The organism is Paracoccus binzhouensis (genome assembly GCF_016446475.1).
GTDB lineage: Bacteria > Pseudomonadota > Alphaproteobacteria > Rhodobacterales > Rhodobacteraceae > Paracoccus > Paracoccus binzhouensis.
Genome location: NZ_JAEHFP010000028.1, coordinates 1 through 40,439 on the forward strand (window position 1 = coordinate 1; position 40,439 = coordinate 40,439).

Here is a 40,439-nt window from a genome sequence, read left to right on the forward strand (position 1 = left end):
CCCTCGCAGCCGTCAACGCCATGATTTATATGCGAAATATCACGATTACGACAGCGAAATCAGCGACTTACTTGGAGAATGTGGGGTCGGGCAGCGCGAGGCGGCTGCGGCCGAGAAGCAGGGGCCGGTGGCCGGCGGCATCAGGGTGAAGGCGCGGGATTTCCGGTAAAGCCGGTGGCTTTGACAGAAGGCGGTATCGGTTCGAACCAAGGAATCGGCTTGCCTCTCGGGGATCACAGATCTTCTGGCCCGATCGACCATTCTGCGATTTCTCTATCGATCAATCGCCATTGTTCTGCAAGGTCGGCAAGGTCGGCGGTGTCTACAACAGGATGATCGAGGCCCTCGAATTGGTCACCGAGATATGTGGCGAGGCCCGCACCGCCTTCGTTGGCGAACCACACTCCGACCAGATCCGCGATTTCCTTCAACTGCCTGAGAGTCTTTTCAGCATCGCGAATGTCGAAATCACCAAGCTCCCTGTCCTGCCGACTTTGCTTGTTCCCGGCATGAGCAACATGCGAGTTAACGTGCTCGGCAATTCGATCAAGGCGGGCAAGCCGAGTTTCGATCTTCTCGAAGACCGTGTCCGAGATCAGATTGCTCGGGTTACGCTCTGACGCAGAAACGCCGCTCAAAACATCGAAATGCCGATGCGCGGCCTCACTTTTCATGAGCTCTGGATCGCCCCACACCGGACGCCCCTTCGCGGCGACGAGGTGGTCATGTTGTTCTTGATGCAGGCGATCGAGATCGTATTGCGCGTCAAGCACTTTCTCGACGTAGATTCTCCTGGTCAACCAGTTTTGGCTCGCTTTCACGTCGTTGACGACAGATCGGATCGAGTAAACTCCCTTGGGGCCTTTTATCGGGGCCTTATCGAGAAGTCGGCGAGTGCCGAGAAGCAGGCTTGACCAGTATCCCTCGGAAACGAGATTGAACATCATCTGGTTAAGCGGGGGTCTCGAGCCTCTCTTCTCATTTGCAAGACGGACGATCCGAACCGTCGTGCGAAAGGCGGCGTAGTTCCAGAGCAGATCCTGAATGGCTCTGTGGATGCCCGTTGTCTCGTCGCGAAAAGCATCCCGCCACGCGGCGATGTGCTGGTCATGCTGCGTCATTAGTTTTCCAAGCCTGAGCGCCAAACTCACCTCATCATACCGGGAGACGCCAACACCGGCGACGGCTATTCGCTTCTGATTCTTCCTTCGCGCGGGCTCGTTTTATTGTTCCCGCGAATAAACGCGCATCTTGCCGTGGGCCTGAAGGGGGAAGGCCTTCCCCCCTGGCCGGCACTATCGTTGCCGGCGCACCCCCTTCAGCGGGGAGACCCCCAGGCTGTGCAGAAACTCAGCGAGGACTCGATGCGGCCGCGATGACGCAAACCGAATAGAGCCGGGTTCTCAGTTCCGCGACATCAGCGCTCCGGTCCCGAAGGCGTTTGAAGCGCGGATAATATTGAATGCCAGGACCGAGAGGGCAGCTTCGGCTTTCACCCGCCGCAAACCGCGGGTCAGGAAGCGGCCTCCGCCAGACATTCGCTTGATGGTGCCGAAGGGATGCTCCACCGTGCAGCGCCTGATCGTCATGAGATCAGGGTTCTCGTGGACCCGACGCTCCATCCGATCGAGCGCACCCTGATCCACGAGCCTGTGAATGGTGCGCTGATATCCTGGCGTACACTGCGGTTTAATCTGGCAGGTCTGGCACGCGGGCGTTCTATAACGGATCGCCCGATTTCGGGTGTGTTTGCCCTTCGGATGCATCGTTTCACCAGCAGGACAGCGGATCGTGTCGGTTTGCTCGTCATGGACGAATTGCACAGGGCGGAAGTATTGTGCGCTCATGGCGCCGCGCTTGATTGGGGCCGCCACTCGTATACCGTCTTGCTCGCAGCGAGCGACCTCCTGCGCATTCGAGTAGCCTCCATCCGCGAGCACTTCGAGCTGATCGACGTCGAGCACTTCTTTTGCCGCGATCGCCATTGGATGCAGCAACTGGCTGTCGTTGGCTTCGTTGGCGACATCGTTGTGAATTATCAAGCCGCTTTCGATATCGACGACACTCTGGAGATTATAGGCTGGGAACTTTGGCGCCCGGCCATACCCCATTGGTCGTGCATCTGGCTCTCCGAAGACCACGACGTTGGTGTCATGCTCAGAAAGCTCGGTCTGCCGCTTTTCCAAGCGCTGCTTGCGGCGTTCGAGGGACGCAATCGCGCTGGCAAAAGCCGCGCGATTGACCGTCTGATCGCGTGCGTCCGCCGGATGTTGATCCGCGATGTTGAGACGGTCGAGATAGTAGGCGATTTCTGTTTCGGTATGAGCGATGTCGCGTGCCAGACGATCCGCTCCTGCGATATTCTTCGCGCTGGCTACTGCCCGCATCTTGGTTCCGTCCAGTGCCACCTTGCCGGGAGTGACGAGGCCGTTCTCGCGACAGAAGCTGATGAATGCGGCGCCCGTGCCGGTGATCGCTTCGGGGCTGTCCTGCCGGAACGCTGCAATGGTCCGATAATCCGGGGTCATTCGCCGCATCAGCCAGATGGCCTCCAGGTCGCGCTGGCAGGCGCGCTCCAATTGTCGCGATGAACGCAACTGGTTCAGGTAGCCCCAGATGTAGAGCCGCAGCATGTCGCCGGGGTGATAACCAGGTCGTCCTGTCGGGGCAGAGACGGTGCGCTCGAAGCCGAGCGCCGTGAGATCGAGGGTTTCGACGAAGGCATCAATGACGCGGACGAGAGAGTCCTGCGACACGTAATCTTCAACACAGGCGGGCAGCAGTAACGGCTGGCTCCGGTCATATCCCTCAATAAAGCGTCCCATCGTGCCCCGTCCCGCAAATAATTAAGTGTACCATCCGCAGGTGAATAACCCCAGTAAATGCTTGGCAATACGAGCAATATCTACTGAGCGCGCTTGGGCTTCCCGTCCTCACTGTTCGGCGGCGCTGTCCAGCTACCCGACCAGGCGGAAACTTCGGATCGTCCCTGCCTAGACTCTCGCCAATATGTCGATTAGTCTCGACATATGGAATCAGATAATGCCATCCTCGCTTTCGCCGCGCTCGCGCAACCGACCCGACTCGACGTGTTCCGTCTATTGATGGAGCATGAGCCGGACGGGTTGCCCGCAGGCGAGATCGCCCGCAGGTTAGATGTCCCCCACAATACGATGTCCACACATCTGGCGACGCTTACGCGCGCCAGCCTGATCGAGGCGGAGCGGCACAGCCGGTCGATCATCTATCGGGCCAGGCTCGAAGCCGTGCGCGCGCTCGCCAGCTTTCTCGTCAAGGATTGCTGCGGCGGCCGCCCCGAAATCTGCGCGCCGCTGATCGCCGATTTTTCACCTTGCTGTCCACCACAAACCCTCGCCGCCAAGGAGGCCATCCATGACTGACCGCATCTTCAACGTTCTGTTCCTCTGCACCGGTAATTCCGCGCGCTCGATTCTCGCGGAAAGCATCTTGAACAAGGATGGCAATGGTCGTTTTCGCGCCTTCTCTGCCGGGTCGCAGCCCAAGGGGACGGTCAATCCCTTCGCGCTGAAGGTATTGCGGAGCTTCGACTATCCTTCTGAAGGTTTCCGCTCGAAAAGCTGGGAGGAGTTTGCGGGGCCGGATGCGCCAGTCATGGATTTCGTGTTCACCGTCTGCGACAACGCCGCCGGCGAAGCCTGCCCGGTCTGGCCCGGCCAGCCCATGACGGCTCATTGGGGCATCGAAGACCCGGCGGCCGTCGACGGGCCGGACATTCAAAAGGAAGCAGCCTTCGTTGCGGCCTTCCGCTACATGAAGAACCGCATCTCCGCCTTCACGTCCCTGCCGGTTGCCAGTCTCGACAAGGCGTCGCTGCGCACGAAACTGACCGAAATCGGCCAATCCGAAGGCGCATCGTCTCCTCGTAACAGCGCAGCGTGAGGCAGGCCATGGACGTCATCATCTATCATAACCCCGATTGCGGCACCTCGCGCAACACGCTGGCGATGATCCGCAATGCGGGCATCGAGCCGCATGTCATCGAATATCTGAAGACGCCGCCGTCGCGGGAGATGCTGACTCAGCTTATCGCGCGCATGGGCATATCGGTGCGAGCGCTGCTGCGCGAGAAAGGCACGCCCTATGCGGAACTTGGCCTCGGCGACGCGGCGCTGAGTGACGCGCAACTGCTCGACGCCATGATGGCGCATCCCATCCTGATCAATCGGCCCATCGTCATCAGCCCGAAAGGCGTTCGGCTCTGCCGACCGTCCGAGGACGTGCTCGATCTGTTGCCGCCGCAGCGCGGCGAGTTCGTCAAGGAAGATGGCGAGCGGGTGATCGACGAACACGGCCGGCGTGTGGCTACGGCCTGAGGGAATTGCATGTCCACCTTTGAACGCTACCTCACCCTGTGGGTCGCGCTGTGCATAGTCGTCGGCATCGCGCTTGGCCATTTTCTGCCGGGCGCATTTCAGGCCATCGGCGCGATGGAAATTGCTAGGGTCAACTTGCCCGTCGCCGTGCTGATCTGGCTGATGGTTATCCCCATGCTGCTGAAAATCGACTTTGCCGCATTGGGCGAGGTCGGCCGCCACTGGCGCGGCATCGGCGTGACGCTGTTAATCAACTGGGCCGTGAAGCCGTTCTCGATGGCGCTGCTGGGATGGCTGTTCATCGGCTGGCTGTTCCGGCCCTATCTGCCGGCGGACCAGATCGACAGCTACATTGCCGGCCTCATCATCCTTGCCGCAGCGCCATGCACGGCCATGGTGTTCGTGTGGTCGAACCTGACCAGGGGCGAGCCGCATTTCACCTTGAGCCAGGTCGCGCTTAACGACGCCATCATGGTCGTCGCCTTCGCGCCGATTGTCGGCCTGTTGCTGGGCCTGTCGGCCATCACCGTACCATGGGGCACGCTGGTCCTGTCGGTGGTCCTCTACATCGTCATTCCCGTCATCATCGCGCAGATCGTCCGTCGCCGGATGCTGGCGAGGGGCGGACAGCCTGCACTCGACAGGCTTCTTGCGAAGCTCGGCCCGGCATCCCTCGTTGCCCTGCTGGCGACGCTGGTTCTGCTGTTCGGCTTTCAGGGTGAGCAGATCATCGCGCAGCCCGCAATCATCGGCCTGCTGGCCGTGCCGATCCTGATTCAGGTCTATTTCAACTCCGGTCTTGCCTATCTGCTCAACCGCATGGCCGGCGAGCAGCATTGCGTGGCCGGCCCCTCGGCGCTGATCGGTGCGTCGAATTTCTTCGAACTGGCGGTTGCTGCCGCCATCAGCCTGTTCGGCTTCCACTCAGGCGCGGCGCTCGCGACCGTTGTCGGGGTGCTGATCGAAGTGCCGGTGATGCTCTCGGTCGTCTGGATCGTGAACCGCTCCAAAGGCTGGTATGAGCGTGGCGGCAAGGTGTCCGAACTCGCGAAAGAGCAGCGTTGATGCCGGACGATCTTCCCAATCTTGATGCCGGCTGCGTTGATACTCCCAGCCTTGGTCGGCTGCGCGTAACCGACCCCTCTACCCATCCGCCGCGTATCCTGCTGCTTTATGGCTCGCTCCGCGAGCGATCCTACAGCCGTTTCCTGACATTCGAGGCCGAGCGTCTGCTGAAACATTTCGGGGCGGAAACACGCATCTTCAATCCGTCCGGCCTACCGCTGCCGGACGGCGCTCCCGTCGATCATCCCAAGGTACAGGAGCTTCGCGAACTCTCGCTCTGGTCGGAAGGTCAGGTCTGGACCAGCCCGGAGCGTCACGGTGCGATGAGCGCGGTGATGAAGGCGCAGATCGACTGGATTCCCCTTTCGGTCGGCGCGGTAAGGCCAACGCAGGGCCGGACACTCGCGGTGATGCAGGTCTCCGGCGGCTCGCAGAGCTTCAACGCCGTCAACCAGATGCGTGTGCTCGGCCGCTGGATGCGCATGGTGACGATCCCCAACCAGTCCTCCGTCGCCAAGGCCTTTCAGGAGTTCGACGACGCGGGCCGGATGAAACCGTCCTCCTATTATGATCGAGTGGTCGACGTAATGGAGGAACTGATGAAGTTTACGCTTCTGACGCGCGACGTCTCACCCTACCTGACCGACCGCTATTCCGAGCGCAAGGAGAGCGGCGAGGCCCTGATGCAGCGGGTCAATCTGACGGCTGCAACCTGAGAATCTATCCCGCGCCGATCGCACGTCATCGCTCGCAAGAATGCCCCAACCAACGAGGTCCCCTGAATGGATCATAGCCCGCAACAGTCGCAAGGAAGCGTCTCCGAGGTATTCCGCGCATTCCTGAAGCTGGGGCTCACCTCCTTCGGTGGACCGATCGCACATCTGGGCTATTTCCGGGACGAGCTGGTGACGCGGCGAAAATGGCTGAGCGAAAGCGCCTATGCCGATCTGGTGGCGCTATGCCAGTTCCTGCCCGGTCCGGCCTCAAGCCAGGTTGGCTTTGCGCTTGGTTTGACGCGAGCGGGATGGCTCGGCGCGCTTGCGGCTTTCCTCGCCTTCACGCTGCCATCGGCTCTGGTCCTTCTCGCGCTCGCCATGACGGCTACGCGGCTGGAAAGCCCGCTTGCGCTCGGCGTCCTGCATGGTCTGAAGATCGTGGCCGTCGCCATTGTGGCGCAAGCTGTGTGGGGCATGGCGAAAAACCTCTGCCCCGATAAGGAGCGCGCTACGATCGCGGTCGTCGCCGTGCTTCTGCTTGCCTTGGCGCCGGGCGCCATTGGAATGACGGCCGCCATACTCCTTGGCGCAATCGCCGGGCTGGTTCTCAACAAGGGACAGGTCGGGGTCGGCGACCATCTTCCGGTCCCGGTTTCACGGACAGCCGGACTGACGGCCTTTGCGCTGTTCGCTGCCTTGCTGATCGGTCTCCCGCTCCTCGCCGGACAGGCGCAGGGATGGGCGCTGGCCGATAGCTTCTACCGCGCCGGCTCGTTGGTTTTCGGCGGCGGGCATGTGGTGCTGCCGCTTTTGCAGGCCGAAACCGTCACGCCGGGATGGGTGTCGGATGACGCCTTTCTCGCGGGCTATGGCGCGGCGCAGGCAGTGCCGGGGCCACTGTTCACCTTCGCGGCCTGGCTCGGGGCGATCATGGGACCGCAGCCGAACGGCGTAGCCGGTGCCGCAATCGCTCTTGCCGCACTTTTCCTGCCGGGCTTCCTGATCCTGATTGGGGCGCTGCCCTTCTGGGATCAGCTGCGCCGCACGACATGGGCGCAGTCGGCCATGCAGGGCGCCAATGCTGCGGTCGTCGGCATTCTCGGAGCGGCCCTCTATACACCGGTCTTCACCAGCGCGATCGGCAGCATGCCGGACTTCACACTGGCCTTGATTTGTTTCGTGGCGCTGATCGCCTGGAAAGCTCCGCCATGGGTTGTCGTATTGTTGGCGGCCGTGGGCGGAGTTGCCCTTGGCTTGGTGACGTAAGGCGGTTTCGAAAAACTATCGGGCTCACTCTGTCAAACCCGAGGTAGCACGAAGCTGAATTGAGTCGCGCCGCGCCACCGCTAGCAGGCAAGATCCAAGCCCAGCGACATCAGAGCGAGTTTCTGCACAGCCTGCCCCGCAACGCCCCCTGAGAGGGAGAGTGCGGACGGGTTTTCCGTGACGGGTTGAGGGCTGGAGGAGTGGCCTCCGGCGCCCGTCGCGGAGATCATCCCGATGGCCAGAAAGGACCGCGCTCGCCCAGGCGGCGCCCGCAGCAATCTCTATGACGACATCACCGACAAGATCATCGCCGAGCTGGAGGAAGGGCGGCTGCCCTGGGTCCAGCCCTGGGGGACGGCGGCGGCGAAGGCGCCGCTCGCCATGCCGAGGAATGCCGCGACCGCGCGGCAATATTCCGGGATCAATGTCCTCATCCTCTGGGGCGCAGTGGTCCAGCACGGCTATCCGACCCAGCATTGGCTCACCTTCCGGCAAGCACTCTCGCTGGGCGGAAATGTCCGCAAGGGCGAGCGCGGCACCACCGTCGTCTATGCCGACCGCTTCACGCCGGAGGACGAGAAGCGCCGCGCCCAGGAGTCGGGCGAAGAAGCCAGCAGCATTCCGTTCCTGAAGCGCTTCACCGTGTTCAACGCGGCGCAATGCGAGGGCCTGCCCGAGGACATCGCCTTCGAGGCCCCGCCACCGCCGCCCGGCATGATCGAGCCGAAGGTCGAGGCGCTGATCGAGGCGACCGGGATCGATTTCCGCATCGGCGGGGATCGCGCCTTCTATGTTCCGGCGCTCGACTACGTGCAGGTGCCGCCTCCGGCCGCCTATTTCGAGCCGATCAACTGGCACAGGACGGCGCTCCACGAGATGGGGCATGCCACAGGCCATGCCTCGCGCTTGGGGCGGGATTTTTCGGGCAGCTTCGGCACGAAGAAATACGCCTTCGAGGAGCTGGTCGCCGAGATGAACGCGGCCTTCTGCTGCGCCTCGCTCGGCATCGTGCCGACCGTGCGCCACGCCGACTACATCGGCTCCTGGCTGGAGGTGCTGCGCGAGGATAACCGCGCCATCGTCCGCGCCGCTTCGCAGGCGAGCAAGGCGGCCGACTGGCTGCTGTCGCATCTGCCCGACGAGGACGGCGCTGAATCGGTTGCGGCCTCGACCGAGCGGAGGGTGGCGGCATGATCCTCCTGACCCGTACCCAGCGTGCGCAGCTCCTCGCCAATGGCCGGCAGCGCGGCGCCGATCACGTCCCCGTCGTCAAATTCTTCAATCCCTTCGGCGCGGGCGTCTGGCTCGCCACCGAGCTGGATCAGGGCGGCGACATCATGTTCGGCCTGGCCGATATCGGCTACCCCGAACTCGGCTCGTGGAGCCTGGAAGAGCTGCGTGGGGTCCGGTTGCCCTTCGGCATGGGGATCGAGCGGGATCTGCTCTTCACCGGGGATTTCCCGATCTCGGTCTGGGCGGAGGCTGCGTGGGAAACCGGCAGCATCCAGGCGGCGGAACGAGCCCTCTACCGCGCCGGTGCGGCATTCACCCGCACATCCACAGATACGGAAAGCCGGGAATCCTGATTTCCGGTTGCCGGCTTTGTGGCCTGGCGTCGCACTCTTCAGAGGAAGAGGGCGGCGCTTCGCTTCGTGACGGGTTGGAGGTCGAGAGAGTGGCTCCCGGCCGCCCGTCGCGGAGAAATCACCATGGCCAAAGCTGCCAGGAAGAAGCCCGTCGCCCCGATGATCGTCTTTTCACGGGCGCGCGACATTCCGTTCAACCGGATCAGGCTGTCGGACAGCAATGTTCGCGAGGCTGACGTCGAGGCGGGTCTGGACGAACTTACCCATGACATCGACCGGCGCGAGGATCTCGTGCAGGGCCTCAACGTTCGCGCCATCCTCGACGCGGACGGCGTTGAGACCGGCGATTTCGAGACCCCGGCCGGCGGCCGCCGCTACAGGTCCATCGCGCGCCTCGTCGAAGCCGGTCGCTTCCCGGCCGATGGCCTCGTCCCCTGCATCGTCAAGAAGGCCGATGCCAAGACCTCGGCAGTCGACGACTCGCTGGCCGAGAACCTGCTGCGCCTCGCCCTGCATCCGCTCGACCAGTTCAAGGCGTTCAAGCGGATGTTCGACATGGGCATGTCGAAGGAGGAGATCGCCGACGCCTGGCGGACCACGCCGCGCTACATCATGCAGCGCCTTCGTCTCGCGACGGTCGCGCCGGCGCTGCACGACGCCTATGCGCGGAATGAGATGACGCTGGCGATGCTGGAAGCCTTCACCGTCAATCCCGACCACGAGCGCCAGCAGCAGGTCTGGGAGCGGATCAGCACGTCGTGGCAGAAAGAGCCCTGGCACATCCGCAGCCTGCTGACCGAGACCACGGTTCCGGCTGCCGACAAGCGCGCCCGCTTCATCGGCATCGACGCCTATGAGGCGGCGGGCGGCCCGGTGCTGCGCGATCTCTTCTCCGACGAGAACGGCGGTTGGTTGCAGGACGTCACGCTGCTCGACCGCCTGGTTGACGAGAAGCTGCGCACTGTCGCCGACGAGATCGCCGGACAGGGCTGGAAGTGGATCGACGCGGCAGTCGAACTTCCCTACGGCTACGCCAACGGCCTGCGCAGGCTGGTCGGTGTGACCCAGGAGCTGACCGACGAGGAGCGCACCGCCCGCGAGGCGCTGCGCGACGAGTATGACGAACTCGAAGCGCAGTATGCAGAAGCCGACGACCTGCCCGATGAGATCGACCAGCGGCTCGGGGAGATCGAAGCCGAGTTGGAAGGCTTCGAGAACCGGCCCGTCACCTTCGCGCCGGAAGACATCGCCCGTGCCGGTGTTTTCGTCAGCATCGACCGCGATGGCGAGTTGATCGTCAGTCCCGGTTATGTCCGCCCCGAGGACGAACAACCCGAGAGCGTCGATGGTGAGGATGCGGGCGAAGGTGCCGACCCGTCCGATCCCGATGCGGTGCAGCGCGCGGTTATCACCGTCGGCGGCGAGCCGGTCCCGGACGGCGATGAAGAGGAGGACGATGCCGTCAAGCCGCTGCCCGAGCGGCTGGTGACCGACCTGACCGCCTGGCGGACGCTGGCGTTGCGCAATGCGCTTGCCGAGAATCCGCGCGTCGCCATGACGGCGCTGCTGCACAAGCTGGTTCTCGATACTTTCGAGCGCACCGCCACCTCGGGAACCAGCCTCTATGCCGCCGTGCGTCACATCTATCTTCCCACGGATGCGACCGGGCTCGCTGACAGCGCCGCCGCGAAGATGATCGACGAGCGCGCGGACGCCTGGCGGGGCGACATCCCCGCTGGCGATGACGACCGGCTCTGGGACTGGATCGACGGTCTCGACGATGCCAGCCGCCTGGCGCTGCTCGCCCATTGCGTCAGTTTCGGGGTCAACGCGCTTTACGAGCGGCCCAACCCCTATTCGGGGAATGGCATCTCGCAGCACGGTCTCGACCGCCGCATGGCCGAGGCCGAACGGCTGGCACAGGCCACCGGCCTCGATCTCGTCGAAGCGGGCTGGAGGCCCACGGTCGAGAACTACCTGGGTCGCGTGACCAAGACCCGCATCATCGAGGCGGTGCGCGAGGGCGCCGGCGATCGCGCGGCCGATCTCATCGCGCATCTCAAGAAGGGCGATATGGCGAAGGAGGCCGAACGGCTCCTGGCCGATACCGGCTGGCTGCCGGAGCCGCTGCGCCCCGCCATCGAGGCGCAGGCCGTGGATGGCGCGACCGATCAGGACGAGGACAGCGTGGCGCTGCCCGACTTCCTCGCCGGTGGCCATGAGGACACGGCCGAGGCCGCCGACGATCCAGAGGCCCTCGTCGCCGCCGAGTGACGCGCAGCAGCGGGGCGGCCTCCGCCGCCCCGCATTCCATCCCTTCCATCTGAAGGCCCGGCATCTCGCCGGGCCGCTTTCGTTTCAGGAGCAAGATCATGTCCGCTTCCCTCATTTTCGACATTGCGCCTCTCGGCTCGCTCGTGGCCTATAGCGACGGCCAGCCGAAACCGCCCGCACGTTTCACCAAGAAGCTCGCCGCGTGGAAATCCCGCAACGGGGCCGGTCGCCTCGTGCGCAAGGAACCGGGCCGCGAGCGCCCGACCTACACGACGCCGCCGTCCTTCACCCTGCATGAGGGTGATTTCGGCGAAGGCGGCATCATTCTTATCACCGTCATGCGCAGCTACGGCATCGACAGCGATCTGAGCTTCCGGGTGATCGAACGCCCGAAGATCGGTCAAGTCCGCGTTGTGCAGGATGTCGGAGAGAACGTCGAATTGCTGCACCTCGCGGAGAACCACGAGGCGGCCGAACTCTGGCTAGCCAGGAACGGCTACACCCGCGCGCGCCTCGAGGAGATCACCGCCGACGAGGCAGGCGCCGACGCCGTCGAGGGTCGAGCTGCCGCGTGACGTTCGCCGATCCCGTTCATCCGGCCCGCTTGTCCCGTAACGGCGGGCCTTCTTCGTTTCAGGAGAACACAATGGCCATTCCCGATCCCGTTCGAACGAACTTCGACACTCTGCTTCGTGCTGCCGATGACGGCAATCTCGCCCTTATGGAATGCCTCGACGCCGCGACCCGTGAGACACGCTATGTCCTGTGCGCGGTCGGCCGCGACGGGGGTGATTACGTCTTCACGCCGTTCGGCCATCTCGCAAGCGGCAACCCCTATGACGCCTATCTGCCGCCGGATCCCGACGATCCTGCCGGCTTTGTCGAGAAGGCCGAAGATGGGGGCGCATCATGATGACGGTCGATGAAATCTTCGCCGATGACCGCCGCAATCCGCCATCGGAGCGCTCGCTTCCCTGGGAGGAAACCCGCAACGGCGTCACCGTCATCGTGGAACCGAAACCGCATTGGGCCGAGGACATGCGCGCCTTCCGGCTCGATGCCCGCGAATACTGCCGCTATGCCGACTGGACGGCCCATGGCGCCCGGACGCGCTTTTTCGGTCATATCGACACCTCCGGCGACGATGTGATGATGAAGGCCCGCGCCATGATCGCCCGCGAAATCGCCGATGGGTTCTGGGACTGACCGGCCCTGAAAGCCGAACCTTGCACACGGGGCTATCGGGTATCGCTGCACAAGCAGCGATGGATCGAGTTCGAGCTTCACCATTGCGGCAACTCCTTGGTGTTGTGGGGGCAACGGGTTCCGTCCCCGGCCTGAAACACACCCTGAATATCCGCCGGCAACGAGGCTGGCGCAGCAAAGCATCTGCGACGGGTTTCCGGCACCGGCTCGACGCAAAGCACCATCCCCCGCTTCCATTCGCTAACCTTGGTCCGACCGTCTCTTTGCATTCAACCCTGGTGGGGTCGGCTTACGCGCGCGTGCCGCCCTCGGGGATTCGGAAAGAATCCGAACGCCCGAGGGTGATTGCAGATCCGGTCAGACACTTCGGGCGCCTGTCGCGCGGGGGATGGTCCCCCGCCTCCAAAGACAGGAGCCGGAACCCATGTCCTACGCAGATGCCACCGCTTTCGCCGCCAGCCTCGCCACCACGCTGATGGTCGTGATCGTCGTGTTCCAGGCCGGGGACGGCACCCACGGCGCCATGCCCGCCGACGAGTTCGACGGCGACGAAGAGATGGTGAAGCTCGAACTCGATCCCTTCGGCTGAGGCGCGAAAGCGCCTCCGCCCGACGGCCCGGCCCGCGTCAGGCGCAGCCGGGCCTTGTGCCATGCGCAGGCTGCGCATCGCCAGCGGCGGTGCCGAGGCCTCGCCTCGGCTGTGGAAAGGGAGAGTTGGGCCGGGATCGGGGCGAGCCTGGCGGAAGGAGAGGAGAGCGCCGCCGGGCCATATCATCCCGCTCTCCTGGAGGATCATCCAATGACCGATACCGACAAACCAGCCACGCCGGAATTCGACATGGCCGCCAGCGTCGCGCGCTTCTTCGCCGAGCGCGATGAGCGCAACCGTCGCGCTGAAGCGGTCCGTCCCGACAACAAGACGGCGCTGTTCGATGCGCTGGCCGCCGCAGGCATCACTCTCGTGACCGTCACCTTCGACGGTTCTGGCGACAGCGGCCAGATCGAGGACATCACCGCGCAATCGGACGACCGGACCGTGGACCTGCCGCAGGGCGAGATCACCATTGCCACGGTGGCATGGGGAACCGACAAGGTGACCGCAATCTCAATGGGCGTTGAGGCGGCCATCGAACAGCTCGCCTATGACTTCCTCTCGGAAACCCATGGCGGCTGGGAGAACAATGATGGCGCCTATGGCGAGTTCAGCTTCGATGTGGCGGCGCGCACCATCACGCTCGACTACAACGAGCGCTACACCGCCACCGAATTCTACAGTCACGAGTTCTGAGGGGGCGGAAATGGCACATCCCTATCATCATGCGCTCTCGTCGGTGAAGAAATGGGGCGGCACGGTCGAGGATTACTTGCCCATCCATAGCTGGTTCGATGCCAGCAAGGAGATCCTGGCCGATTTTCGTCATCGCGCGCTTCGCCACCATGCCGAGGGTATCTTCATGGCCGAGAGCATTTTCGGGGCGACGATCACCCTGTCCACCGGCAGGGTGATCCCGACCCGATGGGTCGGGGAGCAGCATGTCCGCGAGGATCTGGGCCGTATCCCGTCCTTCGCCGATTGGGCGCGGGCAATCCACCCGGCGCCTTGGATGGGGCGGACGCAGCGGATCGAGGCGGAGGTCGATCCGCATTGCGTCAATGGCCGACTTCAGGAAGAAGTCTGAGCAGTCGCGTCAGCCTCCCCCTTATGAAAGCCTCTTGCCATGCTCAGCCATATCGTCATCTCCGTCCTGCTCTGCACGGCTTCCTGCGAACCGGCGGAAATCCGCGTCTGGGACGGTGACTCGATCCGGCTGGGTATGGGACAGCAGTCCGAAGCTGTTCGGATATTCAACATCGACGCTCCCGAAATGGAGGGCCGCTGCATCCATGAAACCGACCTTGCCCGGCAAGCGAAGATCAGGCTGGCGGAAATCCTGCAAGGTCGGCGGGTCGAAATCCTGCGTCAGGGGACCGACCGCTATGGCCGGACCCTGGCGGCGATACGCGTCGAAGGCCGCGATGTCGGCGATATTCTCGTCGATGAAGGGCTGGCGAGAACCTGGGCCGGGCGGCGTGAGCCCTGGTGCTGATCGCCGGATCGTCCCGCCGAGGTGCGGGACGATCCACCGTCGGGACGGGAAAGTAAGAGTGCGGGCCGGTTGGCCGTGACGGATTGTGAGGCGGGAGAGGGGCTTCCGCCGTCCGTCGCGGAGCATTCCCCATGAGCCTTTCCCACCACACCACTTTCGCCTCGATCGGCGAAATTGTCGCGCGACAGATCCTGCCCCGGCTGCGTCATGCCCAGAAGCTGCCGCTGCGCATCTCCTGCATCGGTATCGCCAGCGATGACGAAAGCGATGACGTCGGCGGCTTCGACCGCACGCTCGTCATCGGCCAGTGCCAATCCCCCGAAGAGGCGCTGATCATCGCCAGCCAGCGCGTTGCGCGCGGTGATTTCCGCGTTGGACAGGGCGATGCGCTGCGCTTTCGCCCCCGCGTCATGGTCATTCAGGACAACGAACTGGGCCTTGTCCTTGCCGGTGAGGTCCGGGCCGGGATCGTGCTCTGGCAGCATCCGGTCGCCTCCGACGCCGAGGCTCGCCGCACCGTCACGGAGGCCAGCCGTCTGCGGGGCATGGCCTTCACGGCATCCGGGCGCGGCGATGCGGTATCGGCTCGTGATCTCCGCCACCGCGCCAGCCTGCTCGAGGCGCGGCTGGTCGATCCCTTCTGGCGCGAGACGACTGCCGATCTGCTGCGGCTGCCACAAGCTGCCTGACCTGTCGCCCCTTTCCATCCACTAGGCCCGGCCCCGCGCCGGGCCTTCTCGTTTCAGGAGCCTGACATGGCCGACTACTTCACCCATTTCTCCTGCCTGCTCGACGTGGGCAGCCCCGAGAACGCCGCCCGCGCGCTTGATCTCTACAACGCGCTGGCGCACGAAAACGCCGCCGAAGATCCGCCCTCGGACGGCTTCATGCTTTCGATCCAGCCCGAACATGGCGGCACCCAGCTCTGGATGCGCGATGACGGCACCGGCGATCCCGAGCATGTCATCCAGTTCGTCAAACGCTGTGCCGCCGCGTTCGGCCTGACCGGGCTATGGGGGATGCAATACGCCAATACCTGCTCACGTCCGAGAATCGACGGGTTCGGGGGCGGCGCGCATGTCCTCGACCTCGCCACCGGCGAGACGGTGGACTGGATCTACACCGACGGTTGGCTTTCCACCGTTCTGGACGGAGGCGACGCTCATGCCTGACGTCATCGAAACCACGGTCTATCGGCTCGACGAGCTTTCCGAAGCCGCGAAAGGCAAGGCCCGCGCCTGGTATCGCGAGGGCGGCTTCGACTACGATTGGTACGATGCCGTCTATGAGGATTTCCGGCGGATCGCGGACATCCTCGGCATCCGCATCAAGACCCGCACCGTCCGCCTCATGGGCGGCGGCGTGCGACAAGAGCCTTGCATCTGGTTTACGGGCTTCTGGTCGCAGGGCGATGGCGCCGCGTTCGAAGGCCACTATTCCTATCGCAAAGGCACGGCGGCGGAAATCCGTGCCTATGCGCCGAAGGATGCGGAGCTGCACCGCATCGCGGATGCCCTACATCAGGCGCAACGCCGCAACTTCTACTAGTTGACGGCCGAGACGACCCATCGGGGGCGATACTATCACGAATACTGCATGGCGATCTCGGTCACCCGCGACAGCCCGACAGGGCAGGGCATGACCGCCGATGCCGAGGAGACCGTCATCGAGGCATTGCGCGATCTCGCGCGTTGGCTCTATCGCCAGCTTGAGCGCGAATACGACTACCTGACTTCGGATGAGGCGGTCGATGAGGCCATCGTTGCCAACGAATACAGCTTCACAGTTGATGGAAAGCGCTTCGGCTGAAACCCTTCTGCGCTGCCTCACAGAACCGACAGCAGGTCCGTCCGTGAGAAGTCGTCGCCGACGAAGAGCAACGGGCAGCCGCGTTCGCTGGCGACCTCATAGGCGAAGCAATCCCCGTAGTTGAGTCCGGCGGGATGAACGCCCTTGCCCCAGCGGGCATAGGCTTCGGCGATCCTGCGTGCCGAGGCTTCAGTGACGGAGACCACCTCGAACCCAAGGCCCTCGACCAGGGCGGCGATCTCTTCACCGACATTGCGCCGCCCGGCGACGATCAGCGACTCGGCCACTGTTCCGGCCGAGATCAGCAGGCCGTCTGCCGCCTCGATCGCCACCATGCAGGTCTCGGCCTGCGGCTCGTCCAGCACGATGGCCATCAGCGCCGAGGTATCGACGGCGATCATGCCGGCATCCCGTCATCCCCGTAGAGGAAATCCTGGCTGCGCGCGGCAGCCGCGCCGGGCAATGCCTTGCCCCGCGCCGTGGCCCGGACCCGCTCCATCAGCGCGCGCCGGCCTTTCGGGGTCGCCACCACGGCAACCGGCACGAGGCGGGCGACCTCGTGGCCCCGCCGCGTCAGGATCACCTCGTCGCCGGCTTCGGCCCGCTTCACCAGTTCGGTGAGCTGCCCCTTCGCCTCGGTGACAGAAACCCTCATCGCACATCGCTCCAGATGTTCTCCGCTATCCTGCCAAGATGGTCCATAGAATGGTCCATTTCAAGCCCCCAGAGCGAGAGGAGGGCCGGGAGAGGGTGCCTCCGGACGGGTTGAGAGAGGGTCGTCCGGCTGCCGTCCCTTTCCCTCCAGGAGACCGATCATGGCTTTGCCCGAACTTGCTTCTCAATCCGCAACCCGTGTCCCCGACGCGCGCCGCATGGAGGTCCTGCCGCGCCTTTTCGGCCGGCGCCTGCTCATCATCGGCGAGCATGCCGTCTTCCGATTCATGGAGATCCTCAGCCCCGCCGATTACGGCGGCGGGCTCTGGGATTTCTACGAACGCGCCGGCCAGCCGCTCTATCTCGCGCCGACATCAAAGCCCCGTTACCTCCTGTTCTGCGAAGGCAACGGTTTCGAGGGCGAGGTCTCATGCGATGCGGCTGGGATCATCGCCACGCTCTTCGCCTTCTCGCATCTTTCCTTCCGCTACGATGACGACGAACTCGCCGAGGGCTATGGCCGTCTCTACGAACATGCCGCCAATCACCCGGAGGCGGCGGCGATCTTCCAGGCCATCGACTGAAACCCACAAGCGCCCAGCCTGACGGTCGGGCGCTTGTTTCATGCCTGCTTTCGCCACGGCTTCAGAGCGAGAGATGGGCCGGAAGGGGTTTGAGCCGGTGCGGTCGAGAGAGAGCGCTGCCCGGCTTGATCCTGACTTGCTCTCCCGAGGAATCCCCGATGAACATGATTTCCGCATCCGCGGCGGCATCCGCCACCGCGCCGCTTCCGCTCGACCATGGCGCCGAGACCGCAGCCTGCGTTTTCACCGCTGCCGGTCTGCTGCTGCCGCATCTGGAACGCGGTCAGCGTGTCGACGCCGCCACGCTGCGCGGCGCGATGGAAGCGGGTTTCGGCGCTTCCGACGCTACCGGCGCATGGACCTGGAAGATCGCCTATGATGCTTGCGAGGCGGCCACCGTCCTCTTCCTGCGCAAATACGGCAAAGCGCTTTTCCGCAAAACCGGGTCTCCGGCCACCATCCTGCCGCAACTCGGCAAGATCGCCGGGCTTCTGCCGACGCATACGCGCCGCTCGGAAGAAGCGCAGAGCTTCCAGCAGTTCTCCACCCCGATCCCGCTCGGTTTCGCGGCGGTCACGGCGGCGGCGATCACCCCCGCCGACCGGGTGCTGGAACCCTCGGCCGGCATCGGGCTCCTCGCCATCCTGGCCGAGATCGCCGGCGGCGCGCTTCTCGTCAATGAACTGGCCGAGGCGCGCGCCGGCCTCTTGTCTTCCCTCTTTCCGGCCCTTTCCGTTACCCGCTTCGATGCGGCCCAGATCGATGACCATCTCGATCCCTGCCTTGTTCCGACCGTTGTGCTGATGAACCCGCCGTTCTCGGTCATGGCCCATGTCGAGGGCCGCATGGCCGATGCTGCCTTCCGCCATGTCGCTTCGGCGCTGGCGCGTCTTGCGCCCGGCGGACGGCTCGTGACCATCACCGGGGCGAGCTTCGCCCCCGATAATCCGGCGTGGACCGCCTCCTGGACCCGGCTGCAGGAACGCGGTCGCGTCACCTTTTCCGCCGCCATCGACGGCTCGGTCTATGCCAAGCAAGGCACCACTGTCCCGACCCGGCTCACGGTCATCGACAAGCTGCCGGCCGAAGATGCGGCGGTGTTTCCGGCAGCGCCTGGTGTCGCGCCGGACGTGGCCACGCTGATCGCCTGGCTAGCCGACCTGCTTCCCACGCGGCTGCCGGTCGATCCCGGCCTGACGGTGCCGGTCGCACGACCCACCGCGCCCCGCACCGTGCGCGGCTACGTCAACCGCGCCGCGCGATCCGCGCCCGCCGCGCCCCTTGCGGAACCGGAGGCCGTGCCGGTCGCCTACGAGACCGTGGATTGGGAACCGGCCGAGGGCGGCGGCCTCTCCGACGCGATCTACGAGGAATACGGGCTTCAGACCATCCGCATCGACGGGGCGCAGGCGCATCCTACCCAGCTCGTGCAGTCGGCCTCGATGGCGAGCATCGCGCCGCCGAAGCCCAGCTATCGGCCGACGCTTCCCAACGACATTCTCGGCAAGCTGTCCGAGGCGCAGCTGGAGACCGTGATTTATGCGGGCGAGGCCCATGGGGGCTTCCTCGCCGGGGGCTGGACGATCGATGACACGCTCGACAATCTCGCCGCCGCGCCGGAGGATGCCGAGGGAGCAATCCGTTTCCGTCAGGGCTTCATGATCGGCGACGGCACCGGCGTCGGCAAGGGTCGGGAATCCGCCGCCATCATCCTCGACAACTGGATGCAGGGGCGGCGTAAGGCGATCTGGATCTCGAAATCCGACAAGCTGTTGGAGGACGCGCAACGTGACTGGTCGGCGCTCGGCATGGAGCGGCTGCTGGTCACGCCGCTGTCGCGAGTCCCGCAAGGCAAGCCCATCACGCTGAACGAAGGCATCCTGTTTCTAACCTATGCCACGCTGCGCTCCGACGACCGGGGGACAAGGGTTTCCAGGGTCAAACAGATCGTCGAATGGTTGGGCACAGACTTCGATGGGGTGGTGATTTTCGACGAGGCGCATGCCATGGCCAATGCAGCAGGAGGCAGGGGAGAACGCGGCGATGTCGCCGCCTCGCAGCAGGGCCGTGCCGGGCTGCGCATCCAGCATGCACTTCCCGATGCCCGAGTCGTCTATGTCTCGGCCACCGGCGCCACCACCGTCCACAATCTCGCCTATGCGCAGCGGCTCGGCCTCTGGGGCGGTGAGGATTTCCCGTTCTCGACCAGGGCCGAGTTCGTTGAGGCGATCGAGGCGGGCGGCGTCGCGGCGATGGAGGTTTTGGCCCGCGACCTGCGGGCGCTCGGCCTCTACACCGCCCGGTCCTTGTCCTTCAAAGGCGTCGAATACGAGTTGCTCGACCACGAGCTGACGCCCGAGCAGGTCCGTATCTACGACAGTTATGCCGATGCCTTCGCCATCATCCACAACAATCTGGATGCGGCGATGCAGGCCGCCAACATCACCGGCGGCGACGGCGGTTCCGGCACGTTGAACCGGCAGGCCAAATCCGCCGCCCGCTCGACCTTCGAGAGCGCGAAGCAGCGCTTCTTCGGGCACCTGCTGACGAGCATGAAAACCCCGACGCTGATCCGCTCGATCGCCAGCGATCTGGAAGCGGGCCATTCCTCCGTCATCCAGATTGTCTCGACCGGCGAAGCGCTGATGGAGCGGCGGCTGGCGGAGATCCCTACCGAAGAATGGGGCGATCTGAAAATGGACCTCTCGCCGCGCGAATATGTCCTAGATTACCTTGCCCATTCCTTCCCGGTCCAACTCTACGAGCCGTTCACCGACAGCGAGGGCAATCTGTCCTCGCGCCCGGTCTATCGGGACGGCCAGCCGGTCGAGAGCCGGGAGGCGGTAGCCCGGCGCGACGAGATGATCGCCAGTCTCGCCAGCCTGCCGCCGGTTCCCGGCGCGCTCGACCAGATCATCCAGTATTTCGGGACCGACACGGTGGCCGAGGTCACGGGTCGTTCGCGCCGTATCGTCCGCAAACGCAGCGTCTCCATCGACCGGCTCGTCGTGGAAAGCCGCGCGGGTTCGGCCAACCTGGCCGAGACGCAAGCCTTCATGGACGATCAGAAACGCGTGCTGGTCTTTTCCGATGCGGGCGGCACGGGCCGGTCGTATCACGCCGAACTGTCGGCGAAGAACACCCGGCTGCGTGTCCACTATCTCCTCGAAGCCGGGTGGAAGGCGGACGCCGCCATCCAGGGCCTCGGCCGCACGCATCGCACCAACCAGGCACAGCCGCCACTGTTCCGACCGATCTCGACCAATGTGAAGGCCGAGAAGCGCTTCCTCTCGACCATCGCCCGCCGTCTTGACACGCTGGGCGCGATTACGCGCGGCCAGCGCCAGACCGGTGGTCAGGGCCTGTTCCGCCCGGAAGATAACCTGGAATCGCATTACGCCCGTGACGCGCTGCGCCAGCTTTATCTCCTGCTGGTGCGCGGCAAGGTCGACGGCTGCTCACTGGAGCGGTTCGAGGCTGCCACCGGGTTGAAGCTGATGGATGCGAACGGCATCAAGGACGATTTGCCGGCCATCACCACCTTCCTCAACCGGCTGCTGGCGCTGACCATCGAGCTTCAGGGCATCCTCTTCACCGCCTTCGAACAACTTCTGACCGCCCGCATCGAGGGCGCCATCGCCTCCGGCACCTATGACGCCGGGCTGGAGACCCTGCGCGCCGAGAGCTTCGTAGTGACGGATCGGCAGGTGATCTACACGCACCCGCGCACCGGGGCCGAGACCAGCCTGCTGACCATCACCGAACGCAGGCGCAACCGCCCGGTGACGCTCGACGCCGCGCTGGCGGAACTCGACGATCCCCGCGCCAGGCTGCTGATCAACGAGCGCTCAGGCCGGGCAGCGGTGCAGATCCCCACCACCAGCGTGATGTTGGACGATGGCGAGATCGAGCGCCGCGTCCGGCTGATCCGGACGATGGAAGCGCAGAACGTCCCGGTCAGGATGATGCGCGAGACCCATTGGGTCGAAGCCGACAGGGATGCCTTCGCATCGGCCTGGGAAGCCGAAGTCGCGGAGGTGCCGGAGTTCGCCGAGTCCACCTTGCACATGGTGACGGGCCTGCTGCTACCGATCTGGAAGCGGCTGCCGAACGACTCCACTCGCGTCTATCGGCTTCAGTCTGACGCCGGCGAGCGCATCATCGGCCGCAAGGTCTCGCCGGCCTGGGCCGCCAACGCCACCACGACCGGCATCGCGTCGATTACCCCCGACGACGCTTTCGCGGCGCTGCTGGAAAGTCGGACCATCCTCGATCTCGCTGAGGGCCTCCAGCTTCGCCGGGTCCGGGTCATGGGGGCAAACCGGATCGAGCTGTCGGGTTTCACCGACACCATGCGCCAGCGCCTCACGGCCTATGGGCTGTTCCACGAGATCATCTCCTGGAAGCTGCGCATGTTCGTGCCGGTCGATGCCAGCGGTCCGGCGATCCTCGGGAAGCTCTTCGACCGCTGGCCGGTCGAACGCATCGGCGAGCGGGACGCAGCCTGATGCTGTGCCACGACGCATCCGAACTGGCGATCCGCCTTGGCCGCGAGGCCGAGGCGGTTTGCCGCCACTATCTCTCGTCCGGCCAACGCACTGGGCGATACTGGCTGGTCGGCGACGTGCAGAACACCCCAGGACGCTCCATGTTCGTGCGACTGACCGGCCCGGAATCCGGCAAGGGCGCGGCGGGCAAGTGGAGTGACATGGCGACGGGAGAGCATGGCGACCTTCTCGACGTCATCCGCGAGGCGCTCGGCCTCGCCGATTTCAAGGACGTGGCTGAGGAAGCGCGCCGCTTCCTCGCCCTCCCGCATCCCGAACCAGCAAAGACGAGAGCGCCGACCGACAGCACATCCGGCGCGGCACCCGGTTCGCCTGAAGCGTCGCGGCGGCTCTTCGCCATGGCGCAGCCGATCCACGGCACCCTTGCTGCGATCTACCTCAACCGGCGAGCGATCACCACGCTCGAAGGCACCACCGCGCTGCGCTACCATCCCCGGTGCTATTACAGGCCCAACGAGCATGCGCCCACCGAGATCAGGCCGGCGATGGTCGCCGCCGTCACCGATCTCACCGGCCACCAGACCGGCGCGCATCGCACATGGCTCGCCCCGGACGGTTCCGGCAAGGCGCCTGTCGAGACACCGCGGCGGGCGATGGGCGACCTTCTTGGGCACGCCGTCCGCTTCGGCAATGCCGGTGTGGTGCTCGCGGCTGGCGAGGGCATCGAGACCGTGCTGTCGCCCCGTCAGGTTCTGCCCAAGATGCCGATGCTGGCGGCGCTTTCCGCCGCTCACCTCGCCGCCATCCTGTTCCCGCCGACCCTGCGCCGACTCTATGTCTTGCGCGATCGCGACCCGGCCGGGGAAGGCGCAAGAGACCGCCTGGTCGCCCGAGCAGCGAGCCTCGGAATTGAGGCGATGTCGCTCACGCCGCGCGAGGGCGATTTCAACGATGATCTGCGACGCCATGGCGCCGATGCTCTCGGGGCGGCCTTGAAGGATCAGCTTCATCCCGAAGACGTCCGCCGTTTCATGGAAGGGTGAGGGTGTGATCGGCCCCGGAGGCTCGGTCCGGCTCGGCCTCTGCCGGTTTCGTTCGCTTGCCATCGGCAGGTGCATCCATCGCCGGAGAGTCCCGCACCCACGGCCTGTCTCGAGAGGGCGATCGGCGCACAAACGGGCCGGGCTGGCAATGGCCGGGGGTGGACTATTTTCCGCCGGCGGGGAGCCACCCCACGCGACAGGTCGCGTGGGGACCCCGTCTCTGGCCCCGCCTTTGCATCGCGAAAGTCAAAATAGCCCACCCCGGCCATCGAGGCCCTCGCGGAGCGGGCGAGGGCTGCCAACCCGCCTCGCCCGTGCGCTTCGACGCCTGCGAAGGCCGCGATGGGCGCGGTCTCCAGACAAAGGACGCTCCCGATGACGATTGATCCCGAATATGCAGGGGCCGAGCCGGTCCACACCTCCTCCCAGACCGATCACGCCCTCTCTGAGCTCCAGCTCTACGGCTGGCGTCCCTTCCAGGATGAACCCGATCCAAGGCCGCTGCCCGAGGGCAATACCGTCGCTGCCGCCGTCACCGACATCTTCGACGCCCTTGTGGCGACGCTCAGTGACACCCGCCTTGAGCCCGATCTCGAAGAACTGCTCTGGGGGACCGCAAATCTCTTCCACCGGGCCACCGGCCGGGTGGAACGCGATCTCGACGACAACGAGCAGGCACAGCGCCGGATGCAGCGGGAACAGGACGGCAGCGAAGTGAAGTCCGTCGAACTCGAACGCCTCACGGCCGAGGGACAGACTCTGATCGAACGGCGCAGCAGCATGGAACTCTTCCGCGACCTCGCCGCCGAGGCTTTCGAGCACCATACCGGCAGCGCCTGGCGACCGCGCACCGGCTCGATGGTCAACCATCGCAACCTGACCGCCGCGATGATCGACAGCCGCGACTTCCTCGCCGCGAAGCGCCGGGCCGAGACCGAGGTGATGCTGCCCGCCGGTCCAAAGGTGGCGCTGACCGGCGGTGCGGATTTCAACGATCATCGCCTGATTTGGGCGAAGCTCGATCAGGTCCATGCCAAGCACCCCGACATGGTGCTGCTGCACGGTGGCTCGCCGAAGGGGGCGGAGTTGATCGCATCCCGCTGGGCGGACAACCGCAAGGTTCCACAGGTCGCCTTCCGGCCCGACTGGACCAAGCACGCCAAGGCCGCGCCGTTCAAGCGCAACGATACCATGCTGGACGTGCTGCCGGTCGGCGTCCTCGTCTTCCCCGGCACCGGGATTCAGGAGAATCTCGCCGACAAGGCCCGCAAGCTCGGCATTCCGGTCATGAAGTTCGATGGCGGGGCGTAAGCCCCGCCGTTCGGCGGCTTTCAGCCGCCAAACCTTGACAGAAAGTGCCGCCGCGCCTTTGATGAAACATCCTTGCAGAACCGGCGAAGCAGCATAGTCGCAGGCGGAGCGCATCTCCCGGCAGCCTGTCGTGATCCCCAACCGTTCTCTGGAGGTTTCCATGACGCTGATCCTGCTTGCCATCTCGCTCACCATCGCGGCCTGCGTGATCGCTTGGAATCTCGCGATCTATGCCTTGCCCGTCATGGCGGCCATCACGGCCGCGCAATATGCTTGGGGCGCGGGAGCCGGTGTCGTGATGTCGGGCTTTGCTGCCATCGGCGCTGCCTTGTTCTCGATCGCCCTTGTGATCGTGGTTCTCGGCTTCGCGAAAAATCCGGCGCTGCGGCTCATTGCGCTTGCTCTCTTCGCCGTGCCTGCCGTCATTGCCGGCTATGCCCTTGTCTATGGCATCACCAAGAACGCCATCGACTCGGGCCTGGTCCTCAATCTGCTCGGCGGCATGGGCGGTCTCGTCATCGGCATCTCGGCCATCGTCAATCTGAATGCCCTCGGCGAGTCGGTGTTCTCGCGCTGAAACTCCCGCCGCGATCCGCCACCTCCGAGTAAACCCGGCAGCTTGCGCTATCGGGCCTCGGTCGTTCCACCCAAGACGGAAAGTGAGTTCATCGCGGGCATGTCGCCGTCGCTCCCGGCCCGCTTCGCCCGGCTCTGGAAACGGTTCATCGGTGCGAACCCGCAGTTCTTTGCGGTCGATACCCCGCTGCATCGGTCCACCTCGCTTCGTAGGGCCTCCGAGAACACCTTCCTTGCCCCTTCACGATGCAGTAGGACCGAGCCTTTGGCCGATGAAGCAGGACGGTGCCACACTGGACCTGGGAACCCGATAGCCTGTTCGATCACATCGCGGATGACAGGGCCTTCCGGCGGCGGACGCGAGGGCGGCCGACGATGACGGGTGACGGCTGCCATGCCGGGTGGTCTTGGTTCAAATGGGGCTGACAGGTCACGGTTGCAAGCAAGGACGATGGTTCTGCTGTGCGTCCCCGATCCGCTCACGAAAGCACCATCCCTCCGCCTGACTGATCCCCTAAGTCCGTTCGGCTTCCACCAGCAACCCCCGCGGCTCCCAGCCGTGTTGCCGCGCAAGCGCGGCTGCCCGCCCCACCTGGGGCCTTGGGGGCAAGCTGCAGCAAGGGCGGCAGTTGCAGGAGTCTTCCGACGGCCTTGGCCGGGTCTCGTCGGAGGGACGGTCCCTCCGAGGAGCAACGGAGACCTACAATGCAGAACATCGTCATCCTCGCCGGCAACATCGGCCAGGCCCCCGAAACCCGCACCACCCAGGGCGGCACCGGCATCACCCACTTCACCCTGGCCACCTCGCGCCCCCGCTATTCGGAAGGCCGCGTCCTGCGCGACGAGAATGGCTATCGGGTCCAGGACACCGAATGGCACCGCATCACCTGCTTCAACGGCCTCGGCAAAACGGTCCAGCAGCATTGCGACAAGGGCATGAAGGTTCTGGTTCGCGGCCGTATCCACTACACGAAATGGACCGACGCCGCCGGGGTCGATCGTTACGGCTGCGAGATCATCGCCGAGACGGTCGATTTCCTGAGCCGCGCGAAGCAGACCGAGAACGACGACGGCAAGTTCATCGACGACGATGACATTCCGTTCTGATCGGGAACCCGAGGCCCGGCGGCGCAAGCCGCCGGGTTTCTCCCCTGCTTCACCGGATCGCGCCCGCCGATTCTGGCAAGGTCCAGCGACCGAATCAGACGGGCATGGACGGGAGAGTCGCCTAGCTATCCTTGATAATTGCACCTGAATTTCGGCTGGCATCCGAAGCAAGAACGACTATTATAGTCGTAGTTCTGGAGTGCGTGCATATCCCGGTGGGAGGTGATCATGTATGATCACCGCTCGCCAATCACGGGCTGCGCGTGCGTTACTGGGATGGACACAGGAGACGCTCGCCGACAAGGCCCAGGTCGCATTGACCGCACTCAAACGTCTCGAATCCCAAAACGGGCTCGAGGTGTTCGAGTCCACCCGCGATCAGGTGCGCCGCGCTCTCGAAGCGGCGGGGATCGTTTTCCTGTCGACGGACAAGGGCGAGGGCGTGTTGTTGCAGCACGATGGGACCAACACCGCCAAACGGTGAAATAGCGGCCCGCGTGATGTCAGGTTCTCGTCAAAAGGAATGGCTATCTTCCGCCGAAGATGGTTAACAAATACGTTACCCGAACGTGAGCGAATGATGGCCCGCGCGACACAGACATATCTCGACAAACCGCCGTCCAGCCAGACGCTGACATCTTATGATCGCGAGCACATGAAACTCTACATGCGCCTGCTCGATGCCGAGCGTGATGGCGCCGATTGGCGCGAAGCCGTGCAGGTTCTTTTTGGCCTCGATCCCGAACACGACCCCGAGCATTGCCGAGCCGTCCATGAAGCTCATCTCGCCCGCGCGCACTGGATGACCGAACAGGGCTACCGGGAGCTGGTCCGCGAAAGCCAACGCAAGACCTGACCCGTGATGCGTGCCGCGCATCACCTGTTGACCAGCGCCTGACTTCCGAAACGCAACCCGTGCGGGAATCCTGAGCCTTCCCTATTCGTTTGAGTGGATTCGGGAGGCCGCGATGACCCCTGACGCATCGACCTGGCGTTCTTCGGCGCAATACGACCATCTGGATGAACTGACCGCATCCGATCTGGCCTGGGAATGGCTGCGCCGCAACGATGATTATGACGCAGATTTTGAAGCCTCGATTGCCGACCATGGAGACCCCCAGCCGCTGACCGAACGGATCCGGCAGCGCTGGGGGTTGCGATTTCCCCGTCGATCCGCTGATCCCGCCGCCCGATGCGCCAGTTTTCTGGCTTCCGGCCGAGGACACAAGTGTCGTGGTGCTGACCGAGGCCCCTTCGGGTCTCGGCGACAGCATTGATGACGCTCCGCCGACCTGGCGCCTCGACTTCTCGGTCAAGAACCCCGGTATGGAGTTCCGATTCCCGCTCGGCAACGGGCAGCATCTGCAGGTTCTCGACGGCGCCCTCAAGGGCGATGCGATCGCGGTCGCCGTCGTCCCTCTCAGTCTCGCCGGTTTCGACCGGATCGAAGCCGTTCAACGCTTCCTTTCCGCCCTGCATGGACGCGCGATTCCCCCGGATACGCGCCTGACACGCCAGCAAAGGGAGCGACTCCGACGGATGCTGCGGGCTTTCGATGGCCATCGGGCCGGCACCACGCAGCAGGAGATCGCGCGTGTCCTCCTGAACACCGGCCGTCTCGACCGGGACGAATGGCAGGCATCCTCCGCCCGTCATGCCATCAAGGCACTCCTGCGTGACGCCCGTTCCATGGTCGCCGGCGGTTATCGGAAACTCCTTCGTCATCGCCGCCCACGATAGCGCGGGTTTGCGCCGGCAACAGCCACTTCGTTGCGCCCGTCGCGGGCGCGTGGCTCTTCGGTGCCACGCTGCTATACAAGATCAACTCCAGCACCAATGCGCGTATGCGCGGGCGGCTGGTGCTGAACGGATCGACCGAAATCCGAGATCAAAGGGCGAGATTTCAGGGGCGCACGCCTCCGAGGCGACGGCGCTCTGGCTGCAGACCATGGCGCCGCTCGCGCAGGGCGACACCGTCGAGTTGCAGGGCACCTTTCGCGCGGCGGATGGGTATTTCGCGGCCGATCACACGTCGTTCTGGGGCTGCAAGGTCGGTTGAGCGGCGGAAGGGAGAAGTGATGACACCACCCGTTCCGATCAGGGCTTTGTCCGCATGCCGGACGCCGAGTTCGAGGCGATCCTGACGCGCACGGCGGAAGAAGGCGCAAAACGCGCACTGGCGGATATCGGCCTCGACGGCGAAGAGGCCGCGCCGCCGGATTAAGCGGCGATGGCCGACAATGCCCCGCAGTCAGACGGAGGGGCGGCTGCCTGGCAGGGGTGCCCTCGCGGGTGCCGGCCGATGCTCCGGGGCCGCTTGCTCGAAGTCGCAGAGGATCGGGCAGTCGGGCCGGTGGTCGCCCGCGCAGGCGTCCGCCAGCGTCGTGAGCGTGGTGACCATGTCCTCCATCTCGGCGATCCGATGCCGCAGCTCCTCGATGTGCTGAAGAGCGACGCGCTTGACATCGCCGCTCTGCCGGCTGCCGTCACGCCAGAGGTTCAGGAGCTTCTGGATCTCGGGCACCGAGAAGCCCAGATCGCGCGCGCGACGGATGAAGCGCAGCATGTGGACGTCGGTGTCCGAATAGTCGCGATAGCCCGATTGGGTCCGGTTGGCGGGAGGGATGAGGCCGGTCTGTTCGTAGTAGCGGATCATCTTGGCGGAGACTCCCGAGGCGTGGGCTGCTTGTCCGATGTTCATGGGTGGCTCCTTTGGTTGGTGGTGAAGATGAGCGGAACGGCCGCTGGCGGAAAGATGACGTCGTGCGTGACGTGCGTGATATTGGTCATGACGGTCTTCCAGGCTAGGGGAATGACCGGGACGCACTCTGGCGCCCCGGTCGGCGCGGGTGGCGATCACTCGGCAGGTGCAAGCCGGCCGGACATGGCGGGGCTGGCGGTCGCTGGGGCCGTCGGATCGGTCCCCATCGGCGGCGTGAAGCGGCGCAGGCGGAGCGCGTTGCCGAGCACGAAGACCGAGGACAGCGCCATCGCCCCGGCGGCGAAGACCGGCGACAGCAGAACCCCGTAGGCCGGGTAGAGCACGCCCGCCGCGACCGGGATCAGCGCGGTGTTGTAGGCGAAGGCCCAGAACAGGTTCTGCCGGATATTGCCGATCGTCGCGCGCGACAACGCGATGGCGTTGGGCACGCCCTTGAGGCTGCCCGACATCAGCACCACGTCGGCGGCCTCGATCGCCACATCCGTTCCGGTGCCGATGGCAAGGCCCACATCCGCCTCGGCCAGCGCCGGGGCGTCGTTGATGCCGTCACCGACATAGGCCAGCGTCCCATGACTGGTCTTGAGACGGCGCACGGCCTCGACCTTGCCTTCGGGCAGCACCTCGGCCACGACCTCGTCGATGCCTAGCCGCCGGGCGATGGCTTCGGCCGTGCGGCGGTTGTCGCCGGTGATCATCGCAACCTTCAGGCCGAGGTCGTGCAACGCCGCGATCGCGGCCGGCGTCGTCTCCTTGATCGGGTCGGCCACGGCGATGATCGCCGCCAGCTTGCCGTCGATCGCGGCGTAGAGGGGCGACTTGCCCTCGTTGCCGAGACGCTCGGCGATCTTGGCGAAACCGGCCACGTCATGGCCAAGCTCGGCCATGTAGCGGTCTGCGCCGATCTCGACGGGCTTGCCGCCGGCCACGGCCCTGACGCCGAACCCTGTCACCGACTCGAAGTTCGAGACGGCGGGCAGCGTAAGGCCTTCCCCGGCGGCCGCGTCCACGATCGCACGGGCGATCGGGTGCTCCGACTTCTCCTCGACCGCGGCGACGAGGCTCAGGACCTCGGCCCGCTCGAACCCGGCGGCCAGTTCCAGATCGGTCAGCGCGGGGGCGCCTTCCGTCAGCGTGCCGGTCTTGTCCACCGCCACGACCCTGGCATCCTTCAGCAGCTGGAGCGCTTCGCCCTTGCGGAACAGCACGCCCATCTCGGCGCCGCGCCCGGTGCCCACCATGATCGAGGTCGGCGTGGCGAGGCCCATCGCACAGGGGCAGGCGATGATCAGGACCGCGACGGCGTTCACCAGCGCGAAGGTCAGCGCCGGGTCGGGACCGAAGAAGAACCAGATGCCGAAGGTCAGCGCCGCCACCGCCATGACGGCCGGGACGAACCACATGGTGACGCGGTCCACCAGCGCCTGGATTGGCAGTTTCGAGCCCTGCGCCTCCTCGACCAGGCGGATGATCTGCGCCAGCACCGTGTCCCCGCCGACCGCAGTGGCGCGAAAGGCGAAGGCGCCTTTCTGGTTCACGGTGCCGCCGGTCACGGCAGCGCCCGCCTGCTTCTGGACGGGGATGGGCTCGCCGGTGATCATCGATTCATCCACCCAGCTCTCGCCCTCGACCACCTCGCCGTCCACGGGGACGCGCTCGCCCGGACGGACCTCGACGAGATCGCCGGGAGCCACGTTGGCCACCGCGATGTCCTCGACGCGGCCGCCCCGGCGCACGCGCGCGGTCTTGGGCTGCAGGCCAACAAGGCGGGTGATCGCCTCGGAGGTGCGGCCCTTGGCGCGCGCCTCGAGATAGCGGCCGAGCAGGATCAGCGTCACGATAACGGCTGCCGCCTCGTAATAGACGTTGACGGTGCCCGCCGGCAGCAGGCCGGGGGCGAAGGTGGCGACAAGTGAATAACCGAAAGCCGCCAGCGTGCCGACCGCGACAAGGCTGTTCATGTCAGGCGCGCCACGGAACAGGGCGGGAAGGCCCTTCTGGTAGAAGCGGATGCCGGGGATGGCGAGGACCAGCAGCGTCAGCGCGAACTGGATATACCAACTGGCCTGCATGCCGATGGTGCCCGCGACGAGGTCATGGACGGCGGGAATGAGGTGGCTGCCCATCTCGAGGACGAAGACCGGCAGGGTCAGCGCCGCCGCCAGGATCAGGTCGCGCCGCAGCGTCTCGCGCTCGGCCTCCTTGCGGGCGTTGGCCTGCGCCTCATCGGCCCCGCCGCCGTCGATCAGCCGCGCCTCGTAGCCGGTTTCGGTGATGGCCCGCAGCAACGCGCCGGCATCGGCCGGGCCCGTGACGGTCGCGCGCTCGGTGGCGAGGTTGACGGTCGCCGAAGCAACGCCGGGCACCGCCTGCAGCGCCCTTTCGACCCGGCCCACGCAAGAGGCGCAGGTCATCCCCTCGATGGCGATCTCGACCGCACCCTGGGGCTTGGGCACGTCATAGCCCGCGCTTTCCACCGCACCCACCAGCGCGGCACGCTCGACCGGCGCGCTGAGACGGATGTCGGCGCGCTCGGTGGCCAGGTTGACATTTGCCGAGGCGACGCCGGGCACGGCCCGCAGCGCCTTCTCGACCCGGCCCACGCATGAGGCACAGGTCATGCCCTCGATGGACAGGCTGATCGGGGGCAGATTGATGCTGCCGGCTCCGGGCTCGCGATCTCGCGCTGGGGCGGTCATGAAGGGGGTCTCCTTGAAGCTATTCCATCATCCGCCAAGGGAGATAAGGGTTCCCATCGCTGGAAGGTCAAGACCTGTCAGGATCGATTCTTTCCTCTTGACCTTCCAGCGATGGGAAACCCTATCTCACCTTGCATGAGACGAACCACAGGAGGCACTCATGCAGTTCCACATTGAAAATATGACCTGCGGCGGCTGCGCGTGCGGCGTGACCAGGGCGATTCACACGGTTGATCCCGCAGCGAACGTCGAGGCCGATCCCCCGAAGCGCAAGGTCGTCGTCACCTCCGGGCAGCCCCGCGCCGCCTTCGAGGCCGCGCTGGCCGAGGCGGGCTTTCCCGTCGCGCCGGTGGGGACGGTCGCCTGATGAACAAGCTGTCCGTTCTGTTCATGGCGACCGCGCTTGCCGCCGCGGGCGGACTGGCCGTTGCGCAATCGCAGATCGTGGATGAAGGCGTTACGATCACGGATCGTTCGGACATGGGTCATGGCGCGCATGGTGCGGCTGCCTCCGACAGCCCGGCAGTTCAGGCCTACATGGCCGCAAACGACCGCATGCATGCCGGGATGGCCGTCGAGTTCAGTGGCGACGCCGACGTGGATTTCATGCGCAGCATGATCCCGCACCATCAGGGCGCCATCGACATGGCGCGCGTCGTGTTGGGACACGGCGAGGACCCGCAGATCCGTGCCCTCGCCGAAGACGTGATCGCGGCGCAGGAGGGCGAGATCGCCATGATGCGCGAGTGGCTGGCCGCCCGCGGTCAGTAACAGGCTCGCGCCCCCCAAGGGATAGCGAGGGCCCGCCAATGAGACGGCGGGCCCTATTGTTCTGACCGACCGCGGCTCGGTGCCTGGCCGGTAGCTGGCGCCGGAGCGAACTCCGGCGCCGATCGCTCAGCGCGCCGGGCCGCCGTAGACGATGCCGTTCGGGCGATCGCCAACCGGCACTGTCTTGACCACTTCCTGGCTCCCCACGTCGATGATCGACACGGTATCGTCGGCGATGTTGGTCACGAACACATAGACCCCGTCCGCCGATGCCGATACTCCATGGGCGCCGCGGCCGGTGGTGATGGTCTTCACCACCTGACCGATTGCGGTGTCGATCACGGATACGGTGTCGTTCGGCTCGGCCTCGGTGCCCTGATTGGCGACATAGACGAATTTCCCATCCTGCGTCGCGATGAGCTGGATCGGGTTCGGCCCGACGTCGATCCTGTTCGTCACCTCGCGGGTTGAAGTGTCGATCACGGCGACGCGGTTCTCGTCGCGCAGCGAGACATAGACCTGATCGCCCGAGGGCGTGAACCCGACCTGAACCGGCGCGGTCCCGATCGGAATGCGCGCGACCTCGGACAGCGCCTGGGTGTCGATGACGGACACGGACCCGTCCTCGACATTGGCCACGTAAAGCTGGGTCTCATCCGGGCTGAGCCGTAGGCCGTGCGGATAGTCCCCCGTCGCGATACGCCCGATGACTTCGGCCCGTGCGAGATCGACGACCGCGATCTCGTCTCCGCCGGCCAAGGAGACATAGGCGCGCCCCTGCCGGTCAGCGACCACATGGGCCGGGTGCGAGCCTACCGCGACGGTCGCCTTGGGCGCCGAGAGGTTCTGCGGATCGAGAATGACCAACAGACCCTCGGCCGCACCGTCCCCGCCGTGCCCATGCCCGTCCGACCCGTGATCCCCTTCGACGGCAGGATCGCCAACGGCCAACAGCAGCTTGCCGTCAGGCGTCAGGTCGACGTTGTGGGGCGCGATCGGGATCAAAACCGTGTCGACCGCTCCGGTGGCGAGATTGATGGCGCTGATGGAATTGCCGCCTTCATTGGCGGACCAGACAGTCCCGCCGGTCTGACCAAAGGGCGCAGGTGCCTCGCCGGCCTTCGCCTCCAGCCATGCCTGCATTTCGGCGATCTCGCCTTCCTGCACCGCGATGATCTGCTCCGCCCACTCCCTTGTCTTCGGGTCGTCGCCATACTGCAGGACGATCCGGGCCATATCGATCGCGCCCTGATGATGCGGGATCATGCCCCGGACGAAGGCGACATCCGGATCGTCGGCCATGACGCCGTCCATCATCGGTCCGTGCATTTCATTCATCGATTCGACGTAGGCCCGGGTGAAATCCGGAAGGCTTTCGTTAACCGGGGCCGCCCCGGCGTTCGGCGCGCCCATCATCCCCTGCATCATCCCACCCTGCATCATCTGGCGCATCGCGCCCATGCATTCCGGGGTCATGGCCTGGCACTGCTCGGGCATCATCCCTTGCATGCCGGGCATCTGGCCTGAAGGCGGCGTTGGCGCGGGCGCCTGCTCCGCCTGTGCGGGCGGGGTTCCCGGGTGATGGGTGTCATGTCCGGCCTGCGCGAGAGCAGCGCCTGGCAGGCCTGCCAGCAGGCTGACAGTAAGGGCGATTACGATTGCTGTTCGGTTCATTGGATTTCATCCTCTGGTTCCGGAGCACCGGCCCGGATTTGCGGGCGCGGCTCTCCATCCTGTTCGTTTGTCTTTCGGGTTTGCGCGGAGCGGCCGGAGACGTCTCTCGTCCTCGCGGCGATCCCTGCGCATCACGCAGCGATGAGACGTGGCGGCTTCAGGATGCCTTCGGGTGATCGGTCGTGCGGATCAGTGCGCACAACCGTGAAAACCTCACCGTTCACGGACGGGCCGAACGTCGGCGGCGCGACGAGAACCGCGGCGGCCAGACAGATCTGGCAGCAGTCCGCCGGACCCTGGCCACTGTCCTCGTTCAGGCAGCCTGCCGATTGATCTGCGCCATGCTCGTCCGGCAGGTGAGGCTGGGCGCAGTGGCTTGCCGTGGCGGCGACCTGCTGCTGGTGGATGGCGTGTCCGGCGGGGCCGGCATGTACCGGGACCTGCAGAACCAGGGCGCCGATGGCAAGCAGCAGGATGCAAACCGCAAACTGGCGCAATCGACCGCATCTCACCCGGAAGGCAGCTCGCACCCGCCCGGTCATGCGCCACTTTCCTTCCCGGCGGCACGCCGGGCCAGTGCGATGTCGCGTTCACGTCTCCCGCCACCCGACGCCGCGAGACCGCCCCGCTGACGGAGGCAAGCCGCCTCGGCCAGGTGCTGTTTCGGATCATTCGCAAGTCGGGCGATCATGTCGGCAGCCCCGTGTCAGATTTCCCGTGGACCGAGAAAGCGCCCGAAGCTCCGGACGGTCGGGCCGAACAGGAACGCTTCATAGGGCTCGGGATCGACGCCCGGAAAATCCATGCCGGGCGAGCCGGCCGGCATGCCGGGAACGGCCAGCCCCGTCGCGTCAGGCCGCTCGGCCAGAAGGCGGCGGATGGCTGCGGCAGGCACATGGCCCTCGACCACGTAGCCGCCCACCTCGGCGGTGTGGCAGGAGGCCAGTTCGGCCGGGACGCCGAGCCGCTGCTTGAGGCTGTCCATATCGGAGGATTCTACCACCTTCACCGGGAAGCCTGCGGCCTCGATATGCGCGACCCAGCCATCGCAGCAGCCGCAGGATGGATCCTTGCTGACGCTCACCAGCGGCAGCGCTTCGGCATGTCCCCGCCTTGGCATGGACATCAGCAGGGGCAGCGCGCCGGCAGCGGCCAGAACGGTGCGCCGGCTGATGGGGTGATCGTTTCTCATCGTCAAACCTCGTTTCATGGATTCATTATCTCGCCGTCACGGTCCGGGCGCGACGCACGAAGGGGTGAGCAGGTGCTTGCATGCTGCGGCATGGTGCCGGCAGAGGCGCGCCAGCGGGCATCACAGCTTCACCCTCCGCAGCCGAGCGGCATTGGTGATCACGCTGACCGAGGACAGCGCCATGGCGGCCGCCGCGATGATCGGCGACAGCAGGATGCCGAAGAACGGATACAGCACCCCGGCCGCGACCGGCACGCCCAGAGCGTTGTAGATGAAGGCGAAGAACAGGTTCTGGCGGATATTGCCCATGACCGCTTCCGACAGCTTGCGGGCGCGGACGATGCCGGTCAGATCGCCCTTGAGCAATGTGACGCCCGCGCTTTCCATCGCCACATCGGTGCCGGTGCCCATGGCGATGCCAACGTCCGCAGCGGCCAGCGCCGGGGCGTCGTTGACGCCGTCGCCGGCCATCGCCACCACCTCGCCCGCCGCCTTGTGCCGCTGCACGACCGCGCTCTTCTGGTCGGGCAGCACCTCCGCCTCGACCTCGTCGATGCCGAGCTGGCGCGCGACGGCCTTCGCCGTGGTCCAGTTGTCGCCGGTGAGCATCACCACGCGGATGCCCTGCTCCTTGAGCGCGGCGAGCGCCTCGGGCGTCGATGGCTTGACCGGATCGGCGATGGCAAAGATGGCCGCAACCTGCCCGTCCACCCCCATGAAGATCGCGGTTGCGCCGTCCTCGCGCAGCCGGTCGGCCTCATCGGCCAGCGGCGCGACATCGACGCCCTGCTCGGCGAGGAACTTGGCATTGCCAAGGGGAATGCGCTTGCCCTCGACCACTCCGAGCGCGCCCTTGCCGGTGGGTGAGTCGAAATCCGCGACCGGTGCGAGTTCAAGGCCGCGCTCCTCGGCCGCCCGCACGATGGCCAGCGCCAACGGATGCTCGCTGGCGCGTTCGACACTGGCGGCAAGGCGCAAGGCTTCTTCCTCGGTAAAGCCAGCAGCCGGAACGATGGCGGTGACGGCGGGCCGGCCCTCGGTCAGGGTGCCGGTCTTGTCGACGATGATGGTGTCGACCTTCTCCATATGCTCCAGCGCCTCGGCGTTCTTGATCAGCACGCCCGCCTGCGCGCCGCGCCCGACGCCGACCATGATCGACATCGGCGTCGCCAGCCCCAGCGCACAGGGGCAGGCGATGATCAGAACCGAGACCGCCGCGATGAGACCGAACGAGAAGCGCGGCTCGGGACCCCAGATCGACCAGGCGATGAAGGCGAGCACCGCGACCACGATCACCGCCGGGACGAACCAGCCGGAGACCTGATCGGCCAGCCGCTGGATCGGCGCGCGGCTCCGCTGCGCCTCGGCGACAAGCTGGACGATCTGCGACAGCATGGTGTCGCGGCCGACCTTCTTCGCCTCGATCACCAGCGCGCCGGACTGGTTCATGGTGCCGCCGATGGCGGTGGCGCCGACCTCCTTGGTCACCGGCATCGACTCGCCGGTCACCATCGATTCATCGACGGCGCTGCGACCCTCGAGCACCTCGCCATCGACCGGAACCTTCTCGCCGGGCCGCACCCGCAGGCGGTCGCCGACATGAACGGTGTCGAGCTGAACCTCCTCCTCGGTGCCGTCGTCGCGGATGATCCGGGCGGTCTTGGGGGCAAGGTCGAGCAGCGCGCGGATCGCGCCGCTGGTGCTCTCTCTCGCGCGCAACTCCAGCACCTGCCCGAGCAGCACGAGCACGGTAATGACCGCCGCCGCCTCGAAATAGACCGCGACCGAGCCGTCGGGCTGGCGGAACTGGTCAGGAAAAATGCCCGGCGCCAGCGTCGCCACGACGCTGTAGATCCAGGCCGTGCCGGTGCCCATGGCGATCAGGGTGAACATGTTGAGGCTGCGGTTGACCAGCGACTGCCAGCCGCGCTGGAAGAATGGCCAGCCCGCCCAGAGAACGACTGGCGTGGCGAGGAGCAGTTGCAGCCAGTTCGAGGCCTGCTGACCGATGGCGTGGGTCAGCCCGAAAAGATGCCCGCCCATCTCGAGGACGAACACCGGGATCGTCAGAGCAAGGCCGATCCAGAACCGGCGCGTCATGTCGATCAGTTCTACATTCGGCTCTGCCTCTAGGCTGACCAGAACCGGCTCCAGCCCCATGCCGCAGATCGGGCATGATCCGGGCCCGACCTGCCGGATCTCCGGGTGCATCGGGCAGGTGTAGATCGTCCCTTCGGGAACCGGCTCTGCCTTGGCCGCCGCGGCGGCCGGATCGAGATAGCGTTCCGGCTCGGCCAAGAACTTCGCCCGGCACCCGGCCGAGCAGAAGTAATATGGCCGACCGGCATGCTCGGCCTTGTGCTGGGTCGTGTGGGGATCGACCATCATTCCGCAGACCGGGTCCTTGACCTTGTGCGTGTCGTCCTGCGCGGCGGCTGCGTGGTCATGCGCGTGATCATGCACATGTCCGTGGGCCGAATGGGCGTGAGTCTGGTTCTGGTGATCGTGTTCCGTCTTGCTGGTCATGTTCACGCCTCCTCGGCGTTTCCTGAGCTTGCGTTTCGTCTGTTCTGCGCCTTCCAATCGCTGGAAGGTCAAGAGGTGATTGGATTCCGGAGTTCCTGCCGTCAGTGACTACCGTGGACCTTTCCGACGCTGGCCCGTCCTGACCCGGCATGTGACCGCGTGATGTCGATGTCGGCCGCGGTCTCCTCACCATCGAGACAGTATTCCTCGATCTGCAACGTCGAGAAGTAGATGTTGAACTGCTGGCGCAGAAGATTGTTCGCCTGCCGCAGCACCCGCTCGCCGTCCTGCCAGTTCCGAACGCAGATATGGCTCGAGAAGACATTGCGCCCGGATGTCAGGCTCCAGGCATGGACGTGATGCACGTCCGTCACCCCCTCCAATTGCCGGATGGCCTCGATGGCGGCTTCCAGGTCGAGGTCTTCCGGCGTGCCTTGCAGCAGGATGTGCAATGCCTCGCGCAGAATGCCCCAGGAGGCCCAGAGCAGCACCAGTCCGAAGGCCATGCCAAGCAGAGGATCGATGGCCATAAAGCCCGTGAACCGGATCACCAGCGCAGAGATGATGATCAGGAAGCTGCCGACGAAGGTCTGCAGGATGTGCCAGTAGGCGCCGCGCATGTTCAGGTTGCCCTTCTGGCGCTCGTACAGCAGCCAGAGCGCGACAAGCTCGGTGGCGATCCCGCCCGCAGCGGCAAACAGCATCGGCGTCGTGGCCAGCTCGATCGGCTCCATGAGGCGCATCGCGCCCATCCACAGCACCAAAAGCGCCATCGCGACGAGAAACAGGCCGTTGAAAAGGGCGCCGAGGATCTCGGCCCGGACATAACCGAAGGTGCGCGCCGGGCTGGATTTCCGCTCGGTCAAGCGTAGCGCGACCAGCGCGATGAGCACGCCGCCCACGGCCGAGAAGGTGTGAAAGGCATCGGAGATGACGGCGACCGAGCCCGTCCAGATGCCGATTCCCAGCTCGATGACAAAGTAAAGGCCGGTGAGCCAGCCCGAGATGACAAGCGCCTTGCGATCGCCGCCCACGGGCATGTGACCGGCATGGCCGCCGTGAGACATCGACATGAGTCCGCCTCCTTGTTGCTGAGGGAGAACGCCGGGATCCGGCGTTCTCGGTTTGGCCTATGCGCTGACCGCGAATTCGGTCATCATGCCGGTTTCGAGATGCGGCATGTGGTGGCAATGCAACATCCAGCGCGCCGCCTCACCGGCGTCGAGCGCCACATCGACCATCGACATCGGCGGCACATAGACCGTGTCGCGCAACGCGCCCGCGACCGCACGTCCGTTCAGCCTGACGACCTGGAAGACATGCCCGTGCAGATGCATCGGGTGACCCATCATCGACATGTTGTGAAAGGACAGCACTACCCGCTCACCACTGCGCGCGGCTATCGGGCGATGCTGTCCCCAGACGGCTCCGTCGATCGTCCAGACATAGGGCTGCATCGAGCCGCCCAGCATCACCATATGGCTGCGGTCCACCGGCCGATCCGGCAGCGCCTCCGCCGCGAGCAGACGCGACTCCTGCGCCAGGTCGGTGTCGAAGGCGGGGGCTTCCGATTCAGCCACGGCATCGATGCGCCGGATTTCGGCACCCTGCGTGGCAAGGATCAGGCCGGTGCGCTCACGCGCGCCTTCCCGCAGCGCGAGGATCGGCCAAGCGCCGCCCTCGTTCGGCAGGTCGATCTCCAGATCGAGCCGCTGGCCCATGGCCAGGCCGAAGCGCGTGCCAGAAACCGGCTGAACCGCATGTCCGTCCACCGCAACAAGCCGCGCCTGCGCCTCGCCGGTCTCGATCCAGAACACTGTCGCCGCGGCGGCGTTGATGCTGACCTGCCCGGCATAGCCGGTCAGGATGTTCAGCCCGATGGCCGCGATGGCATAGATCAGGAAGGGCACCAGCACCGCATTGGCCCAGTAGCTGTCGATGACCAGCGGCACGACCAGGAAGGCTACTGCCAGGATCGCGTAATAGCCCCAGCGATCCAGCTAAAGCTGAATTTCTCGAAGCCCGCAAAGCGTTTCATACGCCATCGCCTTCCTGCTCGCCGAGGATGCCAGCGGCGTCACCGGTGCGTTCATTCCGGTGTCGGGGCGGGTCTGAGGCTTCGCTTAGACAGGCTCGGTCCGGACAAGCCGGACATCGACCTCGCGCTCAACGAAATCCCATTCCCGCGTCGCTCGCAGCCGCGCCAAAAGCCTGTCGAACGCCGGCTCATCGGCCGGTGCGAACTCGAACCAGGTCAGGAAATCGAACGGCTCGCCGAGGTCGCGGCTGTGGTGCAGCCGGCGCGCGATCGCCGGAAGGTACTCCATGCCGATCGCCGTGTGCTGCGAGGTCTCTTCGAAGATCGCGCGTCTGTCATCCTGCGCGAGGTCCCACCAGGCCGCCGACTTTTTGATTGGGATCAGGGCTGCATGGGTCGCCTGTCGGCGGTCGAGGCCCTCCTGGCGCGCCCTCAGGCCGGCCACCTCGTCTCGCGTCGCATAGCGGAGGTTGCTGACCGTGCCGAGCAGGCGCCAACTTGTAGGGTCATCGATCGGGCCGGGCTCCCAGGGGTGGATGGTCAGGGCCTCGGCCGGTGCGAGGCCGGCGCCGCGATAGGCCGCGATCGAGGAGATACGCCAGTCTCCGTGCGCTCCGGCGCTGAAGGCATAGGTCGACGCCATGGCGGTCCCGATCTTGCTAATCACCCGACA

The 40,439-nt window shown here is 65.4% G+C and carries 43 protein-coding genes and 2 pseudogenes; 32 read left to right on the forward strand and 13 right to left on the reverse strand.

Annotation, left to right across the window (positions count from 1 at the left end; translation table 11 throughout):
* Positions 1-233: 233 nt before the first annotated feature.
* Complete coding sequence (locus I9P22_RS08880; protein ID WP_199259163.1) at positions 234-1,121, reverse strand: AbiU2 domain-containing protein; 888 nt, start codon at positions 1,119-1,121, stop codon at positions 234-236.
* A 282-nt stretch (positions 1,122-1,403) separates the two neighbouring features.
* Positions 1,404-2,825 (reverse strand): IS1182 family transposase, encoded by a 1,422-nt coding sequence (locus tag I9P22_RS08885; RefSeq protein ID WP_199259164.1) that lies wholly within the window; start codon positions 2,823-2,825, stop codon positions 1,404-1,406.
* A gap of 204 nt (positions 2,826-3,029) precedes the next feature.
* On the opposite strand from I9P22_RS08885, the gene I9P22_RS08890 reads away from it, so the two are divergent.
* From I9P22_RS08890 to I9P22_RS08980, 19 genes and pseudogenes are all read left to right on the forward strand, one after another.
* Entirely contained in the window at positions 3,030-3,401 is a 372-nt protein-coding gene (locus I9P22_RS08890; RefSeq protein WP_199259165.1) for an ArsR/SmtB family transcription factor, read from the forward strand.
* The gene (locus I9P22_RS08895; protein ID WP_199259166.1) at positions 3,394-3,921 is read left to right on the forward strand and encodes an arsenate reductase ArsC; all 528 of its coding nucleotides are present in this window, start codon (positions 3,394-3,396) and stop codon (positions 3,919-3,921) included. Before I9P22_RS08890 ends, I9P22_RS08895 begins: the two co-directional genes overlap by 8 nt.
* An 8-nt stretch (positions 3,922-3,929) precedes the next feature.
* The gene (gene arsC, locus I9P22_RS08900) at positions 3,930-4,355 is read left to right on the forward strand and encodes an arsenate reductase (glutaredoxin) (protein WP_199259167.1); all 426 of its coding nucleotides are present in this window, start codon (positions 3,930-3,932) and stop codon (positions 4,353-4,355) included.
* 9 nt (positions 4,356-4,364) lie between these two features.
* Positions 4,365-5,420: an ACR3 family arsenite efflux transporter gene (gene arsB, locus I9P22_RS08905; RefSeq protein ID WP_199259168.1), complete on the forward strand. Its 1,056-nt coding sequence runs from the start codon at positions 4,365-4,367 to the stop codon at positions 5,418-5,420.
* Positions 5,420-6,136 (forward strand): arsenical resistance protein ArsH, encoded by a 717-nt coding sequence (arsH, locus tag I9P22_RS08910; RefSeq protein WP_199259169.1) that lies wholly within the window; start codon positions 5,420-5,422, stop codon positions 6,134-6,136. The genes arsB and arsH overlap by 1 nt, the downstream gene beginning before the upstream one ends.
* 66 nt (positions 6,137-6,202) lie before the next feature.
* Entirely contained in the window at positions 6,203-7,402 is a 1,200-nt protein-coding gene (gene chrA / locus I9P22_RS08915; RefSeq protein WP_199259170.1) for a chromate efflux transporter, read from the forward strand.
* Positions 7,403-7,636: 234 nt separating this feature from the next.
* Positions 7,637-8,596, forward strand: coding sequence for an ArdC family protein (locus tag I9P22_RS08920; RefSeq protein WP_120443154.1), 960 nt, complete (start codon positions 7,637-7,639; stop codon positions 8,594-8,596).
* Positions 8,593-8,988 carry a DUF2958 domain-containing protein gene (locus tag I9P22_RS08925; protein ID WP_039194750.1) on the forward strand — a complete coding sequence of 132 codons (396 nt, stop codon included), beginning with the start codon at positions 8,593-8,595 and terminating at the stop codon, positions 8,986-8,988. The genes I9P22_RS08920 and I9P22_RS08925 overlap by 4 nt, the downstream gene beginning before the upstream one ends.
* Positions 8,989-9,111: 123 nt before the next feature.
* Positions 9,112-11,262, forward strand: coding sequence for a ParB/RepB/Spo0J family partition protein (locus I9P22_RS08930; protein WP_039194752.1), 2,151 nt, complete (start codon positions 9,112-9,114; stop codon positions 11,260-11,262).
* A gap of 98 nt (positions 11,263-11,360) precedes the next feature.
* Positions 11,361-11,837: a hypothetical protein gene (locus I9P22_RS08935; protein WP_199259171.1), complete on the forward strand. Its 477-nt coding sequence runs from the start codon at positions 11,361-11,363 to the stop codon at positions 11,835-11,837.
* Between the two features lie 71 nt (positions 11,838-11,908).
* Positions 11,909-12,175 (forward strand): DUF6117 family protein, encoded by a 267-nt coding sequence (locus I9P22_RS08940; RefSeq protein ID WP_012092596.1) that lies wholly within the window; start codon positions 11,909-11,911, stop codon positions 12,173-12,175.
* Positions 12,175-12,468, forward strand: coding sequence for a hypothetical protein (locus I9P22_RS08945; RefSeq protein WP_233253295.1), 294 nt, complete (start codon positions 12,175-12,177; stop codon positions 12,466-12,468). The genes I9P22_RS08940 and I9P22_RS08945 overlap by 1 nt, the downstream gene beginning before the upstream one ends.
* A 424-nt stretch (positions 12,469-12,892) precedes the next feature.
* Positions 12,893-13,057: a hypothetical protein gene (locus I9P22_RS08950; protein WP_166507195.1), complete on the forward strand. Its 165-nt coding sequence runs from the start codon at positions 12,893-12,895 to the stop codon at positions 13,055-13,057.
* A gap of 210 nt (positions 13,058-13,267) precedes the next feature.
* A complete protein-coding gene (locus I9P22_RS08955) occupies positions 13,268-13,756 on the forward strand; it encodes a DUF6878 family protein (RefSeq protein WP_012092608.1) in 489 nt (162 codons plus the stop codon).
* A 10-nt stretch (positions 13,757-13,766) separates the two neighbouring features.
* Positions 13,767-14,147 (forward strand): DUF6915 family protein, encoded by a 381-nt coding sequence (locus tag I9P22_RS08960; protein ID WP_149766085.1) that lies wholly within the window; start codon positions 13,767-13,769, stop codon positions 14,145-14,147.
* A 39-nt stretch (positions 14,148-14,186) separates the two neighbouring features.
* Complete coding sequence (locus tag I9P22_RS08965) at positions 14,187-14,555, forward strand: thermonuclease family protein (protein WP_012092610.1); 369 nt, start codon at positions 14,187-14,189, stop codon at positions 14,553-14,555.
* A gap of 131 nt (positions 14,556-14,686) precedes the next feature.
* The gene (locus tag I9P22_RS08970; protein WP_039194755.1) at positions 14,687-15,244 is read left to right on the forward strand and encodes a hypothetical protein; all 558 of its coding nucleotides are present in this window, start codon (positions 14,687-14,689) and stop codon (positions 15,242-15,244) included.
* A 66-nt stretch (positions 15,245-15,310) separates the two neighbouring features.
* Complete coding sequence (locus I9P22_RS08975) at positions 15,311-15,727, forward strand: hypothetical protein (RefSeq protein WP_101753481.1); 417 nt, start codon at positions 15,311-15,313, stop codon at positions 15,725-15,727.
* Positions 15,720-16,364 (forward strand): annotated as a pseudogene (locus tag I9P22_RS08980) (antitoxin of toxin-antitoxin stability system). Before I9P22_RS08975 ends, I9P22_RS08980 begins: the two are co-directional and overlap by 8 nt.
* A gap of 17 nt (positions 16,365-16,381) precedes the next feature.
* Here the strand turns inward: I9P22_RS08980 and I9P22_RS08985 are convergent.
* Complete coding sequence (locus I9P22_RS08985) at positions 16,382-16,765, reverse strand: type II toxin-antitoxin system VapC family toxin (RefSeq protein ID WP_199259172.1); 384 nt, start codon at positions 16,763-16,765, stop codon at positions 16,382-16,384.
* On the reverse strand, positions 16,762-17,019 hold the full coding sequence (locus I9P22_RS08990; RefSeq protein ID WP_028034381.1) for a type II toxin-antitoxin system Phd/YefM family antitoxin: 258 nt from the start codon (positions 17,017-17,019) through the stop codon (positions 16,762-16,764). Before I9P22_RS08990 ends, I9P22_RS08985 begins: the two co-directional genes overlap by 4 nt.
* Positions 17,020-17,179: 160 nt before the next feature.
* Between I9P22_RS08990 and I9P22_RS08995 the strand changes: the two genes are divergently transcribed.
* The 11 genes from I9P22_RS08995 to I9P22_RS24545 all read left to right on the forward strand — a co-directional run bounded on the left by I9P22_RS08995 (position 17,180) and on the right by I9P22_RS24545 (position 28,371).
* Positions 17,180-17,602 (forward strand): antirestriction protein, encoded by a 423-nt coding sequence (locus I9P22_RS08995; RefSeq protein WP_199259173.1) that lies wholly within the window; start codon positions 17,180-17,182, stop codon positions 17,600-17,602.
* 158 nt (positions 17,603-17,760) lie between these two features.
* Positions 17,761-22,110: a strawberry notch family protein gene (locus I9P22_RS09000; RefSeq protein ID WP_199259174.1), complete on the forward strand. Its 4,350-nt coding sequence runs from the start codon at positions 17,761-17,763 to the stop codon at positions 22,108-22,110.
* Positions 22,110-23,153: a DUF7146 domain-containing protein gene (locus I9P22_RS09005; RefSeq protein ID WP_149766087.1), complete on the forward strand. Its 1,044-nt coding sequence runs from the start codon at positions 22,110-22,112 to the stop codon at positions 23,151-23,153. Before I9P22_RS09000 ends, I9P22_RS09005 begins: the two co-directional genes overlap by 1 nt.
* A gap of 375 nt (positions 23,154-23,528) precedes the next feature.
* Positions 23,529-24,464 (forward strand): DUF2493 domain-containing protein, encoded by a 936-nt coding sequence (locus I9P22_RS09010; RefSeq protein WP_088233769.1) that lies wholly within the window; start codon positions 23,529-23,531, stop codon positions 24,462-24,464.
* A 160-nt stretch (positions 24,465-24,624) separates the two neighbouring features.
* Positions 24,625-25,041 carry a hypothetical protein gene (locus I9P22_RS09015; RefSeq protein ID WP_088233770.1) on the forward strand — a complete coding sequence of 139 codons (417 nt, stop codon included), beginning with the start codon at positions 24,625-24,627 and terminating at the stop codon, positions 25,039-25,041.
* Between the two features lie 704 nt (positions 25,042-25,745).
* Positions 25,746-26,147 carry a single-stranded DNA-binding protein gene (locus I9P22_RS09020; RefSeq protein WP_058099094.1) on the forward strand — a complete coding sequence of 134 codons (402 nt, stop codon included), beginning with the start codon at positions 25,746-25,748 and terminating at the stop codon, positions 26,145-26,147.
* Between the two features lie 232 nt (positions 26,148-26,379).
* A complete protein-coding gene (locus I9P22_RS09025; protein ID WP_149766090.1) occupies positions 26,380-26,631 on the forward strand; it encodes a helix-turn-helix domain-containing protein in 252 nt (83 codons plus the stop codon).
* Positions 26,632-26,727: 96 nt separating this feature from the next.
* Complete coding sequence (locus I9P22_RS09030) at positions 26,728-27,003, forward strand: DNA -binding domain-containing protein (protein WP_449406400.1); 276 nt, start codon at positions 26,728-26,730, stop codon at positions 27,001-27,003.
* Between the two features lie 112 nt (positions 27,004-27,115).
* The gene (locus I9P22_RS09035; protein WP_149766091.1) at positions 27,116-27,424 is read left to right on the forward strand and encodes a transcriptional regulator domain-containing protein; all 309 of its coding nucleotides are present in this window, start codon (positions 27,116-27,118) and stop codon (positions 27,422-27,424) included.
* Entirely contained in the window at positions 27,381-27,887 is a 507-nt protein-coding gene (locus I9P22_RS09040) for a DUF2285 domain-containing protein (protein ID WP_223191437.1), read from the forward strand. Before I9P22_RS09035 ends, I9P22_RS09040 begins: the two co-directional genes overlap by 44 nt.
* Positions 27,888-28,260: 373 nt before the next feature.
* Positions 28,261-28,371 (forward strand): DUF6127 family protein, encoded by a 111-nt coding sequence (locus tag I9P22_RS24545; RefSeq protein ID WP_223191438.1) that lies wholly within the window; start codon positions 28,261-28,263, stop codon positions 28,369-28,371.
* Positions 28,372-28,398: 27 nt separating this feature from the next.
* Here the strand turns inward: I9P22_RS24545 and cueR are convergent, their stop codons facing one another.
* Entirely contained in the window at positions 28,399-28,848 is a 450-nt protein-coding gene (gene cueR, locus I9P22_RS09050; protein WP_058099091.1) for a Cu(I)-responsive transcriptional regulator, read from the reverse strand.
* 155 nt (positions 28,849-29,003) lie between these two features.
* Positions 29,004-31,565, reverse strand: coding sequence for a heavy metal translocating P-type ATPase (locus tag I9P22_RS09055; RefSeq protein WP_082658172.1), 2,562 nt, complete (start codon positions 31,563-31,565; stop codon positions 29,004-29,006).
* Between the two features lie 160 nt (positions 31,566-31,725).
* On the opposite strand from I9P22_RS09055, the gene I9P22_RS09060 reads away from it, so the two are divergent.
* Positions 31,726-31,932, forward strand: a complete 207-nt coding sequence (locus tag I9P22_RS09060; RefSeq protein ID WP_058099090.1) for a heavy-metal-associated domain-containing protein — start codon at positions 31,726-31,728, stop codon at positions 31,930-31,932.
* The gene (gene copM, locus I9P22_RS09065) at positions 31,932-32,336 is read left to right on the forward strand and encodes a CopM family metallochaperone (protein ID WP_058099089.1); all 405 of its coding nucleotides are present in this window, start codon (positions 31,932-31,934) and stop codon (positions 32,334-32,336) included. Before I9P22_RS09060 ends, copM (I9P22_RS09065) begins: the two co-directional genes overlap by 1 nt.
* 126 nt (positions 32,337-32,462) lie before the next feature.
* Here copM (I9P22_RS09065) and copM (I9P22_RS09070) read toward each other — a convergent pair whose 3' ends face one another.
* From copM (I9P22_RS09070) to I9P22_RS09105, 7 genes and pseudogenes are all read right to left on the reverse strand, one after another.
* The gene (copM, locus tag I9P22_RS09070; RefSeq protein WP_058099088.1) at positions 32,463-34,010 is read right to left on the reverse strand and encodes a CopM family metallochaperone; all 1,548 of its coding nucleotides are present in this window, start codon (positions 34,008-34,010) and stop codon (positions 32,463-32,465) included.
* A 131-nt stretch (positions 34,011-34,141) separates the two neighbouring features.
* Positions 34,142-34,552: a hypothetical protein gene (locus tag I9P22_RS09075; RefSeq protein WP_058099087.1), complete on the reverse strand. Its 411-nt coding sequence runs from the start codon at positions 34,550-34,552 to the stop codon at positions 34,142-34,144.
* A 164-nt stretch (positions 34,553-34,716) separates the two neighbouring features.
* Entirely contained in the window at positions 34,717-35,202 is a 486-nt protein-coding gene (locus tag I9P22_RS09080; protein WP_058099086.1) for a DUF411 domain-containing protein, read from the reverse strand.
* A gap of 120 nt (positions 35,203-35,322) precedes the next feature.
* Positions 35,323-37,728: a heavy metal translocating P-type ATPase gene (locus I9P22_RS09085; protein WP_088233771.1), complete on the reverse strand. Its 2,406-nt coding sequence runs from the start codon at positions 37,726-37,728 to the stop codon at positions 35,323-35,325.
* Positions 37,729-37,829: 101 nt separating this feature from the next.
* Positions 37,830-38,768 carry a cation diffusion facilitator family transporter gene (locus I9P22_RS09090; RefSeq protein WP_332909015.1) on the reverse strand — a complete coding sequence of 313 codons (939 nt, stop codon included), beginning with the start codon at positions 38,766-38,768 and terminating at the stop codon, positions 37,830-37,832.
* A 90-nt stretch (positions 38,769-38,858) separates the two neighbouring features.
* Positions 38,859-39,566: pseudogene (locus tag I9P22_RS09095) on the reverse strand (multicopper oxidase family protein); the annotation flags it as partial.
* Positions 39,567-39,851: 285 nt separating this feature from the next.
* A partial coding sequence (locus I9P22_RS09105; protein ID WP_269846637.1) for a chlorite dismutase family protein occupies positions 39,852-40,439 on the reverse strand: 588 nt, incomplete at its 5' end.

Bases quoted from the DNA above. Each gene is read 5' to 3' on its own strand.
- I9P22_RS08880 (WP_199259163.1), bottom strand. From the start codon at position 1,121: ATGACGCAGCATGACCAGCACATCGCCGCGTGGCGGGATGCTTTTCGC.
- I9P22_RS08885 (WP_199259164.1), bottom strand. From the start codon at position 2,825: ATGGGACGCTTTATTGAGGGATATGACCGGAGCCAGCCGTTACTGCTG.
- I9P22_RS08890 (WP_199259165.1), top strand. From the start codon at position 3,030: ATGGAATCAGATAATGCCATCCTCGCTTTCGCCGCGCTCGCGCAACCG.
- I9P22_RS08895 (WP_199259166.1), top strand. From the start codon at position 3,394: ATGACTGACCGCATCTTCAACGTTCTGTTCCTCTGCACCGGTAATTCC.
- arsC (WP_199259167.1), top strand. From the start codon at position 3,930: ATGGACGTCATCATCTATCATAACCCCGATTGCGGCACCTCGCGCAAC.
- arsB (WP_199259168.1), top strand. From the start codon at position 4,365: ATGTCCACCTTTGAACGCTACCTCACCCTGTGGGTCGCGCTGTGCATA.
- arsH (WP_199259169.1), top strand. From the start codon at position 5,420: ATGCCGGACGATCTTCCCAATCTTGATGCCGGCTGCGTTGATACTCCC.
- chrA (WP_199259170.1), top strand. From the start codon at position 6,203: ATGGATCATAGCCCGCAACAGTCGCAAGGAAGCGTCTCCGAGGTATTC.
- I9P22_RS08920 (WP_120443154.1), top strand. From the start codon at position 7,637: ATGGCCAGAAAGGACCGCGCTCGCCCAGGCGGCGCCCGCAGCAATCTC.
- I9P22_RS08925 (WP_039194750.1), top strand. From the start codon at position 8,593: ATGATCCTCCTGACCCGTACCCAGCGTGCGCAGCTCCTCGCCAATGGC.
- I9P22_RS08930 (WP_039194752.1), top strand. From the start codon at position 9,112: ATGGCCAAAGCTGCCAGGAAGAAGCCCGTCGCCCCGATGATCGTCTTT.
- I9P22_RS08935 (WP_199259171.1), top strand. From the start codon at position 11,361: ATGTCCGCTTCCCTCATTTTCGACATTGCGCCTCTCGGCTCGCTCGTG.
- I9P22_RS08940 (WP_012092596.1), top strand. From the start codon at position 11,909: ATGGCCATTCCCGATCCCGTTCGAACGAACTTCGACACTCTGCTTCGT.
- I9P22_RS08945 (WP_233253295.1), top strand. From the start codon at position 12,175: ATGACGGTCGATGAAATCTTCGCCGATGACCGCCGCAATCCGCCATCG.
- I9P22_RS08950 (WP_166507195.1), top strand. From the start codon at position 12,893: ATGTCCTACGCAGATGCCACCGCTTTCGCCGCCAGCCTCGCCACCACG.
- I9P22_RS08955 (WP_012092608.1), top strand. From the start codon at position 13,268: ATGACCGATACCGACAAACCAGCCACGCCGGAATTCGACATGGCCGCC.
- I9P22_RS08960 (WP_149766085.1), top strand. From the start codon at position 13,767: ATGGCACATCCCTATCATCATGCGCTCTCGTCGGTGAAGAAATGGGGC.
- I9P22_RS08965 (WP_012092610.1), top strand. From the start codon at position 14,187: ATGCTCAGCCATATCGTCATCTCCGTCCTGCTCTGCACGGCTTCCTGC.
- I9P22_RS08970 (WP_039194755.1), top strand. From the start codon at position 14,687: ATGAGCCTTTCCCACCACACCACTTTCGCCTCGATCGGCGAAATTGTC.
- I9P22_RS08975 (WP_101753481.1), top strand. From the start codon at position 15,311: ATGGCCGACTACTTCACCCATTTCTCCTGCCTGCTCGACGTGGGCAGC.
- I9P22_RS08985 (WP_199259172.1), bottom strand. From the start codon at position 16,765: ATGATCGCCGTCGATACCTCGGCGCTGATGGCCATCGTGCTGGACGAG.
- I9P22_RS08990 (WP_028034381.1), bottom strand. From the start codon at position 17,019: ATGAGGGTTTCTGTCACCGAGGCGAAGGGGCAGCTCACCGAACTGGTG.
- I9P22_RS08995 (WP_199259173.1), top strand. From the start codon at position 17,180: ATGGCTTTGCCCGAACTTGCTTCTCAATCCGCAACCCGTGTCCCCGAC.
- I9P22_RS09000 (WP_199259174.1), top strand. From the start codon at position 17,761: ATGAACATGATTTCCGCATCCGCGGCGGCATCCGCCACCGCGCCGCTT.
- I9P22_RS09005 (WP_149766087.1), top strand. From the start codon at position 22,110: ATGCTGTGCCACGACGCATCCGAACTGGCGATCCGCCTTGGCCGCGAG.
- I9P22_RS09010 (WP_088233769.1), top strand. From the start codon at position 23,529: ATGACGATTGATCCCGAATATGCAGGGGCCGAGCCGGTCCACACCTCC.
- I9P22_RS09015 (WP_088233770.1), top strand. From the start codon at position 24,625: ATGACGCTGATCCTGCTTGCCATCTCGCTCACCATCGCGGCCTGCGTG.
- I9P22_RS09020 (WP_058099094.1), top strand. From the start codon at position 25,746: ATGCAGAACATCGTCATCCTCGCCGGCAACATCGGCCAGGCCCCCGAA.
- I9P22_RS09025 (WP_149766090.1), top strand. From the start codon at position 26,380: ATGATCACCGCTCGCCAATCACGGGCTGCGCGTGCGTTACTGGGATGG.
- I9P22_RS09030 (WP_449406400.1), top strand. From the start codon at position 26,728: ATGGCCCGCGCGACACAGACATATCTCGACAAACCGCCGTCCAGCCAG.
- I9P22_RS09035 (WP_149766091.1), top strand. From the start codon at position 27,116: ATGACCCCTGACGCATCGACCTGGCGTTCTTCGGCGCAATACGACCAT.
- I9P22_RS24545 (WP_223191438.1), top strand. From the start codon at position 28,261: ATGCCGGACGCCGAGTTCGAGGCGATCCTGACGCGCACGGCGGAAGAA.
- cueR (WP_058099091.1), bottom strand. From the start codon at position 28,848: ATGAACATCGGACAAGCAGCCCACGCCTCGGGAGTCTCCGCCAAGATG.
- I9P22_RS09055 (WP_082658172.1), bottom strand. From the start codon at position 31,565: ATGACCGCCCCAGCGCGAGATCGCGAGCCCGGAGCCGGCAGCATCAAT.
- I9P22_RS09060 (WP_058099090.1), top strand. From the start codon at position 31,726: ATGCAGTTCCACATTGAAAATATGACCTGCGGCGGCTGCGCGTGCGGC.
- copM (WP_058099089.1), top strand. From the start codon at position 31,932: ATGAACAAGCTGTCCGTTCTGTTCATGGCGACCGCGCTTGCCGCCGCG.
- copM (WP_058099088.1), bottom strand. From the start codon at position 34,010: ATGAACCGAACAGCAATCGTAATCGCCCTTACTGTCAGCCTGCTGGCA.
- I9P22_RS09075 (WP_058099087.1), bottom strand. From the start codon at position 34,552: ATGACCGGGCGGGTGCGAGCTGCCTTCCGGGTGAGATGCGGTCGATTG.
- I9P22_RS09080 (WP_058099086.1), bottom strand. From the start codon at position 35,202: ATGAGAAACGATCACCCCATCAGCCGGCGCACCGTTCTGGCCGCTGCC.
- I9P22_RS09085 (WP_088233771.1), bottom strand. From the start codon at position 37,728: ATGACCAGCAAGACGGAACACGATCACCAGAACCAGACTCACGCCCAT.
- I9P22_RS09090 (WP_332909015.1), bottom strand. From the start codon at position 38,768: ATGCCCGTGGGCGGCGATCGCAAGGCGCTTGTCATCTCGGGCTGGCTC.